The organism is Tropicimonas sediminicola (assembly GCF_900188335.1).
Classification (GTDB): Bacteria; Pseudomonadota; Alphaproteobacteria; order Rhodobacterales; family Rhodobacteraceae; genus Tropicimonas; species Tropicimonas sediminicola.
Genome location: NZ_FZOY01000010.1, coordinates 112,432 through 170,102, shown reverse-complemented (window position 1 = coordinate 170,102; position 57,671 = coordinate 112,432). Strand labels below are relative to the sequence as shown.

The following is a 57,671-nucleotide window of genomic DNA, read 5'->3' as shown; positions in this document are numbered from 1 at the left end:
CTCGGACAGGGTCAGCAGGCTGACGGCCAGTTCGGTGAGCCAATAGCGCATGGTGCCGAAATGGCGCTCGGCCTCCGCCGCGACCTGAAGCCGGTGAAACCGTGCCGTCGCTTCGGAGATACGCTTCTGGTTGGCAGTGAACTCGTAGGCGACAATGACCGTGGAGATCACGAGCGCGCCCAGCAGGACGGCGGTGAGCGAGCCGATGTGGAGCGGGATGCGGTTGGAGGCGATCCGCCGGATGTCGAGGCCGATGCTCACGGCTTCAGCGTGATCGAGATCGCGCCGCCCAGGTCGCCCTCGGCGCCGCCTTCCTTCGGAAAGCCCGTCACGTCGACTTCGCCGGCCGGCTGTCCGTGGCAACTCAGGCAGGAGGCGCTGTAATACTCCGGCAGCAGCATCCGGAAGACCTCGCCGTCGCCGCCATCGGTCCTCTCCTCGAAACTCGCGCCCGTCTGCCAGTCCGACGACAGGAAGCGCTGCTCGATCACCGCCGCCTCCCATGCATCCGGGCGGGCCTTGCGGTTGCGCACGAGGTGGGGCGGGGCCGTCACCTTGATGCTGGCCAGGTCGCCCACCTTCTCGCCAAAACGCTCATTGGTCAGCCGGGCGAAGATCGCGGGAATGAAACCCTTGAAGCCGATGTCCGGGTCGTTGAGCTGATCCTGCGCCTCGGCGATCACTTCCCCCATCGCCGCGAGCTGCGCCTCTGTCAGCCGGGTCTGAAGCTCCGTCAGTCCGTCGGTCACCGGCGGCTCGCCATGGGTCGCGGCATAGGTCGCAACCACCTGCTCCAGAAATGCCTCGGGCGTCAGCCCCTTGTCGCCGATGGCCGGGTCATTGATGAGCGCCTGGTTCTCGGACACCACGCTGCGCCCGGCCCGGAGGACTGCCGCCAGACGGTTGCCGCTGTCGATCAGGTGCTGGTCGCCGGTGTCCGTGCGCGCGGCTTGCGGCGCGGTGGACAGGAGGAGGGACGTAAGCGAAATCAGAAAGATACGGGGCATGACGGCTCCGGAATTGTATCGAATGGCACCATGTATTTCGGTGGGCGAAGCAGGAAAATGCGCTTCGATCGCCTGAACGGGAAAGAAAATTAGCTTCCGCGAGTATCTTTGGCAGCGGAATGTTTGCCAAGTCCTGATTTGCTATTGCAGGGCGCGGAGGTGGTCGTTGGCGTTCCTGAGCCGGCTGGAGATCGAGCGGATGATGTTGGCGTAGATCGTGGTGAGGATCTGCGGGCGGGCATCGAAGAGGCGGCGCAGTTCCTCGACCGCGATTCCGTAGGCCAGAACCGGCGTATCGGCCCGGACATCGGCGGAGCGTTTGCCGCCATCGAGCAGGGCCATCTCGCCGAAGCTCTGTCCCGGCCCGACGGAGGCGACCCTGCGCCCCGTCGCAGTGTCGGAGCCGACGAGGATGCTGACCGATCCCCGCGCGACGATGAAGATGAGCTGGGCGTCATCCCCCGCCCGCAGGATCGTTTCGCCGCTGTCGAACTGGTAGCTGCTGATGGAGCCTTCCAGCGCGGCCAGATCCTCCTTGCCCAGCCCCTGGAACAGCTCCAGCTCCGCCAGTGCGAGCCGTTCGCGCGGGCCTGCCTGCCCGGCCTCGGCGAGGATGGCATCCTCGGCGGCCTCGAGGGCGCGGTCGATGTCGCTTTCCAGTTCGCACTGGTCGGTCTCCAGCTTGTCGGCAAGCGCCGTCTCGAACCCGGCGAGGTTGGCGTTGCCCTTCACGTCGGTAAAGACGACCCGGCAGCCGCGGCGCGCGAGGTCCAGCACCAGCTCGCCCAGTAGTGTCGTTGCGGCCCCGTCGACATATGCGACCCGCCGGAAGTCGACGATCGCGACGCGGGCGTCCTGCGCGAAGGCGGCGGTCTTGCGGATGAGCCGTTCGGCGGAGCCGAAGAACAACGGCCCCTGCGCCTCGATCACGACGATCTCCCGGCCCCGCTCGGAGAGCGCGTCGAGCTCCCGCCGGGAGCGCACGCGATTGGAGCGGACCTCGTCGCCCCGATAGCGGCGACGGACAACGCCGCGCGTGTCTGACCGGTCGATATAGGCGTGCAGGCTGAAATCCCGGGCGAGGCGCTTGCAGACCTCGACACCGCGGATCGAGTTGCCCACGCTGTCGAGCCGCGGCGAATAGACCGCGATGCCGAGCTGGCCTGGGAGGACGGCGATGATTGCGCCGGACACGCCGCTCTTGGCCGGCAGGCCTACGTCGAACATCCACTGACCCGCGTAATCGTACATGCCGCAGGTCGCCATGACAGACAGGACGTCCCGCACGGTGTCCGGGGCAAGCACACGCGCGCCGGTCACCGGGTTGCGGCCATGCGCGGCGAGGGTCGAGGCCATCACCGCGAGGTCGCGGGTGGTGACCCCGACGGAGCATTGCCGGAAGTAGATGTCGAGGACTTCTTCGGGCGGTCCGTCGATCATGCCCGAGTTCAGCATCATGTAGGCGATCGCGCGGTTGCGGTGCCCGGTCTCGCTCTCGGAGCGATAGACGGCCTCGTCGATCCCGAGGCCGCGGCCGGCGAATTTGCCGAACATCTCCAGCAGTTCCGCCTGCCGCGCGTCCGGCGTCCTTGCCGCGAGCATCTCCGCCATCGCGATGGCGCCCGCGTTGACCATCGGGTTGAAGGGACGATTGTTCAGGTCGTCCAGAACGATCGAGTTGAACGGATCGCCGGTCGGCTCGACGCCGACCTTCCGCAACACGGCCCCGATGCCGTGGGTCTCGATTGCGTGGGCAAAGAGGAACGGCTTCGACACCGACTGGATGGTGAATTCGCGCTCGTCGCAGCCGGCGGAATAGACCGTGCCATCCACCGTGGCGATGGCAATGGCGAAATCCTCGGGGTCCGCCTTCGCGAGTTCCGGGATGTAGTCGGCGACCTTGCCATCCGAGATGCCGGAGGTCTCCTCGAGCAGCCGTCTGAGGTACTCCCAGACGGGTCCCGAGGACATGGCGGGAGAGGGGGGCATATCCATTTTGCAATCGCTTCTGAAAATATCCTTCCGAATGTGCAGCGGAAGCGCCCGTGCATACAAGATGGCCGTGCGCGCGGCTGAGAAAGTGCGGGCATTGGCGCCAATGCGACGGGCTGGGCGCTCGCAATTTTTGCGAATGCTCATGATTTCGGCTCTGCGGATGCGCCTCGATGCTCGGGGTTGACATGCCGGGGCTGCGCAAATCTCCTGAGACACAGGCGCACCCACGTGTGGGTGCGGCGGCTGGAAGGGGCGAAACTTGGCAAGGCAGGCGACAGTCACCCGGTGCGCAAGCCGCGACGTTGGCCATTGGCCCGCCGTTCCACGACCCCTCCTTGCAGGCTGTACCGTATGAGCGTCGCCGAGGCTCTCTGGCTTCTCGCGGCGCTGCAGGCCAAGCACCTGATCGCGGATTTCTTTCTCCAGACGGGCTACATGCACGCCAACAAGGGGCGTTATGGCCATCCGGGCGGCCTGATGCATGCCGGGCTCCACGGTCTGGGGAGTTTGTGCGTGCTTCTCGCTTTTGGTGTCACGCCGCTTGCGGCGGCTGCGCTGACCACTGCCGAGTTCCTTGTCCACTACCACCTGGATTGGGCGAAGGCGCGGCTGACGGCCAATTGGCGGCTGACGCCCGACAGGCCGTCGTTCTGGGCGCTGATCGGTGTCGATCAGGCGCTGCATCAATGGACCTATCTCGTCCTCGTCATCTTGGTGAAGGTTGTGTGAGAGCGCGTATCCAGTGAGCAAGCCGAAGGTTCCCGGAGCGCCGCTCGTCCTGTCGGCCGCGCGCGGCCTGCTCGCCGGCGGGCTCGCCGCCCTGGTGGCGGCATTCTACCTCGTGTCCTTTGTCCAGTTGATGGTCCTGCCGGTGGCACCCGAGTTCCTGAACACGGCGCTGACCTTCGCCTTCGCGGCCTCCGCCGTGACGGCTGTTCTGGTTGTGTTTCAGACGGGCAGCGGCGGGGTTGTCTGGCAGGCGCAATCGATCGCGGTGGTCGCGCTGCAGGCCCCGGTGGCCGAGATCGCCGCCGCGATGTCCGGAGCACCGCCCGAAGCCGCCTTTGCCACGCTCGCGGCATTGCTGTCGGCCACGGCGGTTCTTGCCGGTCTTGGCATGGCCGCCATCGGCTTCCTGCGTGGCGGGGCGCTCGGCAAGGCCGTGCCGCACCCGGTGCTGGGGGCATTCCTGGCCTCTGCCGGGGCGATGCTCGTCTACCACGCGTTGCATGGCCTCTCCGGACCCGCGTCTGGATGGCTGACGGCGGAGGCCGCGGCAGCCTGGGGGCCGCCTTTCGCGATTGCGCTGCTGTGCCTCGCAGTCTCTCGTCTGCCCTGGGGGCGGCGGCTGGAGCCGGTCCTGCTGATCGCGGGCGCGGCCGCGACGGCGGCGCTGATGCGGGGCGAACAGGGCGCGGAGCCGATGTCGGGCCTGTCGGCGGAACTGCCACTGCTGACCGGGCCCGTGGCCTGGAATGTCGTGCTGGGGCAGATGCCCGCGGCGGCGGCCGCCGCCGGGCTGGCCGTCCTCAGCGTCCTGATGAACCTCACATCGCTCGACAGGATGCCTCGCGAACCGATCGACATCGACCGGACCCTGCGCCGGTGCCTGCCGGTCAACATGATCGCGGCGCTGGTGTCGGGGATCGTGACCTTTCCCTCCTACACCCTGACCCGTCTGGCGTGGAGCGTCGCGCCCCGTTCCGGACGGTTCGGCGAGGTCGCGATGGCCTGTGTGGCGGTCCTGATCCTCGTCGTCGGGGTCGATGCGCTGGCGCGGTTGCCCCAGGCGTTTTTTGCCTTTCTGCTGATCTACCTCGGAGTTGGCATCCTGCATCGCTGGCTCTGGGTCGAGGCCCGGCGAATGCCGCCTCCCGACACCCTCCTGATGATTGCCATCCTTGGCGTGACACTCGCCTATGGCTTCGGTCCCGGGATCGCGGCCGGTCTGCTCGCCGGTTCGATCCGCTTCACGTTGGCCTATGCCCGGCTGCCCGTGCTGCGGGCCGCCTACGACGCGCGGCTGCGCCTGTCCTCAACCGAGCGCGGTCCGACGGAAACCCGGCGCCTGATCGACGCGGGGCGCGAGACATCGATCGTCCACCTCGCGGGGTTCATGTTCTTCGGGTCCGTGCGCCGGATCGAGACCGATCTCGCCCGGGCGCTCCGGCCCGAGGGGCGGCGGCGCGTCCTGCTCGATCTTTCAGCGGTGCGCGGGGTCGACATTTCTGCGGCGGAGGCGATCCACCAGTCGATGCGGCGTGCCAAGGCGGTCGGTGCGGAGATCGTGCTCTGCGGCATGTCCCCCGCGGTCGCGCGGGACCTTGCGCGCGCCGGCGATGGCCCGCTGCCGAGCGCGCCCGATCTGGATACGGCTCTCCGGCAGGTCGAGGAGGAGATCCTGTGTGGCGCGCTGTCGGGGAGCGCCACGGACAGCGCGCTGACCCAGATCCTGAGGCGCATCGAAGCGCTCGGCCCGGAGGGGCCGCCGATGCGGCGGGAGCTTCGGCCGGGTGACGCGCTGTTTCTCCGGGGCGAAGCGGCGGAGTCCTTCGCGATGCTGGAGCAGGGGCGTCTCGTTGCCACGCTCGGAGCGGCGACCATCGAAGGAGAGCGCGTCGCGCACTTCCTTCCCGGCGCTGTCGTTGGCGAAATCGGCTTCCTGACGGGCGGCACGCGAACCGCGAATGTCATCGCCGAAACGCCCTGCGTGGTCTTTCTCGTGAGCCGGGATGCGATCGAACGCCTCAAGCGCGCGGATCCGGCGGCGGCGCTGGAACTTCTGGAACTCATCGGATCGGCCGTGGCCCAGCGGTTGGCACGGACGACGGCGCTGCTTCATATCCATCAGCGCCCGCCGGGGGCGAAACGGCGTTAGTGGCTTCGTCGACGCACTCGCAGCGATTGATTGTTTGCGCCGGATTGTATACCAATTAAGTGAATTTCTTTCGGATTGAATACATGTCTGACAAGGTGATGAAGGCCCCGGGGGCAGGCGATTGCCCGCCGCGCGAGCTGCACAGTACCGTGATAGCCGCGAAACTCGAAGCCGAGATCGTATCCGGGGCGCTCAAGGCGGGCGAAAAGCTCGATGAGCAGGGCCTGACCAAGCGGTTCGGCGTGTCCCGCACCCCGATCCGGGAGGCCCTGCACATGCTCGTGGCGCGGTCGCTGGCGGTTCGGGTGCCCTATCGGGGCGTCATCGTGGCCGAAATCACGCGCGAGCGGGTGGAGCAGATGTTCGAGGCCATGGGAGAGATCGAAGCGCTCTGTGGCCGGATTGCCGCCGAACGCATGCAGACCAGCGAACGCGTCGACCTCGAGCGGCTGCACCGCCGGATGTCCGCCATGGCGGAGGCGGGCGAGGCGCAGGATTACGAGGCGGCGAACATCGAGTTCCACGAGCGGATCTTTCGGGCGACCCGCAACGACGACCTGCTCGAACTCGCCAATACACTGCGGCTGAAGCTGGCGCCGTTCCGCAAGTCCCAGTTGCAGAGCGAAAGGCGGATGGCGCGCTCCAACGAGGAGCACACCGAGATCGTCAACGCCATTCTCGACCGTGACGCCAAGCGCACGGAGCAGGCGCTGCGCCGGCATCTGGTCAGTGCGGCGCGCGAGGTGCTGTCGCGGCTGGACTGAGATGATGGGGTGCGCCGCCGCAACGGCACACCCCGATGCGTCAGCCCAGGGCCGCCGACAGCATCCGCAGGGCAGTGATGCCGAGGAACAGCGCGAAGGCGCGCTTGATCCACTTGCCGTCCAGCCGATGCGCGAGGGCGGCGCCGACGGGAGCGAAGCTCACGGTGAAGGGCAGGATGAGCAGGGCGGCCGGTACGCTGATGTAGCCCAGCGAGAGCGGCGGACGGTCGGGCACCCCGAGCCCCGAGATCACGAAACCGATCGCTGCCGGCACCGCGATCAGGAAGCCGAAGGCCGCCGCGGTGCCCACGGCCCGCCGGATCTCGACGGAAAAGGCGCTGAGGATGGGGACGGAGAGCGTGCCGCCGCCGATCCCCATAAGCGAGCTGAACCCGCCGATCACGTAGGAGATCGCGGCGTTGACCCAGCCCCTTTTGGGAAGGTCGTCGCTCAGCACGAGTGTCTTCGGACTTGCCATGTTGAGCGCGACCAGCAGCGCGATGCAGCCGAAGATCAGCTTCAGCCCGTCGGCGTCGATGAACCTGGCCGCGAGCCCGCCTGTCAGCGCGCCCGCCACGATGCCCGGCCCCCAGATTCGCAGGAGCCGCGTGTCCACCGACCCGCGCTTGAAGTGGGATCGCGCCGAGGAGACGGAGGTGAAGACGATCGTCGCCAGCGACGTGGCGACCGACATGTGCATGGCGAGTTCCGGGGGGAAGTCGGTGAGCGAGAGGATCCAGAAGAGCACCGGGACGATCACGATCCCGCCTCCGACGCCGAGCAGCCCGGCCATCAGCCCGGCCACGATGGCGGTCGCCGCGACACCCACAACGAGCGGCAGGATCTGTAGCAATGTCAGGTCGGTCATGGGGTCAGTAGCTCACTGCCGCGCCGTCGGAGCGCGGGTCCGTTGCCGCCTCGAGCAACCCGTCGGGGTGCCGCACGATGGCGCCCGCATGGCCGGCCATGTCGGAGAAGGGCGGAATGATCTCCACGTCGTGGCCCGCGTTGCGCAGGGCCTCCACGACCCCGGGGTCGAAGCGGCCTTCGAGCTTGAGCGAGGTGGTTGCCTCGCCCCAGGTCTTGCCGAGCAGCCAGCGCGGCGCGGTCACGGCCTGCTGGAGGTCCATCCCGAATTGCACGTGCCGGCTGAAGACGGCCGATTGCGTCTGTGGCTGACCTTCGCCGCCCATCGTGCCATAAGCCATCACCCGCCCGTCGCCGAGCTGGGCGAGTGCCGGGTTCAGGGTATGGAACGGCCGCTTGCCGGGGGCGAGCTGGTTCGGGCCGGGAGCGAGGGAGAAGCCCGCGCCGCGGTTCTGGAAGAACACACCGGTCTCGGGGCAGACCAGGCCGGAGCCGAACTCCCAGAACACGCTCTGGATGAAGCTGACCACGGTGCCGTCCGCATCCGCGGCGCCCATCCAGATGGTGTCGCCGTCCTTGGGTTCATGCGGCCAGGGCAGGGCGGTCTCGCGGTCGATGCGGGCCGCGAGCGCGTCGAGCCGCGCATCGTCGAGCCAGGCCTGTGCCGGCTCTTCCATGCTGTCCGGATCGCCGAGCCCGGCGTTGCGCAGCAGGAAGGCCTGCTTGGTAGCCTCGATCAGCCCGTGCAGGTGATCGAAGCCCTCGCCCTCGGTGACCCCGAGCCGGTCGAACAGGGCGAGGATCATCAGCGAGGTCACGCCCTGGGTGGGCGCGGTCATGTTGTAGAGCGTGCCATGCGAGGTCCGGACGGTGAGCGGGGTCACCTCACGAGCCCGGCAGGCGGCGAAATCCTCCCGCCGCAGCGGGCTTCCGTTGGCCTCGAGCCACGCCGCATGCGCCTCGGCGATCGGGCCTTCGTAGAAGCTGCGCAGCCCGTCGCGGGCGAGGGTGGAGATGGTCTTGGCCAGCGCCGCCTGCCGCAGCCGGTGCCCCGGTGCGGGCACCTCGCCATCGAAGAGGAAGGTCTCTGCGAAGCCCGGCACATCGCGGAGGCCCTCCAGCTTCTCGGCCGTCGTGACCGACTGGTTGCCGGTGACGGCGATGCCGTCCTCCGCATAGGCGATGGCCTGGCCGAGCAGGCGCTCCAGCGGCAGGCGGCGCGCCTCGGGCACGAGGGCGAGCGCCATCTCCCAGCCGGAGATGGTGCCGGGGGCGGTCAGGGCGGCCATTCCGCCGCGCGCCGGGATGGCGGCGGTATGCCCGCGCTCGGCATACCATTCCGGCGTGGCCAGCGCCGCGGCCTGCCCGCAGGCGGAGATGCCGACCGGCGCCTGACCGGGGCGGTGGATGATCCAGAACCCGTCACCGCCGATCCCGTTCATGTGCGGGTAGGTGACGGCAATCGTCGCCGCGGCGGCGACCATCGCCTCGATGGCGGTGCCGCCTGCCTCCAGGATGTCGCGTCCGGCCAGCGCCGCGGCGCGGTGGGGGGCGGTTATGGCTCCGTTAAAGCCGAGAGCAGAGTGCAGCATGACTTACCATCCGATTGCATTGGGCAGCCAGACGGCCAGGCCCGGGAAGAAGAACACCATCAGAAGCCCGATCAGTTGCAACCCGATAAAGGGGATCACCCCCTTGTAGATTGCGGCGGTCGAGACCGACGGCGGGGCGACGCCCTTGAGAAAGAACAGTGCCCAGCCGAAGGGGGGCGTGAGGAACGAGGTCTGCAGGTTCACCGCGACGAGAATGGCGATCCAGGCCATGTCCACGCCGGCATTGTGAAAGATCGGCAGGAACAGCGGCAGCGCGATGTAGGAGATCTCGATCCATTCGAGGAAGAAGCCGAGAACGAAGAGCAGCAGCATGAGAAAGAAGATCTGTCCGTTCAGCCCGCCCGGAACGATCGAGAAGGCATCCTGCACCAGTTTCTCGCCGCCGAGGCCGCGGAAGGCCAGCCCGAAAGGCTGGGCGAAGATCAGGATCAGGAACACCATGGCGCTGGTCACGAAGGCGGCGCGCACCGTGTCGCGCAGGATGGCGTAGTTCAGGCGGCCCGACAGGGCGGCGAGAAGGATACTGCCGAAGGCGCCCATCGAGGCGGCTTCCGTGGGCGCGGCCACGCCGCCGATGATGGACCCGAGGACCAGCACGATCAGCGCGATGGGCGGGAACACCACCTTGAGCAGTTTGCCCGCCAGCTGGCGGCCAGTGTACTGCGCCCGCTCCTCGCGGGGGATCGCCGGGACGGCTTCGGGGCGCAGGACGCCGAGGATCAGCACATAGGCCACGAAGAGGCCCGCCAGCAGCAGGCCGGGGAACAGCGCGGCGGCGAACAGGGTGCCGACGGATTCGCCGAGGATGTCGGCGAGCAGGATCAGCACGAGGCTGGGCGGGATGATCTGGCCCAGCGTGCCGGAGGCGCAGATCACCCCGCAGGCCACGCCGGTGTCGTAGCCGCGGCGGATGATCGGCCCGAGGGCGATCAGGCCGACGGTCACGACCGTCGCGCCGACAACGCCGGAGGCCGCGCCCATCAGCACACCGACCAGGATGATCGCGAGCGCCATGCCGCCACGCAGCCCGCCCATGGCGAGCCCTATGACATCCAGCAATTCCTCGGCGATCCGTGACTTCTCCAGCATGATACCCATGAAGATGAACAGGGGCAGCGCAAGGAGTGTGTAATTGGTGATCACGCCGAAGACGCGGGCCGGCAGCAGCGAGAACAGGAATGGCCCGAACCCGGCATAACCGAACACGAGGCCGGTAATCCCGAGGCAGGCGGCCACGGGAACACCGCCCAGCAGCAGGATGAAGAACGCCCCGATCATGCAGAGGGCGAGAATTTCGGTGAATGGCATCTTGGCAGGTCTCAGTCTTCGGCGAGCGGTCGGGGACGGATCAGGTCCCGCAGGTGCTCAGCCGTCATGGCGATGTTCTGCAGCGCGAGGAGCGCGAAGGCGACCGGCATGCAGGCTTTCAGGATGTAGCGGTAGCCCAGTCCGCCGGGATCGGGGGAGCCTTCGTTGATGGCGAAGCTGCTCTGGACATAGGCGATGCTGAGCCAGGCGATGATGAGCGCGGTCGCTCCCATGCAGAGGCTGGCGAAAAGGTCGACGGCGGCGCGGGCGCGGGGACGCATCCGGGAGTGGAAGATATCCACCCGCACCTCGCCGCCCTGGTTGAGCCCATAGGCCATTCCGAATAGAGCGCCCACGGCCATCAGGTGCCATTCGGCCTCCTGCAGCGCCACCGTGCCGAAGGAGAAAAGGTAGCGGGCGAGCACGTTGAAGGCGACCAGCAGAACCAGTGCCAGGCCGCTCCATGCGGCGACCTGGCCGGTGATGCGAACGATGCCGGAGGCACCGTTCGCGATCTTGTCGAGCAAGGCGATCATCGCACTCACGTCGGCAGGTTGTGGTAGGGCTGCTCGGAAAGCGCAGCCCATTCGGCGTGCTCGGCCTTGAACGCCATGAAGGCCTCGTGGACCTTGGCTGCCTGGGCGTCCTGCGCGGCGAATTCGGCCAGAACGGTGTCGGTCACGGATTTCAGCTCCATCACCACGTCCTCGGGCAGGACACTCGCGATCACGCCGTCGTTCGCCACCATGTCCTTCAGCGCGGCGGCGTTGTTGGCCTCGCACCAGGTGTGGCTCTCGAGGTTGCAGGCCATCGCGGCCGTCTGGACGATCGCCTGCAGGTCGGCGGGCAGGCTGGACCAGGCGTTGGCGTTGATCAGCAGTTCCGTCACGTTGGACGGCTCATGCCAGCCGGTGGTGTAGTAATACTTGGCCGCGTTCTGCAGTCCGAGGCGGCGGTCCTGGTAGGGGCCGACGAACTCCGCCGCGTCGATCACGCCGCGCTCCAGCGCCGGGAAGATCTCGCCGCCGGGCAGCAGCTTCACGTCGACGCCGAGTGCCGCGTAGACCTTGCCGGCGAGGCCGGGGATCCGCATCTTCAGGTCCTGGAAATCCGCCACGCTCTCGATCGGCTTGCGGAACCAGCCGGTCATCTGGACGCCGGTATTGCCCATCGGGAAGGCCTTGAGGCCAAGCGGCTCGTAGAGCTCGTCCCAGAGTTCCATGCCGCCGGCGTGGTAGAGCCAGGCGTTCATTCCCTGAAAGTTCAGCCCGAAGGGCACGGTGGTGAAGTATTGCGCCGCGGGGATCTTGCCGGCCCAGAAATAGGCGTTGGCAGCGTTCATCTCGACCGCGCCGGAGCGTACGGCGTCGAAGCCTTCGAGCGCGGGGATCAGCTCGCCGGCGGCGAAGTGCTGGATCTTGAGCCGGCCGTCGGACATCGCCTCGACCTTCTTGCAGAAATCGGTCGGGCTGCCGGGGCCTTCGACGTAGAACGGCGAGCCGGGCCCGTAGGCGTTCGTCATCTTCCAGCTGAAGGTGGTCTGGGCCCGCGCGATCGTCGGGGCGGCGAGGGGCGCCGCAGCGAGGGTGGCGCCGGCTGCGATGAATTTGCGTCTGTCCATGGGAGATCCTTTCCTGGTCGCAAGAGCATGGGTTCAGGAACCCGACAGACATGAGGGTTTGAAGCCGTTCGGGGCTTCGAGCGCAGCGGCGCGCATCACTTTGTATACAATTTTATTAATGATGGCCAGAAAAGAATACAAAATAGGCAGTATGATAAGCGCCGGTGTGCAGAGGTCCCGCGAAACACGCATGGATGCGGCTGAATCGGGTGATGCAACGTTCCCTCGGGATCAGCCGGCTTCGGCCTCCGGCACCGAGGACGGCGCGTCGCCGCTCGCCAGCGCGAAACCCTCGTCGGTCCAGCCGGTGATCCCGCCGATCATCAGCTTCACCGGCCGCCCCAGTCGCGCGAGGCGCACCGCCGCCTTGTCCGCGCCGTTACAGTGCGGTCCCGCGCAGTAGACGACGAACAGGGCGTCACCGGGCCAGTCCGACATGCGGTGCGAGGTGATCTTGCCATGCGGTAGGTTCAGCGCGCCCGGCACGTGACCGTCCCGATAGAGCGCCGGACCCCGCACATCGAGCAGGACGAAGTCGCCGGCCTGTTTCGACAGGCTGTCGTGGACGTCCCAGCAATCGGTCTCGAAGGCGAGCTTGGCCTCGAAATGGCGCCGGGCGTCCGGGCTTGCGGCGGCGGGCACTTCGGCAACGGCGGAGGGGAGGGGCATGGTGGATCCTTTCACTCTATCGCCGGGGATCTTGCGCGGTGGCGCGGCGGCCGGGTAGTGTCCGAATGGACAACTGTCGGTCAGATACGGTCAAATGCCTTCCGCCGCCCCTCCCAGCCCGCACCTTTCCCGCACGGAGGACGTCGGACCGCTGGTCTGCCTTCTGGCCTATGACGGCCTGTGCACTTTCGAATTCGGGATCGGCGTCGAGGTTTTCGGCCTGCCGCGGCCGGAATTCGACCCGTGGTACAGGTTCCGGACGGTCGCGGTCGACGAGGGGCCGCTGCGGGCGACCGGAGGTGTCACTGTCGAGGCGACCCATGACCTGAGTGCGCTGGCTGAGGCGGACCTGATCCTCGTGCCCGGTTGGCGCGGCGTGGATGCGCCGGTGCCGGAGGCACTCTTGACCGCGTTGCGGGCGGCGCACGATCGCGGCGCACGGGTGGCGTCCATCTGCTCGGGCGTGTTCGTTCTGGCTGCCGCAGGCCTGCTCGATCACCGACGGGCCACGACCCACTGGCGGTATGTCGAGACGCTGTCCGAACGCCATCCCGAGATCGAGGTGGATGCCGATGTGCTGTATATCGACGACGGGTCGGTCCTGACTTCCGCGGGATCGGCCGCAGGGCTCGACCTCTGCCTGCATATCGTCCGGAGCGATTGGGGTACGCACCATGCAAATGCCGTGGCGCGCCGGCTGGTCCTACCCGCCCATCGTGACGGAGGGCAGCGCCAGTTCGTGCAGGCTCCGGTGCCGAACGGGCGGGGCGGACGCATTGCGCCGCTGCTCGACAGGATCGTGAGCGGCATCGCGGAGGATTGGCCAGTTGCCCGAATGGCCGACCTCGCGGGCCTGTCGCCGCGCACGCTGACCCGCAGATTCCATGCGACGGTCGGCGACACGCCCTTGGGCTGGCTGACCTCCATGCGCGTGGCGCATGCGGCGATGCTGCTCGAGACCACCGATGCGTCGCTTGCCGACATCGCGCTGGCCTCCGGGTTCGGCAGCCCCGAGAGCTTTCGCCGCGAGTTCTCGCGTCTCAAGGGGCTTCCCCCGTCGCGTTACCGGGCCGCCTTCGGGTAAGTCGACCAGTGCCGGCGGTCTGACCCGGACGGGTCGCTTTCTGCGTGGGGTCGTCGACGGCGATTGCGTCAGCTCACGCCTGCCCGCAAAAGAACCATGAAGGAGCTGTCGAAATGCTCCGACATGGCCGCCTCGGCCCGCGCCGCGTCCTGTGCCATGACGGCCGTCGCGATGCGCTCATGGCATTTTATGTTCTCGACCCGGCTTTCATAGGTCGCCCGGGCACGCCAGCCGATATCCCAGGTCTGCCGCGTGATGACGCGAAAGCCGTCGAGGAGCACGGAGTAGAGCGGGTTGCCCGAGGCGCGGGCGATGATCTCGTGAAACAGGATGTCCAACTCCATGACGGTGTGCGGGTCGTCCCTCTTGACCGCCTCCATCATGCCGTCGATCGTTTCGAGGAGTTGGCGTGCCTCCTCCCCGCTGCGATGCAATGCCGCAAGGCTGACCGTGCGCATTTCGAGCGTCCGGCGCACATCCTGGATCTGAACCACCGAAACCTGCTTCGTATAGGTCGTGTGATCGAGAATCGCGCTGACGGTTTCGGCCGTCGCATTGGCGACTCGGGCCCGCCGGCCGTTGCCGACATCGAGAATCCGGAGCGCAGCGAGTCCGCGCAGCGCCTCCCGTGCGACAGTACGCGACACCCCAAGCTGGTTGGCCATGGCGGTCTCGGAGGGCAAGGTATCCCCCACGCGCAACTCATTGTCGCGAATGAATTTTCTGATGTCCGACATCGTCCGTTCGACAAGGCTTGACGATCTGCTCGAGTCAGTTTTGCCAGATTGTATGATAGGTTTGCCCATATCGTCGTATCGCTTGGCTAATTCTGTCTTTCAAATGATATCGTGCCGTCGTATCAAATGGCAACAAAATGATCGAATCGGGCCAGAGGAGGCGACCGTTCGAATCAGGGCTCGCAAGGTCGAGCCGATCGAAAGGCTCGCAGGATCTCTGGAGGAGGACAGCGACATGAAGATCACAGCCATCCGGACCTTCAGGGTCGAGGCGCACCAGAACGTCCTTTGGGTGCATGTCGAGACGGACGAAGGCGTGACCGGACTTGGCGAGACCTTCTATGGCGCCGCCGCCGTCGAGGCGCATATCCACGACACGCTCGCCAGCCGCCTGCTCGGGCAGAACCCGCTGCATATCGAGGCGCTGCACAAGGAGATGCTGAACCTGCCGAACGCACAGAGCTCCACCGGCGTCGAATACCGGGCCTGTTCGGCCATCGACATCGCGCTCTGGGACCTCTTCGGCAAGGTCGCGGGGCTGCCGGTGCACCAGATGCTCGGCGGCCTCTGCTTCGACAGGATGCGGGTCTACAACACCTGCGCCGGCACCCGCTATGTCTCCACCACCAAGATCAAGCCGGTGGACACCTGGAACTTCGGCGAGGGCGGGCAGTACGAGGACCTGCAGGCCTTCATGACCGATGCGGGCGCGCTGGCCGAGGACCTGCTCGACAACGGCATCACCGCGATGAAGATCTGGCCCTTCGATCCGCCGGCGATGGAGAACAAGGGACTCTACATCAGCGCCGAGCAGATGAAGACGGCGATCCGGCCCTTCGAGCAGATCCGCAACGCGGTGGGGGACCGGATGGAGATCATGGTCGAGTTCCACTCGCTGTGGAACCTGCCGACCGCCAAGAAGATCGCCCGCGCGCTCGAGCCGTTCGCGCCCACCTGGTACGAAGATGCGATCCGGATGAACTCGCCGCAGGCGCTGGCCGAGTTTGCCCGCTCCACGGATGTCTGGACCTGTGCCTCCGAGACGCTGGGCTCCCGCTATGCCTACAAGGAATTCCTCGACCGCGACGCCTGCCACGTCGTGATGGCCGATCTCTGCTGGACCGGCGGGCTGACCGAGGGCCGCAAGATCGCCGCCATGGCCGAGACCTATCATCGCCCCTTCGCCCCGCATGATTGCATCGGCCCCGTGGGCTTCGCGGCGGCGATTCACATGAGCTTCAGTCAGCCCAACACCCTGATCCAGGAATCCGTGCGCGCCTTCTACAAGGGCTGGTACCGCGACCTGGTCACGGAAGTGCCGCGGATCGAGGGCGGTTACGTCTACCCGATGGAGGGCCCGGGCCTCGGCACCGAGCTGCAGCCCGGCTTCTTCGACCGCACGGACCTGAACACGCGCCTATCTGAACTCTGAGGAAAGAACATGAGCACGAAACTCTTCGATCTCAGCGGCAAGACCGCCCTGATCACCGGATCGTCCCGCGGCCTCGGCCGGGCCATGGCCGAGGGAATGGCGGCCGCCGGTGCGCGGGTCATTCTCAACGGTGTGAACGCGGCGCGGCTCGACGCGGCCGTCGAGGAGATGAAGGCGCAAGGCTACGACGTGCTCGGCGCCGCCTTCGACGTGGCCAGCGAGGCCGAGATCGTCGCCGCCTTCGAGAAGCTCGACGCGGAGGGTGTGGCGGTCGACATTCTGGTCAACAACGCCGGCATCCAGTTCCGCAAGCCGATCGTCGAGCTCGACACCGCCGACTGGCAGCGGGTGATCGATGTGAACCTCACCGCCGTCTTCATCTGCGCCCGCGAAGCGGCGAAGCGCATGCTGCCTCGCGGCCACGGCAAGATCATCAACATCGGCTCCCTGCTGTCCGATCTGGGGCGCGCCACAGTGACGCCCTACGCCGCAGCCAAGGGCGGTGTTAAGATGCTCACCAAGAACATGGCCGCCGAATGGGGCGACAAGGGCATCCAGACCAACGCCATCGGTCCGGGCTACATGGCGACCGAGATGAACACGGCGCTGATCGAGAACCCGGATTTCGATGCCTGGGTCAAGGGACGGACGCCTGCCCGCCGCTGGGGTCAGCCGGAGGAGATGGCCGGAACCGCGATCTACCTCGCCTCCGACGCGTCCAACTACGTCAATGGCCAGCTCATCTATGTGGATGGTGGCATGATCTCGGTGCTCTGACATGAAAGCTGTCGTCATTCACGCCCCCCACGATCTTCGCGTCGAGGAGATTGCGGAGGCAGCCGCGCCGGCCGAGGGCGAGGTCCGCGTGGCCGTGGCCCGCGGCGGGATCTGCGGCTCGGACCTGCATTACTATCATGATGGCGGCTTCGGCACCGTCCGAATCCAGCAGCCGATGGCGCTCGGTCACGAGGTTTCGGGCGTCGTCACCGAGCTGGGCGCGGGCGTCAGCGGGCTCGCCGTGGGAGACAAGGTCGCGATCAACCCGTCGCGGCCCTGTGGCACCTGCGACTACTGCAAGCGCGACATGCGCAACGAATGCCTCGACATGCGGTTCAACGGCTCGGCCATGCGGATGCCGCATGAGCAGGGGCTGTTCCGTGCCGAGGTGACGGTGCCGGCCGAACTGGTCGTCCGGGTCTCGCCCGGGACGGACCTGGCGCTGGCCGCGCTCTGCGAGCCGTTCTCGGTCTGCCTGCACGCGGTGAACCAGGTCGGTTCGCTGCTTGGCAAGCGGGTGCTGATCTCGGGCAGCGGCCCGATCGGCTGCCTTTGCGTCGCTGCGGCCAGGCTCGCGGGGGCGGCGGAGATCATCGTCACCGATATCGCCGCGGCCCCGCTCAAGATCGCGGCAGCGATGGGCGCGACCCGCTGCATCGACCTTACGGAGGAGGCCGGGGCGCTCGATGTGGAACGGGCCGGCAAGGGGCAGATCGACGTGGTGTTCGAATGCTCCGGCGCGGCGCCCGCTCTCAGGGCCGCCTGCGAGGTCGTCTGGCCGCGCGGGCATATCGTGACCGTGGGGCTGGGCAGCGAACCCGTGCTGCCGCTGAGCCTTGTCGTGACAAAGGAGATCAAGCTTTCCGGTTCGTTCCGTTTCGACCACGAGTTCGAGGTCGCCGCGGAGCTGATCGACCGCGGGCGGGTAGACCTCGCCCCGGTTCTGACCGGTGTCTTCCCGATGGAGGATGCCATCGCCGCCTTCGATTTCGCCTCGGACAAGGCGCAGGCGATGAAGGTGCAACTTCGCTTCGGCGAGAGCTGAGTCACAACCGCTTCAACATTCCAGGGAGGATCCCATGAAGCATACACGTCTCTTCACTTCCGTCATTGCACTGGGCCTGATGGCCTTTGGCGCCTCGGCGCAGGAATACAGCTTCCGCTTCCAGTCTTCGGACCCGGCCGGCAACCCGAACTTCGAATACCAGGTCGGCTGGACCGAGGTTCTCAAGGAAATGACCGACGGCAAGGTCGTGGTCGAGATGCTGCCCGTCGGCACCATCGTGGACTACAAGGAAACCCTGGACGCGGTCGGCGCCGGCATCCTCGACGGCCACATCTGCGACACCTCCTACTTCACCGGCAAGGACCCGGCCTTCGGCCTGATCGCCAACCCGGTGGGCGCCTGGTCGGCCCCGGCCCAGATGATCGACTTCGTCGAGAACGGCGGCGGCGCCGAGCTGATGCGCGAGCTGCAGGAGCCCTATGGCGTCTACTTCATCGGCGTATCGACCCCCGGCCTAGAAGCCTTCGTGTCCAAGGTGCCGCTCGACGGTGTGGATGACCTCAAAGGCGTGAAGATGCGTTCGCCCGAGGGCGCCATCGCCAACGTCTTCCGCGCTGCAGGCGCCGCCCCGGTGAACCTGCCGGCGTCCGAGGTCTACACCGCGCTCGACAAGGGCGTGATCGACGCCGCCGACTACTCGGTGTTCTCGGTCAACAACGAGCAGGGGCTGAACGAGATCGCCAAGCACCCGGTCTACCCGGGCTTCCACTCGCTGCCGCTCGTCGAGGTCTCGATGAACAAGGCCAAGTGGGACGCGCTGCCCGAGGACATCCAGAAGGCGTTCTACGATTCCGTGAAGGTCTTCCAGGAGACCCAGGTTGGCGGTCTGATGGAGCGCGACCAGGCTGCTGTCGCGGCGGCCGAGTCCGAGGGCATCACCGTGCACAACTGGTCCGACGAAGAGCGCGCCAAGTTCCGCGGCCTCGCCCAGGAAGAGTGGAAGTCGCTCGCCGAAGGCTCGCCGATGGCCCAGAAGGTCTACGAGACGCTGACCACCTACCTCACCGAGAACGGCCTGCTGAACTGATCCAGGCTTGAATACCCGGGCGGGCCAGCGCATGGCCCGCCCCCTTTCCCCTTCGGACGGGCAGTTCTCGCAATGACAGACAAGACAGAAATGACCCCCGGGCCGGACCCGCTGGCCGAGGTTGAAACACCCACCCGCAAGGTCGATCGCGGCGCCGTTCCCGAGGCTGGCCGTTTCGGCAGGATCATCAACCAGGGCGGCTTCATCTTTGCCGTGGCGATCTGCGCCTCCGCCTGCATCCTGCTGATCGAGGTTTTCCTGCGCTACGTGCTCAACAGCCCCACCGTCTGGGCGCACGAGACGACGACCTTTCTCTGCGGCATCTCCTTCCTTTACGGCGGGCTCTACTGCGCCTCGCGCAACAGCCACATCCGGGTCGTGCTGATCTATGACATCCTGCCGCCGAAGGTGCGGCGCGTGGTCAATATCATCATCTCCTTCGCCTCCTTTATCGCCGCCGGGTTTTTCACCTATGCGGCCTGGATCATGTCGACCAAGGCGCTGTTCTCGCCCACCGGCGACTTCCGGATGGAGCGCTCCGGCTCCGCCTGGAACCCGCCCGCGCCGGCGCTGGTCAAGACCTTCCTGCTGATCGTGATGATCCTGATGACCATCCAGTTCCTGATCCTGACCTGGAACTACATCCGCCGTCCGGCCGAGGAGACCAACTGATGAACGCGATCCTCGATTTCGCCGCCATCGGCATCGGCAACTCGACGATGATGATGTTCGGCCTGATGGTGCTGCTGCTGCTCACCGGCATGCCGCTCGCCTTCGTGACGCTGCTCGTGGCGCTGACCTTCGCTCTGCTCGGCTTCGGGCCGATGGCGGTGCAGGTCATCTCCTCGCGCATCTACACCTTCGTGGAGAGTTTCGTCTTCGTCTCGGTGCCGATGTTCGTGCTGATGGCGGCCATCCTCGACAGGTCGGGCATCGCGCGCGACCTGTTCGACGCGATGAAGCTGGTCGGTGGCCGTATCAAGGGCGGCGTTGCCGTGCAGACCATCTTCGTCGCGGTGATCCTGGCGGCCATGTCCGGCATCATCGGCGGCGAAGTCGTGCTGCTCGGCCTGCTCGCGCTGCCGCAGATGCTGCGCCAGGGCTATGACAGGAACCTCTCCATCGGCGTGGTCTGCGCCGGCGGGGCGCTCGGCACCATGGTGCCGCCCTCGATCGTGCTCATCATCTACGGCCTCACCGCCTCGGTCTCGATCGGCGACCTGTTCACCGCGGCCTTCGTGCCGGGCTTCATGCTGGCCTCGTTCTACGTGCTCTACGTGCTTTTCCGGGCCTACTTCACCCCGGGCGCGGTCCCGCCGCCGCAGATGGAGCGGATTCCGGCCGAGGAGAAGATGCGGCTGCTGAAGGGGCTGATCCTGCCGATCCTGGTGGTCATCGCCGTGCTCGGTTCGATCTACGGCGGCATCGCCTCGGTCACGGAAGCCTCGGCGGTCGGTGTGGGCGGCGTGCTGCTATCCACGGTCGTTCGGGGCGAGTTCACCTGGGGCCTGCTGCGCGGCGCCGCGATGCAGACGCTCGCCACCGTCGGCATGATCGTCTGGATCGGAATCGGTGCCACCGCGCTCGTCGGGGTCTACAACCTGATGGGCGGCATCAAGTTCATTTCCGACCTGATGTACGGCATCTCGGACAACCCGACGGTGATCGTGCTCTTCATGATGGCGATCCTCTTCGTACTCGGCGCCTTCCTCGACTGGGTCGGGGTGGCGCTGCTGACGATGCCGATCTTCGTGCCGATCATCCGCAACCTCGGGCTGGACCCGATCTGGTTCGGCGTCGTCTTCTGCATGAACATGCAAGTGAGCTTCCTGTCGCCGCCCTTCGGCCCGGCCGCCTTCTACCTGAAGTCGGTGGTTCCGGACGACATCACGCTGGGGATCATCTTCCGCTCGCTTCTGCCCTTCATCGCGATGCAGGTGCTGGCCGTCGGACTGCTCGTCGCCTTCCCGCAAATCGCGCTGTTCTGGTTCGACTGACCTTTGCGAAAAGACACTGCTCCGCGCCGCCCGTCAGGCGGCGCGGAGTTCCTTTTCAGAGCCCCTGAAGCCGTCAGGCTTCCTGCGTCAGTGGAGGTCCGGAAGGGCCTGCCAGCAACCTCCTCGTTGGGCAATTTCGAGCCAGCGTGCGGCGACCTTCAGAGATCTTCGACATAGGGAATGAACCGGCCGAGGATGATGACGCCGGTCCAGAGCGCAAGCGAGAGCCACGCGACCACCCGGGCATCCGGCGTGAGCTCGGACGAGTCCACGCCTTCATCCATCTGCGGCTTCACGCGGCGCACGAAATAGGCGGTGTTGAGGCCGGCCGCCACGATCATCCCCATCTTCGTCCAGAATGCGATGTTGACGAGATAGCGATCGGAATCGCCGACAACGAACATCAGCCCGGACACGAGGTTGATGGCAAAGCCGATCAGGGCGAAGCGCACGAAGATCTCGGCGCGCGCGATCGGAATCGCCCGCGCGAAGCCGACGACACGCAGGTCGACGACCAGGAGCGCGCCGAACAGCAGGCACAGGCCGAGGAAATGCGCCATCTCCAGCGCCGGAAATACAACGGCGTTGTCCATCACGAAGCCGCTCAATGCGGTCGCGTTGAGCGTGTCTGTGAGCCGGTTGAGGAGGGTGTTCATCAGGCAGGTCTCCTCAGGACAGGTAGCCGATCAGGCGGCCGGAGATGATCGCGGCGACCCAGGTGGCCGCCGCAACGCCGGCGAGCCTGCGGTGGGTGGGCGCGACATCGTCGGTCTGCCGGATGCAGACCCGGATCAGCCGCCAGGTCAGCGCCATCCCGGCGAACACCAGGACGATCTTGATGCGGAACGCCCAGTTGAAGAACAGCTCGGAGGCATTGCCGCAGAAGAGCGCCGCGCCGGACGCGAGGTTGAGGACGAAGCCACCCAATACCACCCGTCCGTAGGGCGCCATGGCAGTGACCGGGATTGCCGGCGCAAAGCCCAGGACGCGGACGAGCAGCATCAGGGCTACGCCGACCAGGATGGCCATGCCGACGGCATGGAGCGACAGAATGATGGGATAGCCCCACTCGGTGCTGGAGACGGTCATTCCGACGACCGAGTCCTCCAGCCAATACAACGTTTCCATTTGGATCCTTCCTGACGGGGGCAGCACGGCGCGGCCGCCGCCGAAGCACGCGGCAACAACGGGCGGCCCGCCGCTTTCCGTGTGGGTGTGAGGCGGGAAATGGGGCCGGCTTGGCACGGCCCCATCCTGTCAATGCGTCCGTTCGGTGGTCAGGTCGTCACAGGCATAGGGTTCGTAGGCATCGCTGGTGAGCGTGACCTCGTCCGACCCTTCGAGGGGCTGTTCGAGGTAGAGTGGATCGGTGAAGGTGTAGTCGCGTGTCAGGACGGTGCCGTCGTCATTCAGGGTGAACCGTTCGACCACCACGAGCTCCGGGCTGTTCTTCACAGGGCTCGGCGGTCTGCGGCGCTGCCCTTCGCGGGCGGGGCGCTCCCCAGGCGCATCGCCGCCGTCTGCCTGCTCGCGCGGTCCGCCGCCCAACGGGGCCATGATCCAGCCTTCGTCGAAGCCGGTTGTTGTCACAACCAGCGTGTCGCCGTCCCATTCGCCGGTGGAATAGCCCGCGCGGTTCGGCACGAAGTCTTTCGGCATCTCGCTGCCGTCGAGGTGGATGGTTCGAACCAGGTCCATGAAACCGTAGGTCATGGTGATCTCGGTGTCGGTCTGCTCGATGACGTTGACCATCTGGTCGAACCACCAGTCCATGACGATGTTGGTCGCCTCGCAATGGAGCCGCGGGTTGTCGTTGGCGGCTGCGCCCTCGACCGCGGCAGCGCCGACCTCGGTCAGCACGGCAGGCGACTGGCCGCCGCCGCCCGGAGGCGCGCCCCGCTCGCGCACCATCGCCCAGTTGCCGTCGAGGTTGGGCGTCCCGTCGTCCCGCTCGGTCTGACGCTGCTCGGCCTCGATGTTCCCGTCGTCGTCAAAGGTGCTGTAGCGGGTCGCGGTGACACCGTCGGCGAAAGTGATCTGGCTCATGTAGCAGGTGGTCGGGTCGTCGCGGTCGGGTGAGCCGACGATCGAGATCTCGCTGCCGATCTCGAAAATGTCGGATGTCCAGCCGTGCCGTTTCAACAGGGAGCCCGATTGCAGCTCGCAGCGCACGTTGGTGACCTCGCCGGCGTCGTCGGTGACGTCGAAATAGACATAGGCGTGCGGATTGACGAGGCGGACGCGGGTGATCGTGCCGGTAAACTCCACCGTCTTGCTCGTGTCGAACTGGCCGCTGCTGCCGTGGTGCGCCAGCGCAGGGAGCGGAAGGATCGTCAGCGCTGCGACCAATCCGAGGGTTCTCAGGTCTTTCATGTCTCGTTTCCTCTCGTGCTTCTTGCCGTCCGGTTCGCCATGACCCAACGCAGGGGCGCAGCTTGCCGTCGCATCGCGACGCACAAAGCCCGGTGAATTTGAAGGAATGAGGAAGAGAGGATGGACCAGCCCTTTGAAAGGCGGCTGACGTGTGGCCGTTCAGGAAAACGTTATCGCGGCCCGCGACGTGGCGGGCCGCGGCCCGGCAGGTGGATCTGCTGTCCGCGCTAGGCCTCTGGAGCCCAGCTCAGAAAGAGACCGACGTCGCCCGGCATGCCGCCGGGATAGTTGATGATCATGGCCTTCAGCCGGTAGCCCGCCGGCTTGGCGATGGTCTGGTAGCGCTCGTAGAGCTCCTTCGCCTTGCCCTGGAGCGTCTTGGGCCAGTCCGGTTCGCCGTTGGTGATCGCGCGTCCGCTGTCGGTGCAGAGATCTGACGGGAAGCTGTAGACGAGCGCCTCCCACTTGCCGTCGCTGACCGCGTTCTGGACCAGCCGGCGGATCATCTCCCGCTCCTTGTCGGAGACATGGTTCTTCATGAAATCGTCGGTGAAGGCCGCAAGTTTCTGCCGTTCGGCAGCCTTCTGGGTCTCACGCTTCTCCATTTCCGCCAGCTTGCGCTCGATCAACTCCATGCGGAGCTGGTCTGCGGTGGGGACCGGTGCGTTGGCGTCGATGTCATGCTTGTTCATTTCACGTCCTCCCCGGCCCGCCGCGCCTCCTCCTGCGGGGCGAGCCAACCTGGGTCCGGAATGTCGGACACCTCCAATCATATCGCGGATCTGCCGAGTCGCGCCTTTGTTTCAGAAGTTTGATTTCGGAAGGGCGGTGCCGATAGCCGAAAGGCGGCGTGCTCAGTCCTCCTCGGTCGTGCCGTGCCTGTCCCAGCCGGTGATCATCGCCCGCAGCTGCGCAAACACCGTCTCGCCCGTCGTGATCAGGTAGAGATGCGCGATCAGGAAGGCCGCGATCAGGAAGGCGGCGGCGACGTGTACGGCGTTGACCCAGAGGATGGGCAGCGCCTCCGGATAAAGCGCGGGGAACTTGCCATAGAGCCAGAGGATCAGCCCCGAGATCCAGATCCCCGGCGCCATCAGCAGCTTGAAGCCGAGATAGGCCATCGCCTGCATCGGGTTGTGCTTGCGGCGGGTGCTGGGCTTGAACGGGTGCGGGGCGCCTCTGAAAATGCCTGTGGCGTAGAAGGAGATCACCTTCCACAGCCCCCTGGTGGTCGGCACGTAGTGGCGCCACTGGCCGGTCACGATATGCCAGAAGATGGCAAAGACCCACAGCACGAGCAGCGCAAAGGCGGACATGACATGCAGGTTCAGAGCCCGCTCGAAACCGAGCCATGTCCAGAAGCCGTGGATCTCGGCGCCTGTGGCCATGAGGAAGATGATCAGGGCGGCCTGGCTCCAGTGCCAGAATCGCTCGAACGGCGGAAAGAGATAGACGCCCCTGGGGTCGGATGCGCGCGTGTCAGCCATGACGATTGCCCTTGTAGAAGAGCCCGAAGCCGAGCCGTAGGATCAGGTGAAGCAGGACGGCGGCCAGCGTGGCCGCGAGGAGCAGGAGCCCCGCCTTGTCGAGCAGCTCGAACCCGTCGCGCCCGGGCACGAAGCCGCCGGGCAGGTCGGCGAGGCGTCCGTCCCTGGCGTGGCAGGCGTTGCAGTCGAGCGCCTGGTCGGCGGGAGCGATCATGTGGTTCACCGGGATCATCTGGCGCACGCGGGCGAAGGCCACGTCGCCGCTGAAGTCCACGCCGGCCGCGTCCATGCCGGTCTCGACCGCATCCTCCCAGCGGAAGTCGTTCCACAGCGCATCCCGCCCGCGCCCGGCAAAGAGCGCGGCGGCCAGCGCCCGGCTTTCCGCGTCGATCGGTACGACGGAATGCATGACCTTGACCGGCGCGACCCGGGAATGCTCCGCCCCCGGCGCACCGTCATAGGCGGAGATCCACGGCGCGTCGGCAAAGGCGTCCGCGATGGCTTCGGCCTCTCCCTCGCGGGCCTCGTCGGAAAGGTCCTCGTCCTCTTCGGCAGAGCCCCAGGGCAGGACATCTCCGGGGCGGTGCACGTTCAATCGGCCATCGGACCAGATCAGCGTGGGCTCGAAGGCCGAAGCATGGGCAAAGTGCCCCTTTTCGGAGGAATAGGTGACAGTCCCGTCCTTCTCGGTGTCCACGAAGGGTTGCCGGCGGCGATCAAGCTCGCCGACGCTGGACCAGTCCCAAAGCACGCGCGTTTTCGTCTCGCCGCGGGCGATCGCCGGGATGTGGCAGGTCTCGCAGGCGACGGCGTCGATATGGCGGTCGAGGCGCGGGCCGCTGGCGAGCGCCTCGTGGGGCGTCGCGCTGTGGCAGCTCTGGCAGGAGGCGGCGGCGCCGGCGAGGGCGGGCCGGTCTGGGCTCTTGCCCGGGCCTCCGGTGTAGCGGCTGCCGGCAACGGCGTGGTCCTGCGTCGTGTGGCAGGTCGAACAGGTGAAGCCGGCGCCATCCGGGGCCGCGGCCATGTGGACGTCGAGCGTCGCGTCGGGCTCGATCAGATCGGCGTTCAGGTCGCCGTGCTTGACGCCCGGGCCGCCGTCCGCGTCGAAATGGCAGCTGCCGCAGGAAGCGCGGGTCGACGGCCCGACCGAGCGGGCCGCCAGCGCAAGGTCCTCGATCTCGGGCGTGTCGCCCTTGAGCCGGTCGTCGTGGCACATGGTGCAGGCGGCGCCGTTCTCGTGGAAATTGGCGACGGTCCATTGACCGGTCGGTTCATGGCACGAAAGGCAGTCCACCGGCGCGACGGGATCGCTGGAGGCGTCCAGCATCGCGGGGTCGTCCGACCGGGTGCCGGCGATGTGGCAGGAAGTGCAGGCCTCGATATTGGACGGGGTCGACAGCAGGAAGCCGTTGGCGACGTGCAGCATGCCAAGCTGTTTGGCCGCCTCCGCGCCCGCCTCTTGCGGCGCCGTCCAGGTGAAATGGATCGTGCCATGCAATTGCTCGGGGCCCGTGTTGTGACACGAAAGGCAGGCTTCGTTGACCTCGCGCGCATCCTTGAACGGACCTTCAAGTTCCGCGAAACGCGAATGATCAGCCGTCGAGCTGGGAGCAACGGTTGCGGAAGGCGGTGTTTCCGGGAGGGCGGCAGTCTCTGACTGGGCCGCCACAGGCTGAGGGCTCGTCGCCAGGAAGGCAAACGCCAGCATCAGGGCGCTTAGCCGGGGCATTGGCATGGGGATGGTCCGTATCATGGGAGAGGCGGTTTGCAGGAAACGGCCGCCACCGGCGGCCGCTCCCCAGGTTCGATCACGCTGTGCCGCGCGGATTACTCGTCCGGACGCTCGCCCATGACTTCCACACCGCTGCCACCCTCGGCGAGGTCGGCGATGCTGTCGTAGGCCAGCTGCAGCTGGTAGTACGGGTTGTGCGTGTAGCCGCCCGGATCCTTCGAGATGAAGTTGTAGTTGTAGGCGGCCTTCAGCAGGCGCGGGCTCCAGGACTGGTAGCGGTTCGGGAAGGCCACCTCGTCGTCATCCGCCTCTCCGTTGCCATTGGTGTCGTTGAAGAAGTACGGATAGTTGGTGCCCCGGAAGATGACCGGCTGCCCCAGCACGGCATCGGCATAGCTCGAGATCGCGTCGTAGAGCTGGCCGTGCAGCGCGGCGATCTCGGCGTGGATGCCTTCGGAGGTGTCGCCGTTGGCGTCGTAGTCGGCCTTGGAAGACCGCACTAGGCGCATGGTTTCGGCATTGGCTGCGTCCACCTCGTCATGGCAATCCGTGCAGCTTTCCACCTTCACCTCCAGCGAGTGGGGGCTGTGGCAATCGTTGCAGGTTTGCGAGTCGCGGTCGTGGAAGTAGTACCCGGCATATTCCATTCCGTCGTACTCATAGCCACCGCGCACCTCGCCGCCAAACCGCGTCGCCGCGGCCGGACGGTAATGGATGTTGATGAAGGCCAGATCGGCAGCCACGCTGTCCGACTCGGGATTCCCCAGCTCTTCCATCTTGTCATTCACCTGCACGGTCGAGGCCCGGCCGCCGTGGCAGGTCATGCAGCGAATGTCCGAGGTGAACACTTCCGCCTCATCGCCGGAGGGGAAGATCACCGAGGTCATGTTTTGCGCCACGGTGTTGTGGCAGGCCATGCAGGCGATGCCGGATGCATGTTCGGGGTCGATTTCCTGCTTGGAGACGACGCCCGGTTCGCTGCCGTCAGCACCGAGGAACTCCAGGTAGCCGGTGGTCGAGTGGCACTTGGCGCAGGTCTCGGGGATCAGCTTGTCCTCCTCCTCGTCCCAGTGGCGGAACGCCTCCTTCGACAGGTCCGCGTGGGGGGAGTTGCGCCATGCTTCCAGCGCCGGGATCTCCGGCATCAGGTCCGCAGGGTTGAAAGTCGCGGCTGCGCCGCTGTCCTGGGCATGTACCGATGTGGACGAGGTCGTCCAGCCAAGGGCTGTGGCCCCGACCAGAACGAGGGCCAACATCTTGCCGCGCAAAGCGTTCTTCATCTGTCCACCTTCCATTGCTTGCGAGCGTGTTCTTGCTTGCTCGGGAGGCGGACGACACGGGGCCCGCCCTTGTCCTAACAGACTCACGGTAACAAGGTCGTGAGTGATCCGGCAAGTGACGAAGCGTCGCAAAGGGCAATGTAACCGCCTGAAATTTAAAGTATATCTGCAATTCAGGTTTGATTGGCGCGTGACCGCCTCGCCGGGGGGCAACAGGGGCTCCGAAACAGAGCCCCCCTTCGTGGGGCGAAGCAGTCCCGATGCGGCAGGTGCAAAAAGCCCTATGAATCCCTGCGCAGACCGACTAGAACCCGCCGGTCGCGAACTCCTGACCTTCCGGTCATGACAGGAAGCGAACTGGAAGAGGCGCTGAACGGTCGGGAAGAGACACTGTGCACGGCGTTTCCAATCTCTAGCCAACGGAAATGAACACCGTGATACGTACCCTTTCTGACGCGCTCGAAGAGCGTGGATATGCAACGCTCACCCCTGTCCAGAAGGCGGTGACCAAGCCCGAGCTGGTTGGCGCGGACCTGCTGGTCTCGGCGCAGACCGGGTCGGGCAAGACGCTCGGCTTCGGACTTGCCATTGCGCCCACCCTGTTGCGCGATGCGGAGGTCTTCGATGCCGCCGGTCTGCCGCTGGCGCTGGTGATTGCGCCGACCCGCGAACTGGCGATGCAGGTCAAGCGCGAACTCGGCTGGCTCTATGCCAAGGCGGGCGCCGTCGTGACCTCTTGCGTGGGCGGCATGGACATGCGGGACGAGCGTCGTGCGCTGGCACGCGGGGCCCATATCGTCGTCGCCACGCCGGGACGCCTGCGCGACCACCTGATGCGCGGCTCCATCGACCTGGGCGAGGTGCGCGCCGTGGTTCTGGACGAGGCCGACGAGATGCTCGACCTCGGTTTCCGGGAGGACCTGGAGTTCATTCTCGGCGAGGCGCCGGAAGAGCGTCAGACCTTGCTGTTCTCCGCCACCGTGCCGAAATCGATCGCCGCGCTGGCCCAGCAGTACCAGAAGGACGCGATCCGGGTCGACACCAAGTCCGAACACACCCAGCACGCCGATATCGAGTATCGCGCCCTGAGCGTGTCGGAGCGTGACACCGAGAACGCGATCATCAACGTGCTGCGCTTCTACGAGGCGCCCAATGCCATCGTGTTCTGCAACACGCGGGCCACGGTCAACCGACTGACCACCCGCCTGTCGAACCGCGGGTTTTCCGTCGTGGCGCTTTCCGGCGAACTGTCGCAGAGCGAGCGGACCCATGCGCTGCAGGCCATGCGCGACGGTCGGGCGCGGGTCTGCGTGGCCACCGACGTGGCGGCGCGCGGTATCGATCTGCCGAACCTCGATCTGGTTGTGCATGCCGAACTGCCTTCGGGCCACGAGACGCTGCTCCATCGATCGGGCCGTACCGGGCGGGCAGGGCGCAAGGGCGTCAGCACGCTGATCGTGCCGCCGAAATCGCGCAAGAAGGCGGAGCGCCTTCTCGGCTGGGCCAAGCTCAAGGCCGACTGGTCCGAGGCGCCCTCCGCCGATGCCGTCAGGGCGCGGGACGAGGAGCGGATGCTCGCGGACCCGGCCTGGCACGAGGAGATCTCCGAGTCGATCGAGGCGACCGTCGAGACGCTGGCCGACCGGTTCACGGCCCGGCAGCTCGCGGCGGCCTACCTGCGGCTCTACCAGGAACGCCACTCCGTCCCCGAGGAGCTGTCCTCCTATGACGACAAGCCCAAGCCGCGGCCGGAATTCGGGCCGAGCGTCTGGTTCTCGCTCTCGACCGGGCGCAACCAGGGCGCCGAACCGCGCCGCCTTCTGCCGATGCTGTGCAAGGCGGGCCAGATCACCAAGGGGGACGTTGGCGCGATCCGCCTCCAGCCCGATGTCTCTTTTGTCGAGATCCGGGAATCCAGCGTGCCGGCGTTCCTCGATGCCATCGGCCCGGACCTGTCGGTCGAACCCGGCGTGACGCTGTCGCGGCTCGACGAGGCGCCGACGGTTGCGAAGTCGCCGCGAAGCGCGCCCGTCAGCAGAAAACCCGTAGCTGAGGCGGCCGCCCCGACCGATGCCGCGCCGAGGAAGCCCCGGGCCGCCGAGCGCGCCGCCGATCCCGCCCCACGCGAGGAGCGGCCCGCGCACGACAAGGCGCCGGGTGAGCGCAAGCCGCGGCACAAGAAGCGCCACGCCGGATCGCCGTCGGACACGGCCGCTGGAACGCCGGAGCGCAAGCCGAATGCGGGGTACGCGAAGCGGAAGTCGCCTGACGGCAAGCCCAGGGGGCCGAAGCCGCCCGTCGGAAAGCCGAACAGCAAGAAGAACAAGGCGCGGGCCATGGCTGCCGGCAAGAAGGGCGGCAAGACAGGTGCCCCCGGCTCGGCATCGCCGCAGTACAATAAGCGCTAAGCGCCCGCTCGGCGCACCGTTTCAATTTGAGGAAAAGGCTCTCGGCGGGCGCGCATGCCTGCCACCCGCCGGGGGCTGTGACCGTGACGCGCTCGGAGCGATCCAGCGCGTCTCAGGCGGGGCGCGGGGCAGGGCGCACAGCAGCGCCCCAGCCCCTCGGTGTTCGTGGGTCGAAGTCCACGTCAGGCATGGCTCGCCGCCGTCGGCTGTGCCGCGGCCTGTGTCTGTGCTCCGGCCTGCGTCCGTACCCGCTTGCGGTTGAAGATCCGCGCCACCAGCACGAAGAACATCGGGACGAAGACCACCCCGAGCACGGTGCCCGTGATCGTGCCGCCAAGCACCGCGGAGCCCACGGCCGTGCGTCCGCCGGCACCGGCGCCAGTGGAGAGCACGAGCGGCACCACGCCCAGAGAGAAGGCCAGCGAGGTCATGATGATCGGCCGGAAACGCTGGCGGGCGGCTTCCTTGACGGCGGAATAGAGGTCTTCGCCCGCCTCGAACCGTTCGCGTGCAAATTCCACGATCAGGATCGCGTTCTTGCCGGTCAGGCCGATCACGGTCAGCAGCCCGACCTGGAAGAAGACGCCGTTCTCGAACCCGAACCAGTAGGCCGCACCCATCGTGCCGAGCACGCCGATCGGCATCGCCAGCATCACCGAGAAGGGGATCGCCCAGCTCTCGTAGAGCGCCGCGAGGCAGAGGAAGATGGCCGCCAGGGACAGCGCGTAGAGCATCGGCGCTGAGCCACCTGAGTCGAGTTCCTCCAGCGACAGCCCGGTCCAGGCCGCGCTGTAGCCCGGAGGGAGTTCCGACACCATGCGCTCGATCTCGGCGATGGCTTCTCCGGTGGTCACGCCCGGGGCGGGCGTCCCCTGGATCTGCATCGCGGGAATGCCGTTGTAGCGATTGAGGCCCTGGGGGCCGTATTCCCAGCTCTCGCTGGTGAAGTTGGCAAAGGGCACCAGTTCGCCATTGGCATTGCGGACCCGCCACTTGCTCAGGTCCGACGGGGTCGCGCGGCTGTCCGGCTCGCCCTGGACATAGACCCGCTTGATCCGGCCGTTGTCGTTGAAATCGTTTACGTAGCTCCCGGCCCAGGCGATGTTGAGCGTGGTGCCGACGTTGGCGGGGGTGACCCCAACGGCCCCGGCGGCGCGCCAGTCGATGTCGAGCTTGAACTGCGCGGCATCCTCCAGCCCCGAGGGACGGATCGAGGCGATGAGCGGGCTTTGCGACGCCATGCCGAGCAGCTGGTTGCGCGCGGCAAGGAGCTGCTCATGGGTCTGACCGGCCTGCGCCTGCAGGAAGAAGTCGAAGCCCGACACGTTGCCCAGTTCGATCACCGAGGGCGGCACGATGGGAAAGACCATCGCATCTCGGATCCCCATGAAGGCAGGGAAAGCGCGGCCAGCCACGGCCTGAACTGATTGCGCTGGCGAGGGACGCTCCTCCCAATCCTTCATCCGCACGAAGGCAAGCCCCATGTTCTGGCCCTGGCCGGCAAAGCTGAAGCCCACGACGCCAAAGACCGATTGCACGTTCTCCGCCTCGACGGTGTTGAAATGGCTCTCGACCTGCTCGACCACGTCCTGCGTGCGTTCGGCGGTGGCGCCGGTGGGCGCCTGGATCAGCGTCATCAGGATGCCCTGGTCCTCGTCGGGCAGGAAGCCGGTGGGCGTATTCTGGAACAGGAACACCATCCCGTAGCCAAGCGCCGCGTAGACGATCAGCACGCGGAACGGCCGGCGGATCAGGTAGCCCACGGTGCCCGCGTAGCCGCCGGTCAGCCGGTCGAAGCCGGTGTTGAACCAGGCCAGCGGGCCGCGGCGGGCGTGCTGGACGTCCTTGCTGCGCAGCAGGGTGGCGCAGAGCGCCGGCGTCAGCGTCAGGGCCACCAGCACCGAAAGCGCCATCGCCGAGACGATGGTGATCGAGAACTGGCGATAGATCACGCCGGTCGAGCCGCCGAAGAAGGCCATCGGCACGAACACCGCCGAGAGCACGAGCGCGATGCCGATCAGGGCGCCGGTGATCTGCCCCATCGACTTGCGCGTCGCCTCGCGGGGTGAGAGCCCCTCTTCCTCCATGATCCGCTCGACGTTCTCGACCACGACGATGGCGTCATCGACCAGCAGGCCGATGGCCAGCACCATCGCCAGCATGGTGAGCGTGTTGATGGTGAAGCCCGCCAGGGACAGGATCGCGAAGGTGCCGAGGATGACGACCGGAACCGCGAGCGTCGGGATCAGGGTGGCCCGGAAATTCTGCAGGAAGAGCAGCATCACCACGAAGACCAGCCCGATGGCCTCGAACAGCGTCTTCTGGACTTCGTGGATCGAGATCTCGATGAAGGGGGTGGTGTCGTAGGGGATGACGTAGCTCACGCCTTCGGGGAAGAACTCCGCGTAATCGGCGATCCGTTCCTTCACCCGCTCCGCGGTGTCGAGCGCATTGGCCCCCGAGGCGAGGTTCAGCGCCATGCCGGACGCCGGCTGGCCGTTGAACCGGGCGATGGTGGAATAGTTCTCGGCACCGATCTCCACGCGCGCCACGTCGCGCAGCAGCACGAGGCCGCCGTCGGTTTCCGCACGCAGGACGATGTTGCGGAAATCCTCGGGTGTGGTGAGCAGCGACTGGGCCGTGATGGTGGCGTTGAGCTGTTGCCCTTCAGGCGCCGGAAGCGCGCCGAAGGAGCCCGCTGAGATCTGCGCATTCTGCGCCGAGACCGCGCTGACCACGTCCGATGGGGTCATCTCGAAGGCGGCGAGCTTGGAGGGGTCGAGCCAGATCCGCATGGCGTATTGCGCGCCGAATACCTGTGCGCCACCCACGCCTTCGATCCGCGAGAACTCGTCGACCATGTTGGAATTCAGGTAGTCGGAGAGGTCCGACTGGTCGAGCCGCCCATCCTCCGAGATCAGGGCGATGACCATGAAGAACGAGGACGACGCCTTCTCCACCGGAACGCCAAGCCGCTGCACGGCTTCCGGGAGCAGGGGCGTTGCCTGCGCCAGCTTGTTCTGCACCTGCACCTGCGCCACGTCCGGATCTGTGCCGGCCTCGAAGGTCAGGGTGATGTTCGCCGTCCCGGCCGAGGTCGAGGAGGACGACATGTAGCGCATCCCGTCGAGCCCGGTCATCTGCTGCTCGATGATCTGAGTGACCGTGTTGGCCACCGTCTCCGCCGAGGCGCCGGGATATTGCGCGCTGATCCGCACCGAGGGCGGTGCGATCTGGGGATATTGCGCGACGGGGAGCGTGTAGATCGACAGCAGGCCGACTCCCATGATGAGGATCGAGATCACCCAGGCAAAGACGGGCCTGTCGATGAAAAATCGGGCCATGGTTCCCTCCGGGGGATGATGTTCAGTTGGCGGGTGCAGCGGCGTCGGCGGCCGCACGTTCTTCGGGCAGAACGGTCATGCCGGGCGAAACCTTCTGGAGGCCGGCGACGATGATCCGGTCGCCTGGCGCGAGGCCGTCTGTCACGACCCACTGGTTTCCGAGGTCGCGCTCCACGGTGAGTTCGCGCGTCTCGATCTGGTTTTCGGCGTTCACGACCATTGCCACGGGCCGGCCGCGGCGGTCACGTGTCACGCCCTCCTGCGGGGCGAGCACCGCGTCTCGCACCACCGCCTGGGGCAGCTCGACCTGGACGTACATGCCCGGCAGCAGGAACTGCTCGGGATTGGGGAATTCCAGCCGCAGAACGATCACGCCGGTGGTCTCGTTCACGTGCGGTTCAGCCGCTGCGAGGACGCCCTCGTGCTCGTAGGTGCCGCCGTCAGCGAGGCGCAGGGCGATCCGGGTGCCGGCGTCCTCGGCCAGGTGCTGGCCGGAGCGGCGCCACTGCAGGATCTCCGCTGCCGATTGCGTCACGTCGACATAGACTGGGTCGAGCTTTCGGATCACGGTCAGGGCACTGGCCTGACCGGCGGTGACCAGCGCGCCCTGCGTGGTCTGGCTGAGGCCGACGGTTCCCGAAATCGGGGCCGTGATCGTCGTCCGCTCCAGGTCGATCGTCGCGGCCAGAACCTGCGCCTCGGCGACCTTGACCGCCGCGGTTGCGGCATCAACTGCGGCCACGGCGTCATCAAGCACCTGCTGGCTCGTCACGTTGCGCTGGCGCAGTTCCTCCTGACGGGTCTTCTCGCGATCGGCGGCACGGAACTGCGCTTGCGCCTGTGCAAGGCTTGCCTCCGCGGCGGCCTTTGCGGCTTCGTAGCTGGCCGCGTCGATGCGATAGAGCGGTGCGCCCTGTTCGACTGGCTTGCCCTCCTCGAAGAGCCGTTCGGTGACGATCCCGCTGACCTGCGGACGCACTTCCGCGACGCCGGAGGCGGTCACGCGGCCCGGAAGGGTCGAGGTGAGCGTCACGTCGCTCGCCTGCAGCGTCACCACGGTGACCGGCATCGGCGGGCGCTCGCCGCCCTGTTGCTGTGCCCGCGCCGAGGGCGCGGCCGGGGCAAGAGCGATTGCCACGAGCAGAATCGTTAGGAGGGATCGAAACGTCGGCATTGGGGACTCCGGGAGACAAACGTCCGCCCTGTTGCGCGGCGGAACTCTTGAATGCGGCAATTATGGAAACTATAGGGTTTTGTAAAGTCCGCTCACGCTGCAGATGCGAGATTGCTGCTGAGCGTGGCGTTTGAGGGGGACGGGGATTGACTGAAGCTCCACGGAATACCGACCGGAACGACCAGGGCAAGCTGCGCAAGCGCGGACGTCCTGTGCAGATGTGCCAGGCTGAGCGCGAGGCGCTGGTGTTGGACTGCGCCATCGCCCTGCTGTCGGAAAAGGGGCCCGAGGATGTGACGATGGACGACATCGCCCAGCGGGCCGGCATGTCGAAGCGGACGCTCTACGCGCTTTACCGCAGCCGGGAGGAACTCCTGGGGGCCGGGCTGGCGCGGATGAGCCGGGCGCTGTTCCGTCCGCTCCGGCCCGACGAGCGGAACGCGTCGCTCGAGGAGCGGCTGCGCATCCTCCTGACCTTCAACGTCAAGCGCGAGCCCCCGGACGTGGCGATCGAGATGCTTCGCGCGGTGATCGCCGAAGCGCGAAACTACCCGGAGATGGCCCTCGGCCTCAGCCGGATGGGGCCGGGCCAGGCGGCCGAACTGCTCCGCGCGGAGCTTCTTCAGGCCGCCGAGGCCGGCGAGATCGACCTCGCGCCCGAGGAAATCCCCGCGGCCGCGGAGTTGCTTGTCGACATGGTGGTGGGCAACACCATCCCCTGCCTGCTCGATCCCGACCGCATCCTTCGCAAGCCGGAGGAACGCGAGGCCCGCCGCGACCGTGCGATCGAAATCTTCCTCAACGGTGTGCGCCCACGCGGCAAGTGAGCGAGGCACGGGCCGTCTACTGGGCGGCGTTCGGGGCCTGAAGGGGCGCCAGCAGCCCCTCGATCCGCTCCATCATCGAACGGGTCGCGGCGGTCATCTCCTTGACCTCGCCGACGATAAACCGTGCCGTGTCGAGCGCGCGCCTCCGCTCGGCATCGGTCCGGAGCAATCCGGGCAGGCTTTCCAGCGCCGCATCGCCGCCGTACTCGACGATGAGCGTCTGTTCCTGGATCTTCTTGCTGCGGAGTTCCTCGGGCATGCTGCTGAACGGCTCGGACTCGTTGAGGACGTTCGCCGCGCGTTCAAGGCGGTCGTGCCGGACATCCGGGCGGGTGTTCGCCAGCAGCACAAGGATACGAACGAGCGCTTCGGCGAAGCCGCCGTCCTCGATGCGGGCGAGCGCATCCTGCACCGTCGGCAGGGCGACGAGGTCTTCCGGCCGCTTGTGGGTCCGGCCGAGCGCCCGTTGCTGACCGTAGGCGATGGCAAGCGGCGAGCCCCAGATCGCGAAGAACGCGGTCTCCTGGCTGGCCTCGCGCAGGTCGCGCCAGATGTTCCAGGAGGTCTCGATCATGTCGGCCGCGAGCTTCTCTGCGAGCACGAACGGGTTCTCCGCCGCTGCCGGTTTGCGCGTCTGCCGGGCATGTTCCGCCGCGGCGGGCACGCCGGTCATCGCCGGGTTCGACGAGGCGAAGCTGCGCCGCGTGGTGCGCATCGGGTTGGTGTCGCGGACGAGCTTCCCCATCTCGGGCGTGACCAGCGGCTGGATAAACGGGCCGATCACGGTATCGTAGGCCTCCACCATGGCTTCGGAGGCGCGCGCGACGGCGGCAAAGGCGGGCTCGTCCCGGCGCGAGCCGCTGTGGGAAGCGACATCCTCCATCGTCCGCCGTGCGAAGCTGACGGCAAAGGTCTTCTCCTTGCCCTCGCCGACCACGTCCTCGATCACCAGCTCGTAAAGGCCGGGCGCCAGCGCTTCGATTGTCTTGAGCGTCGAGGCCATCTGGCTGTGTTCTTTCCTGGCGATCTTCGAGGAAACGAAGATGCCGAGGTGTCCGACATCCTCGTGCACCAGGTAGAGCACGCGCTGGCCGAGGATCTCGATCTCGTGCTCGTCGGAATAGGTGTCGAGGATCCAGTTCAGCGCCTGTCCCACAGGGGTGATGTTGTCGCCATGGGAGGCGAAGCAGATGATCGGCGCGCGGATCTGCTTGAGGTCGATGGGGCGACCGGTCTCGAGCTGCGCCGTGTTGCGACCCAGCCGGTTGCCGATGAAGAGGTTCTCGACGATCCAGCGGATCTCCTCTGTGGTCATCAGGTAGAACGCGCCCCACCATTTCTCGAACTCGAGAAAGCGCTCGGCGCCGTTATCCACATCGCGGTAGAGATCGTAATACTTGCGGAACCAGTTCCGGCCCGGGTTCAGCTCTTCGAAATTCTGCACCAGGTAGGCGCCATCGAAAATGCCGCCGCCCAGGTCGCCGGCCAGTGCGGCCGGCACCGCCCCGCCGCCCAGGCCCCCGGAATAGCGCATCGGGTCCTGACCGAGCTTGCCGGACCAGTAGGACATCGGAGATCCGTTGAGCACGATCGGTCCGGCGAGGTCGGGATGGGTTGCGGCAAGGATCGCGGTGGCCCACCCGCCCTGGCAATTGCCGACGACGATCGGTGGCGGGCTGTCGGGGTGCAGCTGGCGAATGTGGCGCAGGAAGGCCGCCTCGGCATGGGCGACGGAGGCGAGCGTCTGGCCGGGCTCGGGGTCCTGCCGGAACGAGACGAAATAGACCGGGTGGCCATCGGCAAGCGCCACGCCGATCTGGCTGTCGCGTTTGAAACCGCCGATGCCGGGGCCGTGCCCGGCGCGGGGATCGATGATCACATAGGGGCGTTTCCACTCGTGGATTTCCTGATCGGCATCCGGGTGGATGCGGAGCAGCACGTAATTGCACGGGCTCGGCAGCCCGCGCCCGTCCATGACGACGTCGTGGTCATAGATCAGGACGTGCTCGGTCGGCGCGCCGTCGTCCTGCAGCGACGTGTTCTGATCGGACCAGCGGCGCAGGACATCGAGGGTCAGCACGCCCCGCTGGGCTGCGTCCACGAGATAGGATTGCCAGGCCTCCGCTATCTGTTGCGGTGACTGGCCGGCCGAGTTCTCGACGAGCGACAGCATTTCGTCCCGAATGCGGTCCGCATCGCCGCGCAGGGTTTCGGCGGCGCGGGTGCCGAGCCGCTGCGTGACCGTCTGCAGGAAATACGACTGAAGCGCGGCGGCGCTGCGGGCACATTCGAGATTGTCGGTGATCGTGCGATGCATCCTTGGAACTCCTTGTGCCGGGATTTTCCCGACGGCGTGGCGCGCGCGGGCCTCACCCCATGATCGAATAGCCGCCGTCGATCTTGACGACGGCGCCGGTGACGTTTCGGGCCTCTTCCGAGGCGAGGAACGCGGCATAGGCGCCGATATCCTCGATCCGGGCGAGGGTATGCGTGGGCGCCCGTCGCGCGGCATCGGCCAGCATCTCGTCGAAATGGGAGATGCCGGAGGCGGCGCGAGTCGCCAGCGGCCCCGGCGACAGGGCATTGACCGAGATCATCTTACCGCCCAATTCCGCCGCAACATAGCGGGTTACGCTCTCCAGCGCGGCCTTGACCGGGCCCATGACGTTGTAATCCTCGACCACCTCCTCCGAGCCGTAGAACGAGACGGTCAGGCATGTGCCGCCGTCCTGCATCAAGGGTTCGGAGAGCCGGATGAGACGAAGAAAGGAATGGACCGAAATGTCCATCGCCTGTTGGAACCCCTTGGACGAGCAATCGATGACCCGCCCGTGCAGATCCTCCTTCGGACAGAAGGCGATGGAATGCAGCAGGATGTCGAGCTTGCCCCACCTCTCGCGGATCACGTCGAAAAGCGCCCGCTCCTGGTCCGGGTCGGAGACGTCGAGGGGCTCGATGATCTCGGCGCCGAGCCTCTCCGCCAATGGCCGGACATAGCTTTCCGCCTTCGCGTTGAGATAGGTGATGGCGAGGTCGGCCCCCTGCGCGCGAAAGGCTTCGGCACAGCCGTAGGCAATGGATTGATCGTTTGCGACGCCCACAACCAGCGCCTTCTTGCCCTTGAGTGAGAACATCGGTCGATCCTGAACTGAAATGCCGGGTCATGCTAATGGCTCCATGTAACGCTCTTGCTGCGGCGCAGAGAATGATTCTTTGCCCGGTGGTGCCGGCATCGAGTTCACATCTGTATTCGGCGTTGAGCCGATGGGCTTATCCGGGGGGGCGGAGCCGGTTGTCGCAGCCGGCAAGGCGGGGATAGTCAATCCCTCCGGTCTGGCGCATACAGGCGCCCGAGATGTTTACAAATATTCACAACAATAGCGCAGTGCCTGCCCACGCGATGATGCATTGCGGGCCGAACCTCACACCGCGGTCCGACCTGCAGGTGAGCCCGCCCTTCGGAAGCGCTCCGGGGCGGCGGCGCTCCCCGGCATGGCGCACGAGGCCGGGACTTGCAGGAACAGCCACAGCCCAATGACTGCGCGCTCCGCGTGAAGCCGCTGCCGACAAGCGGCACGGGGGCGTCACACGATCTATCAAGGAGAAGAAGATGGGAAAACTGGAAGGCAAGAAGGTCTTCATCACCGGCGCCGAGCAGGGCATCGGTTTCCACACTGCGAAATGCCTGACCGAGGCGGGATGCGATATCTACCTGCATTACTTCAGCGGAACGGAAGGGCCTGAGCAGCTTGTCGAGCTTGCGACATCCCTCGGCCGGCGCGCCGCGTTCGGCCCGGCCGACCTGACGAAGAAGGACGAGGCGGAGACCTGTGTGGCGAATGCCGCCGAGTTCCTGGGCGGCATGGATGTGCTGGTCAACAACGTCGGCGGCATCATCGCCCGGAAATGGCTGGGCGAGATCGAGCCGGAGTTCTGGCAGACAGTGATCGACGTCAACATGACGACCATGCTCAATGTCACCCAGGCCGCGCTTCCTCACCTGAAGCAGGCAGAGGAAGGCGCCAGCATCGTCAACCTCGCCTCCCTTGCTGGCCGTTCCGGCGGGCATTCCGGCTCGCTGGTCTATTCCATGACCAAGGGGGCGGTTCTCACCTGGAGCCGGTCGCTTGCCGCCGAACTCGGAGAATTCGGCATCCGGGTGAACGCCGTCGCCCCGGGGCTGATCCTTGGCACGCGCTTCCACAACCAGCACACGACCAAGGAATCCGCGGACGAGACAGTCAGGGGCATTCCGCTCGGCCGGGCCGGCACCTCGGAAGACGTTGCGCGGACGATCACCTTCCTCGCCTCCGAATACGATGGTTTCATCACCGGAGCCACGATCGACGTCAACGGCGGCGTCTACCGCATGTGATCGCATGGGTGGTGCCGCCCGCGCGGCGCCACGCCCAAGGAGGCATCATGATCAAGTCCGACATCCTTCATCCGCAGCTTCTGGCCGCGCTCGCCCGGGCAGGGCACAAGGCCCAGATTCTCATTTCGGACGCGAATTACTCATTCGTGACCAATTCCGCGCCGGAAGCGGAAATCGTCTATCTGAATTTCGCTCCCGGGACTGTCGCCAGCGCCGAGATCCTGAAAGGCGTCTGCAAGCTCATCAATGTCGAGATGGCGCGGATGATGGCCTGGCCCGAGGATTTCGAGAATGCTCTGCATGCGGAGTATGTCGAGATTCTTCCCGACGACACGCCGATGGAATTCGTCGCCCGCGAGGAGTTCTACGCATTGGCAAAATCCTCGGACACTCTGCTGGTGATCGCCAGCGGCGAGACGCGGAGGTTCGCCAATATCCTACTGACGGTTGGGCCGGTGATCCTCTAAGCCGGGGCAGCCGGACGGAATCATCCTTTGATGGCCGGCGGCGCAGAAGCGCGCCGGCCGTTTCGGTTTCCAGCGGTCCATGCTGCGAAACCTCGACCAAGTTCGGCGCAGAGCCGCGAAACCTGCCGCGCAACAAAGGGGTTGACCACGATCACTTCGGACCCGCAAACACGAAGGAAGCGCCAGAAAAGGCGGGTCCGAAACAGCAGCTCCGAAAATGTTTCGAGGCTGCGAGAAAAAGCGGCAAATGCATGTCCATAAGCGTAGCGCTAAGTCACAGAACAACTTACGAATATGATCGCCTGGTCACTCTCGCGCCGCACGTCGTGCGCCTGCGTCCCGCACCGCACAGCCGGACCCCGATCAAGAGCTACAGCCTGAAGATCGAGCCGGAGGATCATTTTCTCAACTGGCAGCAGGACGCCTATGCCAACTGGCACGCGCGGCTGGTCTTTCCAAAGCCCACGCGGAAGTTCTCGGTCACGGTCGATCTCGTCGCCGACATGGTCGCGATCAACCCGTTCGACTTCTTCCTCGAGGAAGATTGCCAGGAAGTTCCGTTCAAGTACACCAGCGCGCAGCTCAAGGATCTGCGGCCCTACCTTCGCAAGGTGGGCCGGGGGGATACGTTCAGGGAATTCGTCGAACAGTCGCCAAAGCAGGAAGGACGCACGAACGACTGGCTGGTGGCGCTGAACGGGTTTCTTTCGCAGCGGATCGACTACACGATCCGGATGGAGCCGGGGGTGCAAAGCCCGGCCGTCACCATCCGCAAGGCGCTCGGCTCCTGCCGGGACAGCGCCTGGCTTATGGTCGCGATGCTGCGGGAAGCCGGGTACGCGGCGCGGTTCGTTTCGGGATACCTGATCCAGCTTACGGCGGACCTCAAGCCGATCGAGGGCCCGGCGGGACCGGAGAACGATTTCACGGACCTGCACGCCTGGTGCGAGGTCTACCTGCCCGGCGCGGGCTGGGTCGGGATGGATCCGACTTCGGGCCTCTTCGCCGGGGAGGGGCATATCCCGCTCGCGGCCACGCCCGAGCCTTCGTCCGCCGCCGCGATCACCGGCGCGCACGACGAGGCGGAGGTGACCTTCAGCTTCGAGATGTCGGTGGAGCGGATCGACGAGCCGCCGCGCGTCACCCGCCCGCTCTCGCCGGAGCAATGGGCGGAGATCGACCGCGCCGGACAGGCTGTGGAAGCCAAGCTCCAAGCCCAGGACATGCGCCTCACCATGGGCGGGGAGCCGACCTTCGTTTCGGCCATCGACCGTGACGGCGCGGAATGGACGACGGAAGCCGTCGGCCCGACCAAGCGTGTCTATGCCGACCGGCTTGTTCGCCGGCTCAGGGATCGTTTCGCGCCGCATGGCGTGCTGCACCACGGGCAGGGCAAGTGGTACCCGGGGGAGCCGCTCCCCCGCTGGGCCTATTCGCTGATCTGGCGCGGCGACGGGCTGCCGCTCTGGTCGGATGCCGATCTGCTTGCGCGGGAAAACACCGGTCACGCTACCCATGAGACGGCGGCGGAGTTTTCCGAACGCCTGCTCGACGCGCTGGAACTTGAGGACGATGCCTATGCCCATCCGGTCTACGAGGACCCGATGCACTTCATGGGCAAGGAAGCGATGCTGCCGGACAACGTGACGGTCGAGGACAACCAGCTCGAGGATCCGCAGGAACGCGCGCGCCTCGTGCGGATGCTCAACAACGGTCTCAGCAACCCCGTCAGCTACGTGATCCCGATCCAGCTGGCTCAGGCCCAGGCCAGCAAGCGGCGCCGGTTCCGCTGGGCGTCCGACCACTGGGGCACGCGGCGCGACAAGCTCTTCCTGCTGCCCGGCGACAGCCCGGCCGGCTACCGACTGCCGCTGAACTCGCTCTCCAGGACCGAGGAGTTCAAGCAGTATTTCCGCGACACCATGCTCCGCCGGCGTAAGGGACTGCCGCCGCGACGCAGGCCCTACCGGGGAACGGAAACCGAATACGAGACCGAGGAATACCTCGACACGCCCTATTTCGGGACAGGCTACGGGCCGGGACAGCCGACCGCACCGCTGCCCGATGGCTACGTCATGCCACCGCAGGCGCAGCCGGTGCGCAGGATCCGGCAGAAGCGCCGGGATGCGGCGCCCGGTCCGGCACAGGATTTCGACGAGTCCGTCTGGATGCGCGATGTAGATAGCTCCGATGACTGGCTCGTGGGCGAATACAGCTACTGGGTCGAGGGCATGCCGATCCGCACCGCGCTGGCGGTGGAGCCGAGGGACGGCATCCTGCATGTCTTCATGCCGCCGACGGGCTCTTCGGACGAGTATCTCGACCTCGTCGAGGCGGTCGAGGAGACCGCGGCGGCGATGAACCTTCCGGTCCGGATCGAGGGCTACGAGCCGCCGCGCGACGGCAACTTCAACGTGATCCGCGTGACCCCCGACCCGGGCGTCATCGAGATCAACATCCATCCGGGGAAGGACTGGCAGTCGCTCAAGGAGATCAACGAGGCGCTCTACGAGGAAGCCCGCCAGTGCGGGCTCGACAGCTTCACCTTCATGGTCGACGGACGGCTCACCGGCTCCGGTGGCGGCAACCATATCGTCGTGGGCGGCGCAACGGCGCCAGACAGCCCGTTCCTGCGGCGGCCGGACCTCGTCGGTTCCATCATCCGTTACTGGCAGCGGCACCCCTCGCTGTCCTACCTTTTCTCCGGGACTTTCATCGGTCCCACCAGCCAGGCACCGCGTTTCGACGAAGGGCTGGCGGACCGGGTCTACGAGATGGAGATCGCGCTCAGCGAACTCTCCCGGATGCAGGCGGGCGGACAGGCCTTCCCCTGGCTAGCCGACCGGATCCTGCGCCACCTGCTGACCGACATGACCGGCAACACGCACCGGGCCGAGATCTGCATCGACAAGATGTTCTCGCCGGACGGTCCCACGGGCCGGCTGGGGCTGGTGGAGTTCCGCGGCTTCGAGATGCCGCCGCACTGGCAGATGAGCATGGCGCAGGCGCTGGTCATGCGGGGCCTGCTGGCGTGGTTCTGGGACAAGCCCTACACCGAGCCGCTGGTGCACTGGGGCAAGGAGCTGCACGACAAGTACCTGCTTCCGCACTATTGCCGCGAGGATTTCAACCAGGTCCTGGACGACCTCAGCACCGCCCACGGGTTCGTCTTCCGGCCGGACTGGTACGACGCGCAATACGAGATGCGCTTCGGCGAGGTCGGGCACACGACGGTCGAGGGGGTGAAGCTCACCCTGCGCAACGGGATCGAGCCCTGGCTGGTGCTGGGCGAGGAGGCCACCGGCGGCGGCACGTCCCGCTACGTGGACAGCTCGCTGGAGCGGGTGGAGCTGAAGGTCGAGGGGGATCTCGGCAGCCGCTTCGTCATCACCTGCAACCAGGTCGAGGTGCCGCTGCAGCGGGTCGCCCCCGACACCTACGTCGCCGGCATCCGCTTCCGCAGCTGGCAGCCCTGGTCGTCCCTGCACCCGACGATCCCGGCCCATGCGCCGCTGGTCTTCGACGTCTACGACCGGGTTGCCGGGCGGTCCGTCGGCGGTCTGAAGTACCTCGTCGCGCACGAGGGCGGCCGGGCGCACGAGAACCGACCGATCAACGATCTGGAGGCCGAAGGGCGCCGGCGCGTCCGGTTCCAGGAGGGGCAGCACACGCCCTTCAGGTTCGACCCGATCCGGCCGCGAAAGAACCTCTGGAACCAGGCGACGCTCGATCTGCGTTTCGTGTGATCGGAGGGGTCCTCAATGGCTGCCTTCCCGGCCCGAGCCGGGGAGGCGAATGCCTCCGGATGGCGCGGGACCGGAGCAAAGCGGCCCGGGCGCCCCGTCGAGGGGCTTGCCAAAGACCTGACGGGCGTGGCCACGGTCCTTTCGAAACGTCGCTTGCAGGCCCATCGCGGCGCCGCATACCTTCGGACGAAACCGGGGGACGACAGCGCCACGCGCTCTCCGAACAACTTGGCCCGCGGGCGGGGAGGATCAGGTCATGAGCATCACCAAGGTTGATCTGGCCATTTCGCTTCTGCAGGACCTGATCCGGACCGGTGCCTTCCGACCGGGGGACCGCCTGCCCAACGAGGCCGAACTCTCGGCGCAACTCGGCGTTTCACGCAACTCGCTGCGCGAGGCCATCCGGGCCATGCAGACCATGCGCATCCTCGAGGCGCGGCAGGGCGACGGCACCTATATCTCGGATCTGGACCCGGCCGGGATGCTCGACGCCCTGCGCTTTGCCGTCGACGTGTCGGGGCCGCAGGCGATCATCTGGTTTCTCGAGATCCGCCGCATGATCGAGTTCCACGTGGCCGGGATCGCCGCGGCGAAACGGACGGAAACCGAGCTGGAGCGGCTGCGGGACAGCCTCGCCCAAATGGCGAAAGCCGAGTCGTCCGAAACGATGATGGAGGCGGATACCACGTTTCACGAGCGTCTCGCGGAGATCGCGGGAAACCCGATCCTGACATCGCTCCTGCGCCTGGTGTCCGGGCCGACGATGCGCGCGCGGATCTGGCGGCAACAGGACCTTGCGGATGTCTGCGCCGAGCATGCGATGATCCTGCGCGGGATCGAGGCTCGCGACGTGGAGGCGGCGAAGAGCGCGATGTGGCTGCACATCAGCGGGGTGCTGGAATGGGTCGCCGAGAACCCCGGCGAGATCGAGAGCCGCACCGCCAGCCCGGGAGGGGCAGGCTGAGCGGTTTCCGCCCTTACATCACCGCGCCGACCTGCCAGGGGACGAACTCGTTGTCGCCCAGGCCCAGAAGCTCGGATTTGGTCTTCTGGCCCGAGGCCACGGCCAGGATCATCTCGAGGATCTCCGCCCCCTTGTCCGTCAGAGGCACGCCCTCGGAGAGAACGTCACCGCAATTGATGTCCATGTCATCGGGCATCGCGGCGAACAGGGTGTCGTTGGTCGCGACCTTGATCGTGGGCGCCGGTTTCGAGCCGAAGGCCGAACCGCGGCCCGTCGTGAAGACGACCATGTGTGCCCCGCCCGCGATCTGGCCGGTTGCGCAGACCGGATCGTAGCCCGGCGTGTCCATGTAGACGAAACCCGGCGCTGTCACCTTCTCCGCGTAGTCGTAGACCGCCGTGAGCGGCGTCGCGCCAGCCTTTGCGACCGCGCCGAGGGATTTCTCGAGGATGGTGGTCAAACCGCCGGCCTTGTTGCCGGGGCTGGGGTTGTTGTCGAGGCTGCCCTGGTTGATCTGGACGTAATTCTCCCACCAGTGGATCTGGTCGAGCAGTTTCTGCGCGACCTCGGGGCTCGTGGCGCGGCGCAGCAGCAATTGCTCCGCGCCGTAGATCTCGGGCGTTTCCGACAGGATGGCCGTGGCGCCGAGGCCAACCAGCAGATCGGAGGTGACGCCGAGCGCCGGGTTTGCGGTGATGCCGGAAAAACCGTCCGAGCCGCCGCATTGCAGGGCGATCTTGAGGTCGGAGGCCGGGCAGGGTTCGCGCCGCACGGCGTTCACCTCGGGCAGCAGGTCCCTGACCTTCGCCTTGATGGCCTCGATCGTCGCCCGGGTGCCGCCGGTCTCCTGGATGGTCAGTCCGTGGAAGCGATCCGCATGCTGTTCGTCGTAGAGATGTTTCATGTGGGCGATCTGCATCATCTCGCAGCCCAGCCCGACGAAGATCGCCGCGCCGACATTGGGATGCGTGGCATGCCCCCAGAGCACGCGCTCCAGCAGTTCGAAACCCTTGCCCTTCATGTTCATGCCGCAGCCGGTGCCGTGTGCAAAGGCGACCACGCCGTCCACGTTCTCGAAGGCGTCCAGATCACCCGAGAGCGACAGCTCCTGCGCGGCTTGACGGATCACCGTGGCCGAGCAGTTCACGGTTGCGCAAAGCGCGATGAAATTGCGGGTGCCCACCTGGCCATTGGCGCGGCGGTACCCGAGAAAGCTGCGCCCCTCGAGGGCCGGGATCGCGGCCTTCGAAGCCTCGAGGTCACCGCCGATCCGATAATCCTGCTCATGATCGGAAAAGGCGCAGTTGTGCGAATGTACATGGGCGCCGGCCGGAATCTCCTCGCTCGCCCGTCCGATGATCTGGCCGAACTTCAGGATCGCCTCGCCAACCGCGTGGTCGCGACGGGCAAGCTTGTGTCCCGCGCGCACCGGGGCTGCCAGCGGAGCGCCGATGCCCAGAGGATCCTCGCCCGCCCTTGCGCCGCTGGGCAGAATGGCAATCGTATCCGTCTCGTGGAGGATGATCGGGGCTCGCGTGGTCATGATCTGGCAGCCTTGGTGTCCGGGGTTCTGGCAGTGTCGCCGTCGGATGGCCCGTGGGCATCCGAGGGGCTTAACATGGGATGACTTATGCGTGAAATGTCATGCAGTGTCAATTTGTCGGCGGAATCGGCGCAAATCCCGGATAATACATCCCATGAATTTGCGGCGGCTGCTTTGGTCGAGCCGACGCGACAACGGCGCTCCGGGTCGGACCTATTCCTCGGCAGGTCCCTTGCGCCATTCGCCCTGAAGCACCCGCCTGTGGAAGAACGGGAACTTCAGCGCCTCCTCGAACAGGATCAGCGAGAAGACCCAGGTCGCCGATAGGTCCAGCCAGAGAACGAAGAGCGCCACCATCGGGACCCGGAACAGCCATTGCGTCAGGACGTGCACATTCATCGAATAGAGCGTGTCCCCTCCGGCGCGAAGCGTGTGACCGCACATGATGTTCGACCCGCGCAGCAGCGGCATGAGCAGCAGAACGGGCAGGAAGGAGACCAGCGCAGCACGCGTCTCGGTTCCGAGGCTGGCGTAGATCGCGTCCACCGACAGGCAGAGCGCGAGGAAGCAGCCAGCGACGATCAGCGCGGCCACGAAGGCCCCCCACCAGGCGCGGCGCAGGAAGACGTTCAACTCCGGCCCGCTCTGCCCGTTGCCGAGCATCTGCGCCACGGCGATCCCCGTCGCCATGCCCCAGGCGGTGCTGAAATTGCCCGCGACCATCACCCAGGGATTGATGAGCGTCATCGCGGCGAACTGGTTAACGCTCATCTTGGCGTAGATGAACATGCAGATGTTGTTGACGATCACCATGGAGATGAACTGCCCGGCGATCGGCATGGCAAAGACCAGGTGCCGGTGCAGGGAGGCGCCGAAGGTGCCGTTCCGCCAGCCCGTGACATCCCGGTAGCCGCCGGTCAGCCGCAGGAAATGCGCGCCGAGAAACAGCGCGCGGGTGAGCGAGGAGATGGCGCTGCCAACGGCTGCGCCCGCCACGCCCATCTCCGGCATCCCGTAATGCCCGTGGATCAGCGAGTAGCTGACCGCCACGTTGATCGGGATGGCGATGAGATAGCTGTAGGCGGGCAGGGTGGTGCGCCCGCATCCGTTGAAGAAGCTGCCGAGGCATTGCGCCACCGCCTCCATCAGGACGACCCACATGAAGACAGAGAGGTAGCTGACGGCCTGCGCGGCGATGTCGGGGGTGTGGGCAAAGGCCTCGATGACCCGGTCCCCGAAGATCCAGACCAGCAAGATGCCGAGCAGGGCGGAGACGAGGTTGATCAGCAGCCCGATGTAGGCGCCGGTCTTGAGCGAGACCGGGTCGCCCGATCCGTAGGCCTGCGCGATCCTGATCTGCGCGGCGTTGGAGAAGGCGAAGAGCACGCCGAGCAGCAGGCCGCCGACCGTCGCCGCGAGGCCCATCGCCGCCACCGATTCCTCGCCGAGCGCCGAGACCAGCCAGGCATCGATCACCACGATGCCGTGGAGCATCATCGCCTTGAGACCAAGCGGCCATGCCAGCCGGAAGATCTCTGCAGATGACGGGGTGCTCTGGCGTATCGACGTGGCGGTCATACGGGCTCCGGGAGACAAAAAGTAACAAATCCGTATCCATCGGAGCGCGGGGAAATGCAACTCTGCGGCGGGCAGGGCTTTTCCGGGCCACCTTAGCCGCGCCCACTTCGAGCGGCCACCTCAGGTGTTGGGGCTCGGTCGCGACGTGCGGATGGCCAGGCGCCGGTGCCAGGCCACCGCGCCTTCCCCGGCCATCTCCCGCAGGTCCTTGAGTGCGGAGGCGTCGGCATGGGGCAGCTTCTTCCAGCGGCGCGTCAGGCCGGGAAGGCCATGCACCGCAACCTCGGCCTCGATGCTGGCAAGGCCCGCGGCGCGGCGCGCGGCCCGGATCTCGGCCGCCGGGGCCTCGGAGCGGACGGCCTCGATATAGGCGCGGTGGGCCTCCACTCCCCGTTCGATCCGGTCGCGTGGCGATGGCTCGGTCTCCGGCCAGATCGCGAAGACCGCCGCCATCGCCGCGATGCTGCCGATCATGTTGTCCAGAACCCGGGCCGAGGCGATGCCGGTGCCCGGCTGAAGCATCTCCGTCACGATGATGAACAGCATGGTCAGAAAGATGACGAAGACCGTGTAGTTGACCGTTCTGAGCGCGATCGCGACCGCGGCCAGCAGAATCGCGCCAAGCGACAGGATCGCCGCGCTGTGGGTTGCATGCAGCAGCAGGAGCGCGATCGAGCCGCCGAGCAGGCTGCCCAGGATGCGTTCGAGCCCGCGCGTCCAGGTGATCCGCGCGCCGCCCTGAAGCACGACGATCACGGCCATGCTCGCCCAGTAGGGATAGCCGAGGCCGAAGACCATCGCGGCATAATAGACCCAGACCACGCCGGCGGTCTGCCGGATGGCGTATTTCGGTTGGAAGCGGAGCTTGCCGCTGGGGTGGCCGGCGGTGCGCGGGGGGATCTCTGCGGGGGCGTCAGGTGATGGCCGCAGGAGGTCCGTCGCGTTTTCCAGTGCGATCAGGCAGCCGATCATCAGCGGGTCGCTCTGCTTTCCTCGGATCCTGCGGATGCGGTCGATCCCGCGCCGGAGGCGGGCGTCGTCCGGCGCGGTCTCTTCCCGGTCGACGGGCCATCCGAGCATGGCGGCGCGGAAGGCGTCTGCGGTGGCGATCCGTTCCACCGCGGTCCCCGATCGGTGGATGAAGGCGTGATCCAGGGCGATCAGCGCGTTGAAGGTTTTCTCCAGCGCATCGCGGGCGTTCAGGAACGGAGCGAGGGTATCGTCAGGCTCGTTCCGATAGCGCTCCAGCAAGGTGTTGAGCCGCTCGACCGCGAGACGAACGGCACGCCGGTGTTCGGCATGGTTGCTGTGCCACTGCGCGTCCCGGTGGGAGCCGTCGCCGGTCGCCACCAGCGCCTCGGCCATGTCGATGAGACGCAGGACGACGGCATGGGTCGCGTGGCGCAGGGGCGCTGTCGGCTCCAGCCGCCAAAAGGCGGTGATCAGCAGGAACGCCCAGAATGCCCCGCCGAGATAGGCCAGTGCCTGGACCGTCGCGGTGCCCGGGTCGGCGGGAAAGCCCACCGCGACCACGGCAACTACTGCCAGGAGCGTGCCGAGCAGCCCGGCCGAGGGAAAGGCGGAGGACAGCAGGATGATCAGGAACACCATGACCGGCCCGGCCACCATGCTCGCCGTGGGCGTGGCCGAAGCGCTCCAGGAACCCACGAACGCGATCAGCGCACCGAACACGGCAAAGGCGGACAGGATCTGCCGGCGCTGCCGGTCGGGCGCGGGGGCGTCGCAGAGGCAGGTCCAGAAAGCGGCAAAGACCGCCCAGCTCATCTCCTTGGAGCCGAGAGCGACGGCGACCAGCAGCGGCACCGCGACCGCCACAGCCGCGCGGTAGCCCTCGGTCCGGTTGAAATGCTCCGGCACGAGGTCGACAGAGCGGACCTCGAGCCGCCGCGCCGCGCGCCGGAGCATGCCTGCGGGGCTCAGCCCGGCCGCGGAACGGGGAGCGGCGGTGACGACAGGGCGAGGGTGGACGGGCTGCAAGATCGAGGTGCCGGGCGAGGGGAGGGCGAGGGGGTCCACCACAAGTAGACTGCGCGCCCCCGCCGGTCCAAATGCAGAACCGGAAACCCCGCCATGACCGGCAGCTACCGGGTCCGGGTGGATGTCCAGCCCTTCGGCGAGGCCGACAGTAGGCGCGTCGGGACGTCTGCCGCCGCCTCATCAAGCGTGCGCGACTCGGGCGGTCAGGATTGCTCGCGATCCAGGCCCGCAATCCAGCGCGCCAGCGGATTGGCGGAGATCCCGTGCAGGATCAGGCTCAGCAGGACCGTGCAGGCGACCACGAGGGCGATGAACTCCCCGTTGGACACGCCGTGCTCCAGCACGATGATGGCAAAGACGATGCTGGCCATTCCGCGCGGGCCGAACCAGCCGAGGAACAGGCGACTGGACGGCGGCTCGCCGCTTCCGATCAGCGCGAGGTAGTTCGGGAGCATCCGGACAACCGTCAGGCTGAGCAGCGAATAGACGAGGATCGTCCACGTTGCGTGGTCGAGCACGGAGCCGACAACGGCCACGCCGAAAAGCATCCAGGTCAGCAGCGCCAGCACCTCGCCGATCCCCTCGGCCGAATGCACCAGCTTGTGGGTTTTGCCGTGGGCGATGAAGCCATAGAGCATGCCGCCGGTGAACGCGGCGATGTAGCCGCTGCCGTGCAGGCTCTGGGCGACGGCGAAACAGGCGAAGGCGAGCGCCACCGTGGTCATCTGGAGCCAGGTCTCCGACACCCAGCTCCGTCGCCAGCAGATCCGCAGCAGCGCGCCCCCGGCCGCGGTCAGCCCGAGGCCCACCAGCAGGCCGATCCCCAGCTCCTCGGCCAGAAGCGTCAGCCCGTAGCCGGTCCCCTCGCTGGTGCCCAGTTCCAGGGCGATGAACAGGAACAGGAAGGGCACGCAGAGCCCGTCGTTCAATCCGCTTTCCACGTTCAATCCTTCGCGCAGCCGGGACGGGACCGCCGGGTTCGTCACCACGGCCTTGCCCAGTGCCGCGTCGGTTGCCGCAAGCATGACCGCCAGGATCGCGGCCTCGTATGCGCTCAGGCTGTCGAAGAGCGCGAGTGCGAAGATGAAGCCGAGCAGCATCGCGCCGGGCAGGCCGAAGAGCAGCATCCGGGCAGGTATCGTGTAGCGTTTCCGGAGCGTTGGCAGGTCGGCGTTGGCCGCATCGATGAACAGGAAGAGCGCCAGCGTCAGGTCGGCCAGCCAGCGCAGGAGGCCGTCCGGGCTTTCACCCGGAAACCATCCGAGCAGTCCCGGCCCGAGGATGAATCCGACGGCCACGAACATCATCGGGCCGGAGAAATTGGTTCGCTCCAGCCGCTTCGACACGAGGCTGTAGAGAAAGACGAAAACGGCCAGCACGGCCAGTTGTGCGTGCACCCTGTGCTCCAGTTCCGATTGCCTCGGCGCAGCCTCTGCCGGCTACTGCTCCGCAGTCAACAGCGCTGTGCGTCCACGCAACGCACCCCGGGCGGACGGGTCGATTTCCGGCGCCCGCGTGGTGGCGTCGAAACGGACGGAGGCGGTCCGATCAATCCTGCACCGGCACCCATTCTTCGGTGGGATCGAACGCGTCGATCTCCTGGGCCCGCGCGAGGGTTTCCTCGCCCAGATCGGCCTCGTAGACGATCCCGGCCTCTGCCACGAGGAAGCTCATCACGCCGGTATCGCCATATGCCGCGGGGTAGGCGACAAGCGCATGACCCGCGACCATGTTGCCAGCGACCATGTAGCTGTAGGCGCCGCCAGGCGCGACGTCGCCCTGGGCTTGAAGGATGCGGAAGTAATATCCCTCGAAGGGCTCGGGATCGCGATCCTCGCCATTCTCGCTGTAGCCGTCGAAGCTGGCGCGGGCGATCACATCGTCGAACGGGCTCGGCGCGGCTCCGGGCGTTTCCGGCCAGTAGAGGCCGTCGCGCGCGCCGGGGCTGGAAAGGATCGCCGCCGCGAACTCCATGACGCCGTCCCCGTCGTGGTCGGTCTCGCGATAGGTCCGCTGGATCTCCGGTGCGCGGCGCAGGATCTCGATCACCGCGAGTTCGTTGCGGCCGATGCGGCGCATCAGGACCTCCTCGCGAGCGGCTTCGGCGTCGAAGCTCCAGGTCCCGTCGGTCCGGACGAGCGGTGCCGGGAAGGGCCAGAAGTCCCGCCCCGCATGAAGAATGGCGCGGTCCTCGCCGTCGCGCTCGATCCGGTTCACCCGATGCGCATCTCGGAGGAAGTCTCCCCAGATCTGCCGATCCTCCTCGGCGTTGCCGGTGGAGACGATATCGGCATTCTCGGGGCCGAACACGTCGAGAACCGCAGTCTCGCTTCCAGCCTCCAGGGCTGCGATCAGGGCCGCGACCGCTTCCTCGGGTGACGCGAAGCGGGCCGGGTCCGCCGGTGCCATCGCGGCGGTGCCCAAGAGGACGGCCAGCGCCCCGGTCAAGAGAAGTGTCTTCATCTCAGCGTCTCCCGCCACCACCGCGGCCGCCACCGCCGCGCGCTCCCATGCTGGCCCTGCCTCGACTGCTCGCCGCGGCAGCGCGGCCGCCGCCGGATGGCCGGCTGAACGTGTTGGACCGGCTCGGCGCCCGCGCGGTCGGCATGCGCTGAGCCGAGGGCCGGCTGACCGTCGCCGCGCGGCTGGTCGTTGGCCGGCTCGTGGTTGCGCGGTTCGGCACCCGCTGCTGCGCCGGCGCGAGCGATGGGCGCGAAGTCGTGGGTCTCGATGCCGTCAGTTGCGCGGGCTGCACTCCGGTCGACTTCCGCGCTTCGATCTTCTTGCGGGCGGCTTCGCGGCTTGCCGTGCTGGAGATCGAGGCGCGGTTGGCCGGAAGCGTTCCTGCCGCAGGCCGGTCGCCGTTCGACAGGCCCTCCCGCACGGTTTCCAGATCGCCACGGTCGACCTGTGGGCGGTCGCTGTCTCCGATGCTCACCCGGCCGCCATCGCCGATCTGCGGACGGTCGCCATCCCCGATCTGTGGGCGGTCCCCGTCGCCGATGGTGATGCCGTCGCCGCCGATGTTGATGTCGCCGCGATCAATGTCGATATCGCCCCGGTCGATGGTGATGTCCCCGCGATCCCAGTCGATCTCGTCCCTGTCGCCCCAGCCATCCCAGTCATCGTCGTCGAAGATCTCGTCGAGGATGATTGCTGCGCCAAGAAGGATGCCGCCGCCGATGATCACCTCGTCCCAGTCATCATCGTCGTACACCGGCCCGTAGTGGTAATGAGGGTAATCGACCACCTGCGTGGTATAGACGACCTGGCTGTCGTAGACGGGCACGTAGACGACGCCCGGACTGACCGGGTTGATCACGATGGTGTCGCCCTGCTGCTCCACGACCTGTGCGTCGTTGTCGACCAGGTACCCGTTGTCGATCGCCTTCTGGCGGAGCCGCTGGATGGCATCCAGCACGCCGTCCGTCTGCGCGACCACCGCCTCCCCGGACTGTTCGGTCCAGTCGAGGTTCTCGTTCATCCGGTTCACCAGGTCGGGGAAACCGGCGGCGAGTTCGCGCACGCTGCTGTCCCAGGGCTGGTCCGCCGCCTGCGACGCGCGTTCCCCGTCCGGCAGCGCCTCCGTCTCCTCCACGAAACGGCCCGCCTTTACCACGTCGAGCGGAAAGGTCACGGCGACGAGCACGGGCGTCAGGACAGGGTCGGGAAAGAGCGCAACCGGTCCGAAGAGGATGTCCAGTTCGTCGGGGGTGAGCACCCCTTCGACGGCAATGACCTCCTCGAGCGACTCCGCGATCTCGGCGCGTTGCGCCACCGAAAGGACCTCGCCGCTCGTATCGACGCAGGGAATCGCGAGCGACATGCCGACGGCAATGTTCTCGATGTTTCCGCCGAGAGCGTCCCAGTTCGCGTCGGCGATGAAACCGTAGAGCTGCGGGTCGCCATAAGCGCGTTCGGCGAGCCGGCTGAGGGTGTCGCCGCTCTCGACAAGATGATCTGCCCCGCAGGTGACGGTTCCGTCGCCAACCAGCATCTGGGCAGCGACCGGCGCTGGCGCCAAGCCGATGGCACTCAGGGCTGCGAGGCCCGGTATCAGGATGAACCGCGGGAGCGGACCGGTGGATGGGCGGTGAAATCTCTTCAACAACATGTTCGGCCAAGCTCCTCCTCGACCTGTAGGCGGCAAAAAATTGATCCGCACGGCGGCAGGTTATTGGCCAACGAACCGTCGAGCCAGCACAATCTAACGTGATGTCGCCGCAGGCACACCGACCGGATCGAGACCGGCTTTTCGGGAATGCCATGCGCCCGGTCGGTGATGCGCTGTCCCGCGCCCTGCGTCCTGATTATAGAGGCGGAGCGGCGCTCGCTTCGGCAGCGCCAGATGGTCCGAAAGCGGGCCACGTGAAACTGCCTTTCCAAAGGACGCCAGATGAAGTTCCGCCACGATCCCGTCTACCCGTCGCGCCGCTCGCCGGTTTTGGCCGAGAATGTCGTCGCCACCTCGCAGCCGCTGGCCACGCAGGCCGGGCTGGGTATCCTGCAGCAGGGCGGGAATGCCGTCGATGCCGCGATCGCCACGGCCGCGGTCCTGACCATTGTCGAGCCCACGGGCAACGGGCTGGGGTCGGACGCCTTCTGCATCCTCTGGGACGGCGAGGCGCTGCACGGGCTCAACGCCTCCGGCCGCGCGCCAGCCGCCTGGACGCCGGAGCGCTTTCCCGATGGCATGCCGGAAATCGGCATCGACACCGTGACCGTTCCCGGCGCGGTCAGTGCCTGGGCCGCGCTTTCCGAGCGGTTCGGCACGCTCGACCTCGCCACGGTGCTGGCCCCCGCGATCCGCTATGCCGAAGAGGGCTTCATCGTCTCGCCGGTCGTCGCCAGGGCCTGGGCCAAGGACGCCGAGATCCTGTCCGGCCAACCCGGCTTCGCCGAGACCTTCATGCCCGGCGGGCAGGTGCCCCGTCCGGGCGAGCGCTTCCGCAACCCGGGCGCCGCGCGGACCCTGCGCGCCATCGCGGAAACCGCCGGCCGGGCCTTTTACGAGGGCGAGATCGCCGAGGAACTCGTGGCCTTCCTGCGGGCCAACGGCAGCGCCATGACGCTGGAGGACCTGGCCAGCCACCGCGCCGACTGGTGCGGCACGATCAGCCAGCGCTTCGGCGATGTCGAGCTGCACGAGATCCCGCCGAACGGGCAGGGCATCGCCGCGCTGATGGCGCTCGGCATCCTCGAGCACACCACGATCCGGGAGCACGGGCCGGACGACCTGGCCGCCGTGCACCTGCAGATCGAGGCGATCAAGCTCGCCTATCGCGACCTGCATGCCTACGTGGCGGACCGTGATCACATGACGGAGGTCGATGAAACCGCGCTGCTCGACCCGGACTACCTGAAGTCCCGCGCCGCGCTGATCGACCCTGAGAGGGCCATCGACCACGGGCCGGGCGCGCCGAAACGCGGCGGCACCGTCCTGCTGGCCACGGCGGCCGCCTCCGGCATGATGGTCAGCTTCATCCAGTCGAACTACGCGGGGTTCGGCTCCGGGGTGGCCGTGCCGAGCCTCGGCATCGCGTTGCAGAACCGTGGCCTTGGCTTCAACACCATTCCCGGCCACCCGAACTGCGTCGGTGGCGGAAAGCGGCCCTTCCACACGATCATCCCGGGCTTCGCGATGAAGCAGGGCGCGCCGCTGATGGCCTTTGGCATGATGGGTGGCCCGATCCAGGCCCAGGGGCACGTGCAACTGCTGCTCCGCACCGAACTCTGGGGGCAAGACGTGCAGACAGCCGCCGACGCACCCCGGTGGCGGATGATGAGCGGGCTGGAAGTCGCCTGCGAGCCGGGACTGTCCCCCGAGATCGTCGAGGGGCTGCGCGCTCTCGGTCACCAGATCACCGTGCAGGCCCCCGACAACGCCTTCAGCTTCGGCGGCGCGCAACTGGTGCATCGCCTGCCGGGCGGCGGCTACGCCGCCGGCTCCGATCCCCGCAAGGACGGCCAGGCCGCTGGATTCTGAGCGCAGAAGGCACGGCACCGGGAAGCCATTCCGGTTGGCGGGGACCCGGCGTCGCCCACTCCAAGCCGCCGCATGTGACCGCGAAGATGCACGTCGGGGGGGCGAACGGTCATAGGGCGGCCATGCCGGGCGAGGGCATTCGGGGTCAGACGCCCGAACAATCGGCCGAAATCATCAGCCGCAAATTGCCAAAGCCACATGCTGGTGGCTTTGGCGCGATCCGCTGGACCGGTTGCACGGGTCTACATTGCCTGCTGCTCGGGGGGCTCCTTGGCGCCCGTCATGAAGGCAACCGCATCGGACATGGTGTAGTCCTTCGGGTCGATGGTGCAGAGCCGCTTGCCGAGGCGGTGGATGTGGATGCGGTCCGCTACCTCGAAGACGTGGGGCATGTTGTGGCTGATCAGGATGATCGGAATGCCCCGCGCCTTGACGTCCTGGATCAGCTCCAGAACCCGGCGGCTCTCCTTGACGCCAAGCGCGGCCGTCGGCTCGTCCATGATGATGAACTTCGTCGCGAATGCCGCGGCGCGGGCCACGGCGACGCCCTGGCGCTGGCCGCCGGAAAGCGTCTCGACCGGCTGGGAGATGGACTGGACGGTCATCAGCCCGAGCTCGGTGAGCTTGTCGCGGGCGAAATCCTCCATCTTCTTCTTGTCGAGCATGTGGAACCACTTGCCCATCCAGCCTTCCTTGCGGATCTCGCGGCCCATGAACATGTTGTCCGCGATGGAGAGCGCCGGCGACAGCGCGAGCGTCTGGTAGACGATCTCGATCCCCATCTCCCGTGCCTCGATGGGCGAGGTGAAGTGGACCGGCTTGCCCTCGATGAGGATCTCGCCCTCGTCGGGCGTGACGGCCCCGCAGATCGCCTTGACGATCGAAGACTTGCCGGCGCCGTTGTCCCCGATGACGGCCAGGATTTCGCCCTGGCGCAGCTCGAAGTCGGAATGGTCGATCGCGGTCACGTGGCCGTAGCGCTTCACGATGTTGCGACCCTGAACGATTGGTGTCTGATCGGACATTACGCAGAGACCCTTCTGATCCATTGGTCGATGGCGACCGCGATGATGATGAGCCAGCCGATGGCAAAGACCTGCCAGAGCACGTCGACCCCTGCCATGCGGAGGCCGGACTGGAAGACGCCGACGATCAGCGCGCCGAACAGCGCTCCCATGATCGAGCCGCGTCCGCCGAAGAGCGAGATGCCTCCGATGACCACGGCGGTGATCGACTGCAGGTTTCCTTCGTAGAACGACTGCGGCGAGATCGAACCGACCCGGCCGATGGAGGCCCAGCCGGCGACCGCGCAGACGAAGCCCGCGAGCATGTAGACGGAGACCAGGACCCGGTCCGTGCGGATACCCGACAGTTCGGCTGCCTCCTTGTCATCCCCGATGGCGTAGACGTGGCGGCCCCAGGGGGTCTTGTTGAGCATGTACCAGAGCGCGACGAAGATCAGCACCATGAGCAGCGAGCCGAGCGTGATCCTGGCCCCGCCGAGCTCGATCGTGGAGCCGAAGAACTTCAGGAAGGGGGCGTTGGCG

General features: G+C 66.6%; 46 protein-coding genes (2 of these 46 only partly in view). 17 read left to right on the top strand and 29 right to left on the bottom strand.

The window, feature by feature from the left end:
* From CHB86_RS21025 to glsA, 3 genes are all read right to left on the bottom strand, one after another.
* Positions 1-261 carry the 5' end (the start) of a response regulator gene (locus CHB86_RS21025; protein ID WP_089235080.1) on the bottom strand. 2,418 nt of this gene lie to the left of the window's left edge, so only the first 261 of its 2,679 coding nucleotides appear in the window; it begins with the start codon at positions 259-261; its stop codon lies off the left edge, out of view.
* On the bottom strand, positions 258-1,007 hold the full coding sequence (locus CHB86_RS21020) for a Tll0287-like domain-containing protein (protein ID WP_089235079.1): 750 nt from the start codon (positions 1,005-1,007) through the stop codon (positions 258-260). The genes CHB86_RS21025 and CHB86_RS21020 overlap by 4 nt, the downstream gene beginning before the upstream one ends.
* A 141-nt stretch (positions 1,008-1,148) precedes the next feature.
* Complete coding sequence (gene glsA / locus CHB86_RS21015) at positions 1,149-3,002, bottom strand: glutaminase A (protein WP_176442964.1); 1,854 nt, start codon at positions 3,000-3,002, stop codon at positions 1,149-1,151.
* 351 nt (positions 3,003-3,353) lie between these two features.
* Here glsA and CHB86_RS21010 point away from each other — a divergent pair, with 351 nt between their 5' ends.
* The 3 genes from CHB86_RS21010 to CHB86_RS21000 all read left to right on the top strand — a co-directional run bounded on the left by CHB86_RS21010 (position 3,354) and on the right by CHB86_RS21000 (position 6,644).
* Positions 3,354-3,731: a DUF3307 domain-containing protein gene (locus CHB86_RS21010; protein ID WP_089235109.1), complete on the top strand. Its 378-nt coding sequence runs from the start codon at positions 3,354-3,356 to the stop codon at positions 3,729-3,731.
* 13 nt (positions 3,732-3,744) lie between these two features.
* Positions 3,745-5,880 (top strand): cyclic nucleotide-binding domain-containing protein, encoded by a 2,136-nt coding sequence (locus CHB86_RS21005; protein WP_089235077.1) that lies wholly within the window; start codon positions 3,745-3,747, stop codon positions 5,878-5,880.
* Between the two features lie 83 nt (positions 5,881-5,963).
* Positions 5,964-6,644 carry a GntR family transcriptional regulator gene (locus tag CHB86_RS21000; RefSeq protein ID WP_089235076.1) on the top strand — a complete coding sequence of 227 codons (681 nt, stop codon included), beginning with the start codon at positions 5,964-5,966 and terminating at the stop codon, positions 6,642-6,644.
* A gap of 40 nt (positions 6,645-6,684) precedes the next feature.
* Here CHB86_RS21000 and CHB86_RS20995 read toward each other — a convergent pair whose 3' ends face one another.
* The 6 genes from CHB86_RS20995 to CHB86_RS20970 all read right to left on the bottom strand — a co-directional run bounded on the left by CHB86_RS20995 (position 6,685) and on the right by CHB86_RS20970 (position 12,722).
* Positions 6,685-7,512 carry a sulfite exporter TauE/SafE family protein gene (locus CHB86_RS20995; RefSeq protein WP_089235075.1) on the bottom strand — a complete coding sequence of 276 codons (828 nt, stop codon included), beginning with the start codon at positions 7,510-7,512 and terminating at the stop codon, positions 6,685-6,687.
* A 4-nt stretch (positions 7,513-7,516) separates the two neighbouring features.
* The gene (locus CHB86_RS20990; RefSeq protein WP_089235074.1) at positions 7,517-9,103 is read right to left on the bottom strand and encodes a gamma-glutamyltransferase family protein; all 1,587 of its coding nucleotides are present in this window, start codon (positions 9,101-9,103) and stop codon (positions 7,517-7,519) included.
* Between the two features lie 3 nt (positions 9,104-9,106).
* On the bottom strand, positions 9,107-10,432 hold the full coding sequence (locus tag CHB86_RS20985; RefSeq protein WP_089235073.1) for a TRAP transporter large permease: 1,326 nt from the start codon (positions 10,430-10,432) through the stop codon (positions 9,107-9,109).
* 11 nt (positions 10,433-10,443) lie between these two features.
* Complete coding sequence (locus CHB86_RS20980) at positions 10,444-10,968, bottom strand: TRAP transporter small permease subunit (RefSeq protein WP_089235072.1); 525 nt, start codon at positions 10,966-10,968, stop codon at positions 10,444-10,446.
* Positions 10,969-10,973: 5 nt separating this feature from the next.
* Positions 10,974-12,053, bottom strand: coding sequence for a TRAP transporter substrate-binding protein (locus CHB86_RS20975; protein ID WP_089235071.1), 1,080 nt, complete (start codon positions 12,051-12,053; stop codon positions 10,974-10,976).
* Between the two features lie 231 nt (positions 12,054-12,284).
* Positions 12,285-12,722 carry a rhodanese-like domain-containing protein gene (locus CHB86_RS20970; protein ID WP_089235070.1) on the bottom strand — a complete coding sequence of 146 codons (438 nt, stop codon included), beginning with the start codon at positions 12,720-12,722 and terminating at the stop codon, positions 12,285-12,287.
* Between the two features lie 94 nt (positions 12,723-12,816).
* Between CHB86_RS20970 and ftrA the strand changes: the two genes are divergently transcribed.
* A complete protein-coding gene (ftrA, locus tag CHB86_RS20965; protein ID WP_089235069.1) occupies positions 12,817-13,806 on the top strand; it encodes a transcriptional regulator FtrA in 990 nt (329 codons plus the stop codon).
* Positions 13,807-13,874: 68 nt separating this feature from the next.
* Here the strand turns inward: ftrA and CHB86_RS20960 are convergent, their stop codons facing one another.
* On the bottom strand, positions 13,875-14,543 hold the full coding sequence (locus tag CHB86_RS20960) for a FadR/GntR family transcriptional regulator (RefSeq protein ID WP_089235068.1): 669 nt from the start codon (positions 14,541-14,543) through the stop codon (positions 13,875-13,877).
* A 235-nt stretch (positions 14,544-14,778) separates the two neighbouring features.
* Here CHB86_RS20960 and CHB86_RS20955 point away from each other — a divergent pair, with 235 nt between their 5' ends.
* The 6 genes from CHB86_RS20955 to CHB86_RS20930 all read left to right on the top strand — a co-directional run bounded on the left by CHB86_RS20955 (position 14,779) and on the right by CHB86_RS20930 (position 20,842).
* On the top strand, positions 14,779-15,975 hold the full coding sequence (locus CHB86_RS20955) for a mandelate racemase/muconate lactonizing enzyme family protein (protein WP_089235067.1): 1,197 nt from the start codon (positions 14,779-14,781) through the stop codon (positions 15,973-15,975).
* Between the two features lie 9 nt (positions 15,976-15,984).
* Positions 15,985-16,752 (top strand): glucose 1-dehydrogenase, encoded by a 768-nt coding sequence (locus CHB86_RS20950; protein WP_089235066.1) that lies wholly within the window; start codon positions 15,985-15,987, stop codon positions 16,750-16,752.
* Position 16,753: 1 nt separating this feature from the next.
* Positions 16,754-17,797, top strand: coding sequence for an L-idonate 5-dehydrogenase (locus tag CHB86_RS20945; RefSeq protein ID WP_089235065.1), 1,044 nt, complete (start codon positions 16,754-16,756; stop codon positions 17,795-17,797).
* 34 nt (positions 17,798-17,831) lie between these two features.
* Positions 17,832-18,845 carry a TRAP transporter substrate-binding protein gene (locus CHB86_RS20940; RefSeq protein ID WP_089235064.1) on the top strand — a complete coding sequence of 338 codons (1,014 nt, stop codon included), beginning with the start codon at positions 17,832-17,834 and terminating at the stop codon, positions 18,843-18,845.
* Positions 18,846-18,917: 72 nt separating this feature from the next.
* Positions 18,918-19,517 carry a TRAP transporter small permease subunit gene (locus CHB86_RS20935; protein ID WP_245838244.1) on the top strand — a complete coding sequence of 200 codons (600 nt, stop codon included), beginning with the start codon at positions 18,918-18,920 and terminating at the stop codon, positions 19,515-19,517.
* A complete protein-coding gene (locus CHB86_RS20930; RefSeq protein ID WP_089235062.1) occupies positions 19,517-20,842 on the top strand; it encodes a TRAP transporter large permease in 1,326 nt (441 codons plus the stop codon). The genes CHB86_RS20935 and CHB86_RS20930 overlap by 1 nt, the downstream gene beginning before the upstream one ends.
* Before the next feature lie 158 nt (positions 20,843-21,000).
* Here CHB86_RS20930 and CHB86_RS20925 read toward each other — a convergent pair whose 3' ends face one another.
* From CHB86_RS20925 to CHB86_RS20900, 7 genes are all read right to left on the bottom strand, one after another.
* On the bottom strand, positions 21,001-21,498 hold the full coding sequence (locus CHB86_RS20925) for a DUF6644 family protein (protein ID WP_089235061.1): 498 nt from the start codon (positions 21,496-21,498) through the stop codon (positions 21,001-21,003).
* Positions 21,499-21,511: 13 nt separating this feature from the next.
* Entirely contained in the window at positions 21,512-21,970 is a 459-nt protein-coding gene (locus CHB86_RS24950; RefSeq protein ID WP_217898355.1) for a hypothetical protein, read from the bottom strand.
* A gap of 129 nt (positions 21,971-22,099) precedes the next feature.
* A complete protein-coding gene (locus CHB86_RS20920; RefSeq protein WP_217898354.1) occupies positions 22,100-23,215 on the bottom strand; it encodes a DUF6152 family protein in 1,116 nt (371 codons plus the stop codon).
* A gap of 227 nt (positions 23,216-23,442) precedes the next feature.
* Positions 23,443-23,907 (bottom strand): histidine kinase, encoded by a 465-nt coding sequence (locus CHB86_RS20915; protein WP_089235060.1) that lies wholly within the window; start codon positions 23,905-23,907, stop codon positions 23,443-23,445.
* 162 nt (positions 23,908-24,069) lie between these two features.
* Entirely contained in the window at positions 24,070-24,702 is a 633-nt protein-coding gene (locus CHB86_RS20910; RefSeq protein WP_141134947.1) for a cytochrome b/b6 domain-containing protein, read from the bottom strand.
* Complete coding sequence (locus CHB86_RS20905) at positions 24,695-26,410, bottom strand: tetrathionate reductase family octaheme c-type cytochrome (protein WP_245838250.1); 1,716 nt, start codon at positions 26,408-26,410, stop codon at positions 24,695-24,697. Before CHB86_RS20905 ends, CHB86_RS20910 begins: the two co-directional genes overlap by 8 nt.
* 119 nt (positions 26,411-26,529) lie before the next feature.
* Complete coding sequence (locus CHB86_RS20900) at positions 26,530-27,714, bottom strand: cytochrome c3 family protein (RefSeq protein ID WP_217898353.1); 1,185 nt, start codon at positions 27,712-27,714, stop codon at positions 26,530-26,532.
* 434 nt (positions 27,715-28,148) lie between these two features.
* Between CHB86_RS20900 and CHB86_RS20895 the strand changes: the two genes are divergently transcribed.
* Positions 28,149-30,122, top strand: coding sequence for a DEAD/DEAH box helicase (locus CHB86_RS20895; protein WP_089235107.1), 1,974 nt, complete (start codon positions 28,149-28,151; stop codon positions 30,120-30,122).
* Between the two features lie 182 nt (positions 30,123-30,304).
* On the opposite strand, the gene CHB86_RS20890 is transcribed toward CHB86_RS20895, so the two are convergent.
* Together CHB86_RS20890 and CHB86_RS20885 are read right to left on the bottom strand one after the other, a co-directional pair.
* Positions 30,305-33,466 carry an efflux RND transporter permease subunit gene (locus tag CHB86_RS20890; protein ID WP_089235058.1) on the bottom strand — a complete coding sequence of 1,054 codons (3,162 nt, stop codon included), beginning with the start codon at positions 33,464-33,466 and terminating at the stop codon, positions 30,305-30,307.
* A gap of 22 nt (positions 33,467-33,488) precedes the next feature.
* Positions 33,489-34,640, bottom strand: a complete 1,152-nt coding sequence (locus tag CHB86_RS20885; RefSeq protein ID WP_089235057.1) for an efflux RND transporter periplasmic adaptor subunit — start codon at positions 34,638-34,640, stop codon at positions 33,489-33,491.
* Between the two features lie 146 nt (positions 34,641-34,786).
* Between CHB86_RS20885 and CHB86_RS20880 the strand changes: the two genes are divergently transcribed.
* Positions 34,787-35,467, top strand: coding sequence for a TetR/AcrR family transcriptional regulator (locus CHB86_RS20880; protein WP_141134946.1), 681 nt, complete (start codon positions 34,787-34,789; stop codon positions 35,465-35,467).
* 16 nt (positions 35,468-35,483) lie between these two features.
* Here the strand turns inward: CHB86_RS20880 and CHB86_RS20875 are convergent, their stop codons facing one another.
* Both CHB86_RS20875 and fabI read right to left on the bottom strand, forming a co-directional pair.
* Positions 35,484-37,784, bottom strand: coding sequence for an alpha/beta fold hydrolase (locus tag CHB86_RS20875; RefSeq protein WP_176442962.1), 2,301 nt, complete (start codon positions 37,782-37,784; stop codon positions 35,484-35,486).
* A 52-nt stretch (positions 37,785-37,836) separates the two neighbouring features.
* Positions 37,837-38,601: an enoyl-ACP reductase FabI gene (gene fabI / locus CHB86_RS20870; RefSeq protein WP_089235054.1), complete on the bottom strand. Its 765-nt coding sequence runs from the start codon at positions 38,599-38,601 to the stop codon at positions 37,837-37,839.
* Positions 38,602-39,077: 476 nt separating this feature from the next.
* Here fabI and CHB86_RS20865 point away from each other — a divergent pair, with 476 nt between their 5' ends.
* From CHB86_RS20865 to CHB86_RS20850, 4 genes are all read left to right on the top strand, one after another.
* Positions 39,078-39,842 carry an SDR family NAD(P)-dependent oxidoreductase gene (locus tag CHB86_RS20865; protein WP_089235053.1) on the top strand — a complete coding sequence of 255 codons (765 nt, stop codon included), beginning with the start codon at positions 39,078-39,080 and terminating at the stop codon, positions 39,840-39,842.
* 47 nt (positions 39,843-39,889) lie between these two features.
* Positions 39,890-40,309, top strand: coding sequence for an RbsD/FucU family protein (locus CHB86_RS20860; protein WP_089235052.1), 420 nt, complete (start codon positions 39,890-39,892; stop codon positions 40,307-40,309).
* A 251-nt stretch (positions 40,310-40,560) separates the two neighbouring features.
* Positions 40,561-44,055, top strand: coding sequence for a transglutaminase family protein (locus CHB86_RS20855; RefSeq protein WP_089235051.1), 3,495 nt, complete (start codon positions 40,561-40,563; stop codon positions 44,053-44,055).
* A 256-nt stretch (positions 44,056-44,311) separates the two neighbouring features.
* Positions 44,312-45,019, top strand: a complete 708-nt coding sequence (locus CHB86_RS20850; protein WP_089235050.1) for a FadR/GntR family transcriptional regulator — start codon at positions 44,312-44,314, stop codon at positions 45,017-45,019.
* A gap of 13 nt (positions 45,020-45,032) precedes the next feature.
* Here CHB86_RS20850 and CHB86_RS20845 read toward each other — a convergent pair whose 3' ends face one another.
* The 6 genes from CHB86_RS20845 to CHB86_RS20820 form a co-directional block, all read right to left on the bottom strand.
* Positions 45,033-46,562, bottom strand: a complete 1,530-nt coding sequence (locus tag CHB86_RS20845; protein WP_089235049.1) for a UxaA family hydrolase — start codon at positions 46,560-46,562, stop codon at positions 45,033-45,035.
* A gap of 213 nt (positions 46,563-46,775) precedes the next feature.
* On the bottom strand, positions 46,776-48,140 hold the full coding sequence (locus CHB86_RS20840; protein WP_089235048.1) for an MATE family efflux transporter: 1,365 nt from the start codon (positions 48,138-48,140) through the stop codon (positions 46,776-46,778).
* A gap of 120 nt (positions 48,141-48,260) precedes the next feature.
* Positions 48,261-50,066, bottom strand: a complete 1,806-nt coding sequence (locus CHB86_RS20835; RefSeq protein ID WP_089235047.1) for an FUSC family protein — start codon at positions 50,064-50,066, stop codon at positions 48,261-48,263.
* 275 nt (positions 50,067-50,341) lie between these two features.
* Entirely contained in the window at positions 50,342-51,535 is a 1,194-nt protein-coding gene (locus CHB86_RS20830) for a cation:proton antiporter (RefSeq protein ID WP_089235046.1), read from the bottom strand.
* Between the two features lie 151 nt (positions 51,536-51,686).
* Positions 51,687-52,601: a DUF2950 domain-containing protein gene (locus CHB86_RS20825; protein WP_089235045.1), complete on the bottom strand. Its 915-nt coding sequence runs from the start codon at positions 52,599-52,601 to the stop codon at positions 51,687-51,689.
* A gap of 1 nt (position 52,602) precedes the next feature.
* Positions 52,603-54,252 (bottom strand): DUF3300 domain-containing protein, encoded by a 1,650-nt coding sequence (locus tag CHB86_RS20820; protein ID WP_089235044.1) that lies wholly within the window; start codon positions 54,250-54,252, stop codon positions 52,603-52,605.
* A 282-nt stretch (positions 54,253-54,534) separates the two neighbouring features.
* Here CHB86_RS20820 and CHB86_RS20815 point away from each other — a divergent pair, with 282 nt between their 5' ends.
* Positions 54,535-56,124, top strand: coding sequence for a gamma-glutamyltransferase family protein (locus tag CHB86_RS20815; protein ID WP_089235043.1), 1,590 nt, complete (start codon positions 54,535-54,537; stop codon positions 56,122-56,124).
* Between the two features lie 242 nt (positions 56,125-56,366).
* Here the strand turns inward: CHB86_RS20815 and CHB86_RS20810 are convergent, their stop codons facing one another.
* Positions 56,367-57,173 carry an ATP-binding cassette domain-containing protein gene (locus CHB86_RS20810; protein ID WP_089235042.1) on the bottom strand — a complete coding sequence of 269 codons (807 nt, stop codon included), beginning with the start codon at positions 57,171-57,173 and terminating at the stop codon, positions 56,367-56,369.
* Positions 57,149-57,671, bottom strand: partial view of an ABC transporter permease gene (locus CHB86_RS20805; protein WP_089235041.1) — the end only. The gene runs 560 nt beyond the window's last position; 523 of the gene's 1,083 nt are visible here — the last part of the coding sequence; its start codon lies beyond the right edge, outside the window; the stop codon is at positions 57,149-57,151. Before CHB86_RS20805 ends, CHB86_RS20810 begins: the two co-directional genes overlap by 25 nt.

Coding starts and splice junctions, on each gene's coding strand:
- CHB86_RS20980 (WP_089235072.1), bottom strand. CDS start 10,968: ATGATCGCCTTGCTCGACAAGATCGCGAACGGTGCCTCCGGCATCGTT.
- CHB86_RS20970 (WP_089235070.1), bottom strand. CDS start 12,722: ATGCCCCTCCCCTCCGCCGTTGCCGAAGTGCCCGCCGCCGCAAGCCCG.
- glsA (WP_176442964.1), bottom strand. CDS start 3,002: ATGGATATGCCCCCCTCTCCCGCCATGTCCTCGGGACCCGTCTGGGAG.
- CHB86_RS20940 (WP_089235064.1), top strand. CDS start 17,832: ATGAAGCATACACGTCTCTTCACTTCCGTCATTGCACTGGGCCTGATG.
- CHB86_RS20900 (WP_217898353.1), bottom strand. CDS start 27,714: ATGAAGAACGCTTTGCGCGGCAAGATGTTGGCCCTCGTTCTGGTCGGG.
- CHB86_RS20935 (WP_245838244.1), top strand. CDS start 18,918: ATGACAGACAAGACAGAAATGACCCCCGGGCCGGACCCGCTGGCCGAG.
- CHB86_RS20945 (WP_089235065.1), top strand. CDS start 16,754: ATGAAAGCTGTCGTCATTCACGCCCCCCACGATCTTCGCGTCGAGGAG.
- CHB86_RS20920 (WP_217898354.1), bottom strand. CDS start 23,215: ATGAAAGACCTGAGAACCCTCGGATTGGTCGCAGCGCTGACGATCCTT.
- CHB86_RS20845 (WP_089235049.1), bottom strand. CDS start 46,562: ATGACCACGCGAGCCCCGATCATCCTCCACGAGACGGATACGATTGCC.
- CHB86_RS20850 (WP_089235050.1), top strand. CDS start 44,312: ATGAGCATCACCAAGGTTGATCTGGCCATTTCGCTTCTGCAGGACCTG.
- CHB86_RS20825 (WP_089235045.1), bottom strand. CDS start 52,601: ATGAAGACACTTCTCTTGACCGGGGCGCTGGCCGTCCTCTTGGGCACC.
- CHB86_RS20925 (WP_089235061.1), bottom strand. CDS start 21,498: ATGAACACCCTCCTCAACCGGCTCACAGACACGCTCAACGCGACCGCA.
- CHB86_RS20910 (WP_141134947.1), bottom strand. CDS start 24,702: ATGGCTGACACGCGCGCATCCGACCCCAGGGGCGTCTATCTCTTTCCG.
- CHB86_RS20810 (WP_089235042.1), bottom strand. CDS start 57,173: ATGGATCAGAAGGGTCTCTGCGTAATGTCCGATCAGACACCAATCGTT.
- CHB86_RS20985 (WP_089235073.1), bottom strand. CDS start 10,432: ATGCCATTCACCGAAATTCTCGCCCTCTGCATGATCGGGGCGTTCTTC.
- CHB86_RS20950 (WP_089235066.1), top strand. CDS start 15,985: ATGAGCACGAAACTCTTCGATCTCAGCGGCAAGACCGCCCTGATCACC.
- CHB86_RS20885 (WP_089235057.1), bottom strand. CDS start 34,640: ATGCCGACGTTTCGATCCCTCCTAACGATTCTGCTCGTGGCAATCGCT.
- CHB86_RS20855 (WP_089235051.1), top strand. CDS start 40,561: ATGTCCATAAGCGTAGCGCTAAGTCACAGAACAACTTACGAATATGAT.
- CHB86_RS20955 (WP_089235067.1), top strand. CDS start 14,779: ATGAAGATCACAGCCATCCGGACCTTCAGGGTCGAGGCGCACCAGAAC.
- CHB86_RS20905 (WP_245838250.1), bottom strand. CDS start 26,410: ATGCTGGCGTTTGCCTTCCTGGCGACGAGCCCTCAGCCTGTGGCGGCC.
- CHB86_RS20890 (WP_089235058.1), bottom strand. CDS start 33,466: ATGGCCCGATTTTTCATCGACAGGCCCGTCTTTGCCTGGGTGATCTCG.
- CHB86_RS21020 (WP_089235079.1), bottom strand. CDS start 1,007: ATGCCCCGTATCTTTCTGATTTCGCTTACGTCCCTCCTCCTGTCCACC.
- CHB86_RS20975 (WP_089235071.1), bottom strand. CDS start 12,053: ATGGACAGACGCAAATTCATCGCAGCCGGCGCCACCCTCGCTGCGGCG.
- CHB86_RS20990 (WP_089235074.1), bottom strand. CDS start 9,103: ATGCTGCACTCTGCTCTCGGCTTTAACGGAGCCATAACCGCCCCCCAC.
- CHB86_RS21000 (WP_089235076.1), top strand. CDS start 5,964: ATGTCTGACAAGGTGATGAAGGCCCCGGGGGCAGGCGATTGCCCGCCG.
- fabI (WP_089235054.1), bottom strand. CDS start 38,601: ATGTTCTCACTCAAGGGCAAGAAGGCGCTGGTTGTGGGCGTCGCAAAC.
- CHB86_RS20865 (WP_089235053.1), top strand. CDS start 39,078: ATGGGAAAACTGGAAGGCAAGAAGGTCTTCATCACCGGCGCCGAGCAG.
- CHB86_RS24950 (WP_217898355.1), bottom strand. CDS start 21,970: ATGGAAACGTTGTATTGGCTGGAGGACTCGGTCGTCGGAATGACCGTC.
- CHB86_RS20860 (WP_089235052.1), top strand. CDS start 39,890: ATGATCAAGTCCGACATCCTTCATCCGCAGCTTCTGGCCGCGCTCGCC.
- CHB86_RS20815 (WP_089235043.1), top strand. CDS start 54,535: ATGAAGTTCCGCCACGATCCCGTCTACCCGTCGCGCCGCTCGCCGGTT.
- CHB86_RS21010 (WP_089235109.1), top strand. CDS start 3,354: ATGAGCGTCGCCGAGGCTCTCTGGCTTCTCGCGGCGCTGCAGGCCAAG.
- ftrA (WP_089235069.1), top strand. CDS start 12,817: ATGCCTTCCGCCGCCCCTCCCAGCCCGCACCTTTCCCGCACGGAGGAC.
- CHB86_RS20820 (WP_089235044.1), bottom strand. CDS start 54,252: ATGTTGTTGAAGAGATTTCACCGCCCATCCACCGGTCCGCTCCCGCGG.
- CHB86_RS20995 (WP_089235075.1), bottom strand. CDS start 7,512: ATGACCGACCTGACATTGCTACAGATCCTGCCGCTCGTTGTGGGTGTC.
- CHB86_RS20835 (WP_089235047.1), bottom strand. CDS start 50,066: ATGCTCCGGCGCGCGGCGCGGCGGCTCGAGGTCCGCTCTGTCGACCTC.
- CHB86_RS20875 (WP_176442962.1), bottom strand. CDS start 37,784: ATGCATCGCACGATCACCGACAATCTCGAATGTGCCCGCAGCGCCGCC.
- CHB86_RS20930 (WP_089235062.1), top strand. CDS start 19,517: ATGAACGCGATCCTCGATTTCGCCGCCATCGGCATCGGCAACTCGACG.
- CHB86_RS20960 (WP_089235068.1), bottom strand. CDS start 14,543: ATGTCGGACATCAGAAAATTCATTCGCGACAATGAGTTGCGCGTGGGG.
- CHB86_RS20840 (WP_089235048.1), bottom strand. CDS start 48,140: ATGACCGCCACGTCGATACGCCAGAGCACCCCGTCATCTGCAGAGATC.
- CHB86_RS20915 (WP_089235060.1), bottom strand. CDS start 23,907: ATGAACAAGCATGACATCGACGCCAACGCACCGGTCCCCACCGCAGAC.